The following is a 57,671-nucleotide window of genomic DNA, read 5'->3' as shown; positions in this document are numbered from 1 at the left end:
CCTGCACATCTGGACGCCGGAGGTGCGGCCCGCCCCGTCCACCACGTCGCCGGTGCACTGCCACAGCTGGGACCTTGTCAGTTTCGTCCTCTACGGGACGGTACGGAACGTGCGCATGGACGTCGACGACGCCTCCGGCGGCGCCGAGCAGCAGATCTTCGAGGTCGTCAGCCAGGACGGCGTCGACGAGCTGACGGCGACCGGGCGCGCCGTCCGCTGCTCGCCCGGCCCGTCCAGCACGCACCGGACGGGCGAGTCCTACACCTTGCCCGCGGGCGTGTTCCACAGCACGCTCATCGAGGACGGCAGGGACGCGGCCACGATCGCGCTGGGCCGCCAGGCCCCGGGCGGCGGCGACCTGTCGCTCGGCCCGCTGGACGTTCCCACGCACCGCGTGCGCCGTTCACATTCCGACCATGGCGACACCGTGCGCGCCCTGCGGCGCTCGGCGCGCAGGATCGCCGCGGCCCACTGCTCGGCGGGCCGGTAGGCCGCCGCGGACCCGACTGGAGAGGCCGATGAGACCCACGACCCCGGCGGAGGCCCTTCCGGTCGATCTCTCGGAGGCCCGCCGCGTGGCGGTGGAGGCGGCCGAGGCGGCGGGCGCCCTGCTCGCCGCGGGCGTGGGCGGGCCGCTGGGGGTGCGGGCGAAGGGCACCGGCGGGGACGTGGTGACGGAGCTGGACACGGCCGCCGAGGACCTGATCGTGGGGCTGCTGCGGGCGGCGTACCCGCGGCACCGCATCATCGCGGAGGAGTCCGGCGTCCTCGACGGCGCGCCCGGCGAGGACATGGTGTGGCTCGTCGATCCGCTGGACGGCACCAACAACGTCGCGATCGGCATGCCCGTCTACGCGGTGGGGCTGGCGTTGTGCTTCCGCGCCGAGCCCGTCCTCGGCGTCGTCCATGACCCGGTGTCGGGGCGGACGTGGTCGGCGGTGCGCGGCTGGGGGGCGCGCGGACCGGCCGGGAAGCCGCTCACGCTGCCCGCCCACCCGCGTCCGGGGCGGGCGAAGAACCCGGTCCTGGCCTGGACGCAGGGCCACGCGGTCGGCCCGGACGACCAGACCGCCTTCGCCCTGCGCTCCTCCCTGGAGCGCCGGTGCGCGCGGATGCTTCAGCTGTGGGCGCCGCTGGTGGGGTGGGCGATGCTGGCGCGCGGCGACATCGACGGGATCGTCGGCTACCTGCCGGAGATCGTGGACCTGCCCGCCGGCGCCCTGCTGGCCGCCGAGGCGGGCGCCGAGCTGCGCCGGCTCGACGGGAGCCCGTACCGGCTGGAGATCGACCGTCCGGCGTCCGAGCTCGGGTTCGTCGCGGCGCGCCCCGACCTGCTCGACCGCCTTCTGGAGACGGCCGCGGAGGCGGGGCGGCCCCACCGGGTGGCCAGAGGCCTCACCGGGTGAGCCAGAGGGCACCGACCGAGGCGGCACAGCCCGTCACCGCCAGGACCGTGCCCGCGAGGACGAACTTCTTGATCGGCACGCGGACGTCCCAGCGCCGGCACCACTCGAACCACAGCAGCGTGGCCAGCGACCCCCACGGGGTGATGACCGGCCCCACGTTCGTCCCGGTGAGCAGGGAGAGCAGCTGGTCCCTGTTCGCCGGCGGCACGGCCGACTCCCCCGCCACGTAGGCGGGGAGGTTGTTGAGGACGTTCGACAGCCCCGCCCCGGCGAACGCGGCCCGGAACGCCCCGGCCAGGCCGCCGTCCTCGCCGACCAGGCCGCGCATCACGTCGTCCAGCCCGAACCGCTCCAGGGCGGGCACGACGAGGAACAGCCCGGTGACGAACACCATCAGCTGCCAGGGGATGAGCGACGGGCGCAGGGCCGACCGGTCGCGCACCGCGAAGGCGGCCACGGCCACGGCGGCGGCGACCGTCGCGGCGACGCCGAGCTGGATCCCGGTGTGGACGCCGCCGAGGATCGCCCCGATGAACAGCAGGCACGCCGCCCCGGTGGCGGAGAACAGGACGCGGTCGCCGACGGGCGCCGGGGCCGGCGTCTCGTAGGTGTCCTCGCCGCGCATGCGCCTGCGCCAGTAGAACCACCACAGCAGCGCCATCGTGACGGCCAGGACCGCCAGCTGCGGCGCCCACATGCGGGCGGCGAAGGCGCGGGTCTGCAGCGCCACCCGGTCGGCGGCGAGCAGGTTGGTCAGGTTGGACACCGGCAGCAGCAGGCTCGCGGTGTTGGCGAGCCACACCGTCGTCATGGCCAGCGGAAGCGTCGCGATCCGCGCGCGCGCCGCCAGCGCCAGCATGACCGGGGTCAGCAGGACGGCGGTCGTGTCGAGGTTGAGGAAGATCGTGGTGAGCGACGCGAACGCCACGCACAGCAGGAAGAGCGCCGCGTAGTTGCCGCGCCCGGCCCGGGCCATCCGCTGCGCGATCGCGTCGAAGACCCCGGCCTCCTTGGTCAGCTCCGCCAGGATGATGACGCTGAACAGGAAGAGCAGCAGCGGCGCGATCCGCTCCACGCTGGAGCGCGCCGTGGCGGGGGGCAGGAGGCCGGTGGCCACGAACACGACGCCGAGGGCGAGCACGCCGACGCGGATCCAGTCGAGGACCCCGAGAGAGGCGGCGGCGCGGCGCAGGGTCTCGGACCGAGGGGACTGCACGCGCGCCATGATCCCATAGGCCCCGCGCCGCGCTGACGCCCGCGCTCCGGCCGCGCGATACTGGCGGCATGACACCCCCCGGCCACCCCCAGGAGCGCCCGACCGACTTCTTCATCAGCTACTCGCCGGCCGACGAACGGTGGGCGTCCTGGATCGCGTGGCAGCTGGAGGCCGCCGGGCACCGGACGATGATGCAGGCGTGGGACTTCGTGCCCGGGACGAACTTCATCGACTTCATGGACCGGGGCCTGTCGGAGGCCAAGGCCGTGGTGGCGGTGCTGTCGCGCAACTACCTGCGGTCCCGGTACGGGCGGCTGGAGTGGACGGCGGCGCTGCGGGCCGACCCGGACGACCCGGCGCGCAAGCTCGTCACCGTCCGCATCGAGGACTGCCCGATCGACGGCCTGCTGTCCACGATCACCTACGTCGACCTCGTGGGCGTCGACGACCCCGACGTGGCGCGGGGGCTGCTGATGCGGCGCATCCGGCAGGCCCTCGCGGGCCACGCCCGGCCCCTGGACGGCCCCGGCTTCCCCGGCGGCGGCTCCTCGGCACCCGGCAGGACGGAGCCGCTCCCGGGCCGCCTGGAGCCGTCTGAGAGCGTCCAGGGCCCCTCCAGGCACGGGCAGGACCCGTCCGGGGAGCGTCCCGCCCGCCGGGCCCCCGTCGCCGCGCCGGCGTTCCCCGCGGCCGGCGCCGGGGACGAGCCGCGCGAGCGGCTGAGCGTCCTGCACGTGTCGGGGCCCCGGTTCGGCCGCACCCTCGCCGAGCCCGGCGAGCCCACCACGGCCGCGGAGCTGCAGGACCGGATCTGGAGCGACGTGACGCGGCTGGCCGACGCCGGGGTGCCGCGTCCCGACCTGCTCGTCGTGACCGGCAACCTCACCCACTCGGGCAGCCGCAAGGAGTTCGCCGAGGCGCTGTCGTTCCTGACGAGCCTGCGCGCCCTGCTGGGCCTGGAGGCGCAGCGCGTCGTCGTCGTGCCGGGCACCCACGACGTCACCCGCGCGGCCTGCCAGGCGTACTTCTCCAGCTGCGAGGCCGACGACATCGAGCCGCAGCCGCCGTACTGGCCGAAGTGGCGGCACTTCGCGAACCTGTTCAAGGAGTTCTACCAGGGCATCGACGCGCTGATCTTCGACAGCGCCCAGCCGTGGACGCTGTTCCCCGTCCCCGACCTGAAGGTGGTCGTGGCCGGGCTCAACTCGACCCTGCCGCAGACGCACCGGGAGGAGGACCGGTACGGGCGCGTCGGCCAGGCGCAGGCCGCCTGGTTCAACGAGCGGCTCCGGCACTTCGAGGACGAGGGCTGGCTGCGCCTCGGAGCGATCGAGCACACCCCCATCCCCGGCGAGCCCGGCGCGCTGCGCGACCCCGAGACGGTGGAGTCGCTCCTCGGCGGCCACGTCGACCTGTTCTTCCAGGGGACGGAGTCGGAGTTCGGCGCGATCCCCCTGCTCGGCGGCGGAGTCCCGTCCGTGCCGGCGCTCGGCCCCGGCCGGCACCAGACCATCGTCGTGCGCAGGGACGGCCTGGAGAGGTGGATCCCCGAGGCCGCCGCGCGGCGCGGCCCGGAACGCCTCGAACGGGCCTGGCCGAAGGTGGACGGAACGTTCCCACCGTCGCGCACGGAGGCGCCGCCCGCCCCTCCCGTCCCGGAGCTCGGCCCGGGGGCCGACGGCGGCGCCGACCCGGTCCCCGATCCCACGGCGCGCCTGCTCGACCGTCTCACCGAGGCGTGCGAGACGCGCTTCGAGCGGGCGACCATCCGGCGCGTCGTCCCGCCCGCCGGCCCGGACGGCCGGCAGGACCCGCCGCACCTGCTCCTCACCCACCTGGAGGACGGGTTCGTCCGCCAGTACCGCGTCGGCGCCCATGTGGGGCAGGTGACGGAGGAGGACGTGGACGCGTTCGTCCGGCACGTCCACGCCGACGGGACCGACCACGGCTCGGAGCTGGTCTACCTGGGGCCGGCCCCCGCGCGGTCGGTGCGCGACGACGCGCTGCGGCGGGGCATCCGCGTGCGCAGCCTCACCGAGTTCCAGGGCCTGGTCGACCTGTCGGAGTACGTGACCGCCCAGACCGGGCGGCTCTCCGCGGAAGGCCTGTACCCGCCGTCCCTGTACGTCCCGCAGCGGTACCGGAACCTCGACCGGCTGCGCCCCGAGACCGGCCCGGCCGAGGAGGGGTCCGCGGCCGGCGTGCACGAGGACGTCGTCGGCGAGATGCTGCGGCTGCTCGCCGCGGACCACGGGCGCTTCCTGCTGCTCCTCGGCGACTTCGGCCGCGGCAAGACGTTCGCGCTGCGCGAGCTGGCCCGCCGCATCCCCGAGGAGCTGCCGCACGTCGTCCCGATCCTCATCGAGCTGCGGGCCCTCGACAAGGCGCACTCGGTGGACGGCCTGGTCGCCGCGCACCTGGCCAACCACGGCGAGGAGCTGATCGACCTCAAGGCGTTCCACTACATGCTCCGCCAGGGGCGCATCGTCCTGCTCTTCGACGGGTTCGACGAGCTGGTGACGCGGATGACCTACGACCAGGCCGCCGACCACCTCGACACCCTGCTCCAGGCCGCACAGGACAAGGCCAAGGTCGTCGTGGCCAGCCGGACGCAGCACTTCAAGTCCCAGGCGCAGGTGCTGACCGCCCTCGGCGAGAAGGTCGGCGTGCTCCCGCACCGGCGGGTCCTCGGCCTGGAGGAGTTCACCCCGCCGCAGGTCCGCTCCTACCTGGTGAACCGGTACGGGAGCGAGGACGCCGCCGAGGCGCGCCTCGGCCTGCTGGCCGGCATCGAGGAGCTGCTGGCGCTGACGTCCAACCCCCGGATGCTGTCGTTCATCGCCGACCTGCCCGACGACCGGCTGCGCGCGGTCGCGCAGGCCCGCCGCGCGGTCAGCCCGGCCGACCTGTACCACGAGATCCTCTCGTCCTGGCTCGCCTACGAGGCCGACCGGGTCGGCGGCGCCGGCGGGCCGTCCGGGCTGAAGAGCGACGACATGTGGAAGGCCGTCGGCACGCTCGCGCTGCGGCTCTGGGAGGGCAACGAGCAGTTCCTGCGGCTCGCCGAGCTGGCCGACGTCGCCGACACGCTCACCGGGCTCGCCGGCGGGCGGATGTCGCCCCACCAGGTCACGCACGCCGTCGGCGCGGGGAGCCTGCTCGTCCGCACCCCCGAGGGGCTGTTCGGCTTCATCCACACGTCGGTGATGGAGTGGCTCGTCGCGCGGCACATCGCCGACGAGTTCGCCGGGGGCGCCGAGCCGGCCGTGCTGGGCCGCCGCGCCCTGACCCAGCTGATCGTCGACTTCCTGTGCGACCTCGCCGACACCCGCGCCTGCCAGGCCTGGGCGGCCGGCGTGCTCGCCGACCCCGGCGCCGAGGACGCCGCCCGCGCCAACGCGATCCGCATCACCACGCGGCTGCGCACGCCCGCGCACACCGACCTGCGCGGCGCCCACCTGCAGGGCGAGGACCTGTCCTACCGCGACCTGCAGGAGGTCGACCTGACCGGCGCCGACCTCACCGACGCCCAGCTCGTCGGCGCGAACCTGTCGCGCGCCGTCCTGCGGGACGCGTCGCTCGCGGGGGCGCGCCTGGACGAGGCGAAGCTGGCCGGCGCCGACCTGCGCGGCGCCGACCTGTCCCGGGCCCGCCTCGCCCGCGCCGACCTGCGGGACGTCGCCGTGGACGGCAGCCGCTGGACCCGCGCCGCGCTCGTCGCCGCCGACCTGCCCGACCGGATCGCCGCCGCGCCCGAGCTGCGCGAGGCCGCCGTCGCGCCCGGCCGCCCCATCGACCTCCAGGTCGCCCCGGCCGCGGTGGGCGTCCCCTACGGGTTCCACTTCCAGACCAGCCGGCTCCCGCAGCCCCTCGCCTACAGCCCGGGAGGGTCCGTCGTCGCCATCGGCAGCGAGGACGGCGGCGTCCTCGTCTGCGACGCCGTCACGGGCACCCCCCTGCGCGCGCTCCAGGGCCACACCGACCGCGCCTACGCCGTCGCCTTCGACACGGCGGGCAACGTCCTGGCGAGCGGGTCCGCCGACGGCACCGTCCGGCTGTGGGACCTCGCCACCGGCCACGGCACGCACACCCTCCCCGTCCACCCCGACGGCGTGTGGCCCGTGGTCGTCGGCGGGCGCTCCGAGGCGGGCAACGACCTCGTCGCGGCGGGCGCCGCCGACGGGACCGTCCGCATCTGGGACGTCGTCTCCGGCGTCCGGCTGCACGAGCTCGCGGGGCACACCGCCCCCGTCTACACCGCCGTGTTCGACCCGGCCGGCTCCCTCATGGTCACCGGCGACTCGGGCGGCACGCTGCGCGTCTGGGACCTCGCCACCGGCGCGCTCCTGCGAGAGCTGACCGGCCACCGCGGCGCCGTGTTCCGCGCCGTGTTCCACCCGGACGGCTCCCTCCTCGCCGCCGGGGACGAGGCCGGCGTCGTCCGGCTGTGGGACATCCGCACCGGCGAGATCGGGCAGGAGCTCCTCGGCCACACCGGGCGCGTCTACGCCATCGCGTTCCACCCCGACGGCACCCTGCTCGTCACCGGCGACACCGACGGGTCGGTCCGCCTCTGGGAGGCCGGCCGGCAGCGGGCCGTCCTGTCCGGCCACGGCGGCGGCATCTACCAGGCGACGTTCAGCCCGGACGGCGGCCGCCTCGCCACCGCCGACAGCGCCGGGTCCGTCCGGCTGTGGGACCCGCGGACCGGGCGGCAGCGCCTCGAACTCGCCGGGCACCGCGGCGCCGTGTGGCCGTTCGCGTTCCGCCCCGACGGCGCCCAGCTCGCCACCAGCAGCAACGACGGCACCGCCCGGCTCTGGGACGCCGAGACCGGCCAGTGCCGCACCGTGCTGCGCGGCCACGGCCGCCGCGTCACCGGCGTCGCGTTCAGCCCCGACGGCGGCATGCTGGCCAGCAGCGGCAACGACGGCCTCGTCCGGCTCTGGGAGCCGCGCACGGGCCGGATGATCCGCGAGCTGCGCGGCGTCGCCGACAACCTCACCGCCGCCTCGTTCAACACCCGCGACTCCCAGCTCGCCACCGCCACCAACGACGGCGGCGTCCACCTGTGGCAGGCGGGGACCGGCCTGTTCGAGCGCGAGCTGAACGTGGAGACCGACCACGTGTGGGCGCAGGCGTTCGCCCCCGCGGGCGACGTCCTCGCCACCGCCAACGACGACGACTCCGTCCGGCTCTGGTACTGGACGACCGGCCGCGAGATCGTCAACCTCGCCGACCACCGCGGCCGCGTCCGCTCCATCGACTTCCGGCCGGGCGGCGACCTGGTCGCGACCGGCTGCGACGACGGCCTCGTCCGGCTGTGGCACCCCCGCACCGGCGAGCTGACCGCCGAGCTGCGCGGCCACACCGACCGCGTCTACCAGGTGGCCTTCTCACCGTCCGGCGAGACCCTCGCCAGCGCGAGCAACGACGGCACCGTCCGCCTCTGGGACCCCTCCACCGGGGAGGCCCTGCACACCCTCGCCGACCACGCCGGCCGACTCTGGACGACCGCGTTCCACCCGTCCGGGTCCATGCTCGCCAGCGCGGGCGACGACCTGGTCGTCCGCCTCTGGAACCCCTCCAGCGGGCGCCTGCTGCACACCCTCGCCGGCCACACCCGCCGCATCTGGTCGGCCGCCTTCAGCCCGGACGGCTCCCTCCTCGCCACCGCCGGCGACGACGGCGCCATCATCCTCTGGGACGTCACCGACCACACCGCCCCCGCCCGCCGCACGACACTCCTCGGCCTGGCCGAAGGCTGGGCCGCCCTGGCGCCCGACGGCCGCTACAAGTGGCAGGGCAACGCCACCGCCGAGTTCTGGTACGCCGTAGGCATGTGCCGCTTCGAACCCGGCGAACTGGACCCCTACCTCCCAGAAGTCCACCGCCTCCCCCTGGACGCCCCCTTCTAGCGGGCCCTCCTCTAGGAGGCGGCGCGGCGGGTCAAGGTTTCCCAGAGGGCGTCCACCTGGTTCTTCAGGTCGTCCAGGGTGCCGGTGTTGTCGACGATGTGGGTGGCCACCGCGCGGCGGGCCTCACGGGACGCCTGGTTCGCCATGCGGGCCCGGGCGTCCTCCTCGGTCATGCCGCGACGGGACACCAGGCGGTCGAGCCGGGCCTCCTCGGGCGCGTCCACGACGACGACCTCGTCGTACATGCCGGCCAGGCCGTTCTCCGCCAGGAGCGGGACGTCGTAGACGACGACCGCGTCATCGGGTGCGGCGTCCATCAGCTCCTGCATCCGCTCCCCCACCAGGGGGTGGACGATCGCGTTCAGTGCGGCCAGGCGCTCCGGGTCGTTGAAGACGATCTTGCCGACCTTCTCGCGGTCGAGGGCGCCCGATGGCAGCAGCACGTCCTCGCCGAACTCGGCCACGACGGCGGCGAGGCCCGGGGTGCCCGGCTCGACGACCTCGCGGGCGAGCTTGTCGGCGTCGATGACCACCGCGCCGTGCTCCTCCAGGCGCGCGGACACCTCGCTCTTGCCGGAGCCGATCCCGCCGGTGAGTCCCACTTTCAGCACGGGCTCACCCTAGCCGTCAGGCCTTTCCCACCGGGACGAGGGGCTTGCGCATGTGGACGAGCGTCAGGTGCGCGGCGACGCGCTCGCGGTGCGTCTCGCTGTAGCCGAGGCGGCGGTACAGCCGCAGGTTCGCCTCGCTCAGGTGGCCGGTGAACAGCACGCACGCGTCGGCGCGGCCGGCGACCTCGCCCTCCAGCGCCGCCATCAGGCGCCGCCCGATGCCGCGGCCCTGCAGGTCGGGGACGACGACGAGCCGGCCCACCAGGCACGTGTGGTCGCTGAACTGGGCGCGGACGGCGCCGACGAGCCGCCCGCCGAGCACCGCCTTCAGCACCACGGCGTCGCCCTCCAGCACCTTCCGCAGCTGGTCGCCCGACTCGACCAGCGGCGGGATGAACGGGTCGCCGTACAGCTGCGCCTCGGCGACGTACGCGGCCCGCTGGACGGTCATCAGCTCGCCCGCGTCACCGGGGGCCGCGCGCTCGATCGCGACCGTCAGTTCGTCCATGGGCCCTCTCCCGGCGGGGGGCCTGCCCCCGGGCGGTTCGCTTCGCTCATGCGCCGTCTCGGTGGGGGGCGACCCCCCACACCCCCCGGTTCGCTTCGCTCATGCGCCGTCTCCCGTGGGGGGCGACCCCCACACCCCCCGGTTCGCTTCGCTCATCTGATGACCCTAGTGCCGCCCGGGTCCGCTCACCGGCCGATCCGGACCGTCACCGCCACCGGATAGTGATCGGACGCATCCGACACGGGCACCCCGTAATCGGTGACGAGCACCCCGTCCGATCCGAAGACCCAGTCGGTGCTGGCGCCGTCGGACCTGGTCGGGTACCCCTCGCCGCCGATGGCGGTGTTGCGCAGGTCGGTGCCGTCGGTCATCGCGTTCAGCTCGCGGCTGCCGGCGCCCGCGTTGAAGTCGCCGCCGATGAGGGTGCGGGGCGCCCCGCCCCAGGCCCGCAGCAGCGTCGCGATCGACCGGAGCCGCTCGTCCACCTGGTCGTCGCCGCCCTCCAGGTGCGTCGACCACACGTCCATCGTGGTCTTGCCGACGGCGAGCCGGGCCCACACGTAGCCGCGGATCTGCGACCAGTCGCCCTTGCGCATCCGGCCCGTCCCGGAGCTGCGCACCGGAAGCGACGTCAGGATCGCGTTGCCGAACTGCCCGTCGGCGGCCGGACCCCAGATCAGCTTCATGCCGAGGCGCCGCGACAGCCAGACGCCGACGTCGGTGGTGCCGGACAGCAGCGACCCCCGCCCGGCCTCCTGCAGCAGGACGACCTGGGCGCGCTGCCCCTCGATGACGCGGGCGATGCCCTCCGGGTCGAGCCGCCCCGACTGGCTGACCGCGTCGTGGATGTTGTAGCTGAGCACCCGCACCTGCCCGTTGGCGGGCGCCGCCGGGGCGTCCCCGTCCGGGGCGGCCACGGTGAACACCAGCGTGCCGATCAGCAGCGCCAGCGCGGCGGCGCCGGCGGTCAGCGCGCGCAGCGGCGCGCGGGCGGGCAGCGGGCCGCCGCGGGCCGCCGCGAACGCGGCGAGGGCGCCGAGCAGGATCCCGGCGAGGCCCGGCAGCACGTTGTTCGGGAACGGCAGCGGCGACACGGCGCTGACCTGGTACGGGATCAGGATCGCGGCGATGAGCAGGCCGCCGAGCGCGGCGCCGGCGTCCACCCGCCACACCGGTCCGCCGGCCCCGGAGCGGCGCAGCGGCGCGCGGCACGCCACGGCGAGCAGCCACGCCGACAGCACCTGCCCGACGATCACGATGGGGACGACCTCGACGCCGGAGAGCGCGTACGTCCCGGCGACGGCGCCGGCCCCGACGCCGAGCAGCGTCCCGCCGAACACGCAGACGCCGCCCGGCACGGCGCGCACGGCGAGCCCGGACGCCAGGAACGCCAGGGCCAGTCCCTGCCCGGCGACGATCGCGATGTGCGCGCCGGTCAGCGACTGCCAGCCCGACGAGGCGATGAACGCCGGGCTGGACAGGACGAGGACCTGCAGCGCGAGGAACGGCCCGAACGCGGCGGCGCCGACCGCGTCCCGCCAGGAGATCCCGGGCGCGGTGACGGGACCGGACGAGAGCTCCCGGTAGAGCGCGGCGGCGCCGACCGCGACGAAGGCGAGGCACGCCAGCCAGGGGCCCACGCCGTCGCGCCACACCGGGTCCCACGTGGCGAAGCACATCCGCACGGCGGAGTCGATGGACAGGCCCGCGACGGTGGCCGTGGCGAAGCCGACGCCGGACAGGCCGCGGGCGCCCTCGTACAGCGCCGCGACGGCGATCATGCCGATGGCGGTGCCGGCGAACGCCAGCCAGGTGCGCGGGTCGATGGCCTGCGCGAGGAGCCGGACGGCGAACAGGCCGCCGATGCCGGCGATGAGCAGTGCGCGCGGGCCGGCGGCGCGGCGGATCAGCGGCGCGGCGAACCCGGCGAGGTAGATGATCGCGACCCCCACGGCGGCCGCCGCGGTGCCGGTCTGGTCGGCGAAGTGGTCGAGCTGGGGCAGCGAGAACCGCAGGGTCTGCGCGAGGACCGCGACGGTGACCGCGATCAGCGCGAGCCTGGCGGGGCCCTGCGGGACGATCGAGGGTCCGGCCGCGGCGGGGCCGCCTGTCCTCGTGCCTACGTCTGTGCTGGCCAATTGAACGAGTGCTCCCGGGGGACGAGCGGACCTGCGGGACGGGCGGACGCGCCTGGGCTGCGCCTCCGGCGGCGACGGATTGTCGCCGACCTCCCGAGGAAGGCCATCGTGGCGCAACTCAAGCACGGCCGGAGGCCGATCCAGAAGATCGTTCTCCGGCCGTGTCCGGGACGTTCGGCGGGCCGCCGCGCCGGGCCGCGGGAGCGGCCGGGCGCGGCGGGCGCGCGTCAGCGGGCCGTCACTGGCCGCCGGAGAGCTTCTCCCGCAGCGCCGCGAGCGCCTCGTCGGTGGCCAGGGCGCCACCGCCGGACTCGCTCTCGCCGCCGCCGGAGTAGGAGGTCTCGCCGCTGGGGGCCGCGGGCTCGGCGCCCGCCTCGGCCTCCGCCTTGCGGGCCTCCTCGATCTGCTTGCGGTGGGCGTCGAAGCGGGCGCGGGCCTCGGCGTACTGCCGCTCCCACGTCTCGCGCTGCTCGTCGAAGCCCTCCAGCCACTCGCCGGTGTCGGCGTCGAAGCCCTCGGGGTACTTGTAGTTCCCCTGCTCGTCGTACTCGGCCGGCATGCCGTACAGGGTCGGGTCGAAGTCCTCTTCCTCGATCCCGGCGGCGCCCTCGTTGGCCTGCTTGAGCGACAGGCTGATGCGGCGCCGGTCGAGGTCGATGTCGATGATCTTCACGAAGATCTCGTCGCCGACCTGGACGACCTGCTCGGGGATCTCCACGTGGCGCTCGGCCAGCTCGGAGATGTGCACCAGGCCCTCGATGCCCTCCTCGACCCGGACGAACGCGCCGAACGGCACCAGCTTGGTGACGCGGCCCGGCACGACCTGGCCGATCTGGTGGGTGCGGGCGAACTGCTGCCACGGGTCTTCCTGGGTCGCCTTGAGCGACAGGGAGACGCGCTCGCGCTCCATGTCGACGTCCAGGACCTCGACCGTGACCTCCTGGCCGACCTCGACGACCTCGGACGGGTGGTCGATGTGCTTCCAGGACAGCTCGGAGACGTGCACCAGACCGTCGACGCCGCCGAGGTCGACGAACGCGCCGAAGTTGACGATCGAGGACACGACGCCCTTGCGGACCTGGCCCTTCTGCAGGGTGTTGAGGAAGGTCTGGCGGACCTCGCTCTGCGTCTGCTCCAGCCAGGCGCGGCGGGACAGCACCACGTTGTTGCGGTTCTTGTCCAGCTCGATGATCTTGGCCTCGAGCTCGCGGCCCACGTACGGCTGGAGGTCGCGCACGCGGCGCATCTCGACCAGCGACGCGGGCAGGAAGCCGCGCAGGCCGATGTCGAGGATGAGACCGCCCTTGACGACCTCGATGACCGTGCCGGTGACGATGCCGTCCTCGTCCTTGATCTTCTCGATCGTGCCCCAGGCGCGCTCGTACTGAGCGCGCTTCTTGGACAGGATCAGCCGGCCCTCCTTGTCCTCCTTCTGGAGGACGAGGGCCTCGACGTGGTCTCCGGTGGAGACGACCTCGTTCGGGTCCACGTCGTGCTTGATGGACAGCTCGCGCGAGGGGATGACGCCCTCGGTCTTGTAGCCGATGTCGAGGAGGACCTCGTCACGATCGACCTTGACGACAGTGCCTTCGACAATGTCGCCGTCGTTGAAGTACTTGATGGTCTCGTCGATCGCCGCGAGGAAGGCTTCCTCGGACCCGATGTCGTTGACCGCTACCTGCGGGGTGGTCGAGGTGGCCTCGGTGCTGCTCGTCATGTGTCGGCTGGCTCCGGTACGGACATGGAAGTCGTATGGGGTTGTGCGCGGAGGGCCGTTTTCCGCCCTGCCGAAGACCGGAATGGAACGCGGTCGCCGCCGCGTCAGTACACCGAACCGTTGTCGCCGACCTGACCGAGCGCGAGCCTGCTCCGTCCGAAGCGCGCGCAGGCCCACAGCGCAGCGATCAGGATATGGGACCGATCTCCCGTGGTCAATCCATCGGGACGGCCGCGATCAGTACATGCGCGCCCTGGCCCGATACTCCTTGGCCAGCCGGTCCTCGGCCGCCTTGGGAAACGTCACGGTGTTCGGGTCACCGTCAGATGTGTACCGCTCATCGGGATTCTTGTCCAGGTATTCGAGCCACGCGGTGGAACAGTACCGCGTGCAGTCGTTCTCTTTGATCTTGCCCTCGGAGCGGACGCGGTCGATGTTCCAGCGGTCGAAGCCGTCGTCGAACGGGGACAGGGCGGGCTTCCAGCCCGCGAGGAAGAGCCCCTGGAAGGCGTAGCGGTCGCCCTGCTTCTCGGCCCACGCCTTCTTCCTCGGCACGGCCCCGAACGGGTAGGCGAACGTGGTCGTGTGGGCCCCGGTGAGCCGGACGATCCGGTCCTCCATGTCCCCGATCTCCTTGTGCACCTGCTTTTCGGACATGCCGCTGAGATTCGGATGGGACACCGTGTGGTTGCCGATCTCGAACCCGTGCTGCGCCAGCCACTTCAGCCCCGCGGCGGCCTGCGCGTCCTGCATTCCGAAGAGGTCCTTGTTCAGGTAGAACGTCGCCACCGGCCGGAACCCCGGGTTCTCCCGGGCGACCTGCATGAGGATCGCGACGGCGGTGTCCGGCGCCGGGTTGCCCTGCGCGTCGAGCGCGAAGTGGCCGGGCGTGCTGTCGTCGAACGTCAGGACCACCGGATGCCTCCCGGCCGGGACGTCGAACCGCGCGCCGACGAACTCCGCCGCCGTGATCGGGTAGTAGCCGTCCTTGGCGAGGCCGGTCAGCTCGTCGTACAGCTCCTTGGTCGTGCGGTCCAGCGAGAGCTCCGCCTTCTTCAGGATCCGGTGGTACATCAGCACCGGGACCTGCCCCAGCTCGTTCGCCTCGGCCGCCACCGCGGCCGGCGCCGCCGCGAGGATCGGCGCGGTGGCCGCCACCGACGGCGCCCCGCTCGCCGGCGTCCCCGGCGCGGGCGTCTGCCCGGCCTTGGCCGCCCGCGCGCCGGCCGCGGCCCCGGACGCGGACGCGGCGCGCCCGGCCGCGTCCCGTCGTTCGCGTTCCCTCCGGTCCCCGGGAAGCACCAGCCCCGCGACCACGGCGCAGACGATCACGACTCCAGCGATCTTGTGAAGGAGAGGCACGTTTCCCCCGCCGGTAGACCCGAACAGGACCAGGGGGGACAGCGTACGACCCCCGGGACATCCGCGGACACCTACCGTCGTACCCGCATGATCCCCACGGCCCACCTCCACCCAGACCCGCATCCCACCAAGTCCGAATTAAGGAGTGCCCACTACCCCAACAACCCTGGCCACCGCAGCACCACGCAACAACCTGGGGGACCGCGATCGCGTCCGAAGGCAGGGGCAAGCGAAGCGAGACCCTGATCGCGAAGCGAGCCGCACGGCGAGTCGAAGCGATGCCAGCGATCGCCCGCGTTTCTCGACGATGGAGGGCGCCCAGCGCCCGAAGGAGGAGAGAAATGCAGAAAACTAATGCGCCGCCTCCTGCCACGTGCGGCCGGTGCCCATCGACACGCTGAGCGGCGCGCGGAGCGCGTAGGCGCCGGCCATCTCGGCGCTGACCAGCTCCTTGAGGTCGTCCAGCTCGCCGGGGGCGACCTCGAGGACGAGCTCGTCGTGGACCTGGAGGAGCATGCGGGAGGCCAGGCCGGCGGCGCGCAGGGCGCGGTCGACGTTGAGGCTGGCCACCTTGACGATGTCGGCGGCGGAGCCCTGGATGGGGGCGTTGAGGGCCATCCGCTCGGCCATCTCGCGGCGCTGCCGGTTGTCGGAGGTGAGGTCGGGCAGGTAGCGGCGGCGGCCGAGGATCGTCTCGGTGTAGCCCTCCTGGCGGGCCTTGGCGACGATGTCGCGCAGGTAGTCGCGGACGCCGCCGAACTGCTCGAAGTACTCCTCCATGAGGCCGCGGGCCTCGTCCGGGGAGATCCGGAGCTGCTGGGACAGGCCGTAGGCGGACAGGCCGTAGGCGAGGCCGTAGTTCATCGCCTTGATCCGCGCGCGCAGTTCGGAGTCGATCTGCTCGGGCGGCAGGCCGAAGACGCGGGACGCGGTGATGGTGTGGAAGTCGGCGCCGGAGCCGAACGCCTCCAAAAGCGCCTCGTCCTCGGACAGGTGCGCCATGATGCGCAGCTCGATCTGCGAGTAGTCGGCGGTGAGCAGGGACTCGTACCCCTCGCCGACGACGAACGCCTCGCGGATCTGCCGGCCCTCGGCGGTGCGGATCGGGATGTTCTGCAGGTTCGGGTCGGTGGACGACAGCCGCCCGGTGGCCGCGATCATCTGGTTGAACGTCGTGTGGATGCGCCCGGCGTCGTCGGCCATCGGGATGAGCGAGTCGACGATGCTCTTGAGCTTGGCCACCTCCCGCCAGCGCAGGATGTGCTCCAGGACGGGGTGCGGCTCCTTCTCCAGGAGCGTCGTCAGGGCCTCGGAGTCGGTGGTGTAGCCGGTCTTGGTGCGCTTGGTCTTGGGCAGGTTCAGCTCGTCGAACAGGACCTGCTGGACCTGCTTCGGCGAGCCCAGGTTGAAGTCGTGGCCGACGGCGGCGTGGGCCTGCTGCTCCTGCTCCTTGACCTGGCCGCCCAGGGAGGCCGACAGGCCGGCGAGGTGGTCGGTGTCGACCGCGATGCCCGCGCGCTCCATGCCGGCCAGGACGCCGACGAGCGGCAGCTCCACCTCGTGCAGGAGGCGGGTGGCGCCGCGCTTGTCGAGGTCCCTGTCGAGGACGTCGGCCAGCTCGGCGACGGCGCGCGCCCGGACCGCGAGGGCCTCGGCCGCCTCCTCCTCGCCGGAGCCGTCCAGGGTGAGCTGGCCCGAGTCCTCGGTCTCGCTGCGCAGCTCGCGGTGGAGGTAGCGCAGGACGAGGTCGGCGAGGTCGAAGGTCCGCTGACCGGGCAGCGCGAGGTAGGCCGCGAGGGCGGTGTCGCTGGTGACGCCCTCCAGCCGCATGCCGCGCGCGGCGAGCGCCAGCATCGGGCCCTTGGCCTCGTGGATCGCCTTCGGGCGGGCCGGGTCGGCGAGGTGGGCGGCCAGGGCGCGCTCGTCGTCCTCGACCAGCTCGGTGGGGTCGATGTGGACGGCCGGGCCCTTCTTGGACGCCAGCGCCAGCGCGGTGATCTCCCCGGTGCCGCGGCCCCAGCTGCCGGTGACGGCGATGCCGGTCCGCTCGCCGGCGTTGGCCTCCAGCCAGGCGCCGAGCGCGCCGGGCTCCAGCGCCTCCACCTCGACGTCGAAGCCCTCGTCGGCCTCGGGCTCGGCCGCGGAGATCGAGGCGTACAGCCGCTCGCGCAGCACCCGGAACTGCAGCGAGTCGAACAGGGTGTGGATCTCCTCGCGGTCCCACTGGCCCATGGTCAGCTGCGGCGGCGTCAGCTCCAGGCCGACCTCGGTGTCGAGCTTGTTGATCTGGTGGTTGCGCAGCACTCCGGCGAGGTGCTCGCGCAGGTTGTCGCCGGCCTTGCCCTTGATCTCGTCCACCCGGGCGACGAGGGTGTCGAGGTCGCCGTACTTGGTGAGCCACTTCGCGGCGGTCTTCGGGCCGACCCCCGGCACGCCGGGCAGGTTGTCGCTGCTCTCCCCCACCAGCGCGGCGAGCTCGCGGTACCGCTCGGGCGGGACGCCGTACTTCGCCTCGACGGCGGCCGGGTCCATCCGGGCCAGCTCGGACACGCCGCGCACCGGGTACAGGATCGTGACGTCGGCGTTGACGAGCTGGAAGGCGTCGCGGTCGCCGGTGACGACGAGGACCTCCATGCCCGCCCCCGCGGCCTGGACGGACAGCGTGGCGATGATGTCGTCGGCCTCGAACCCGGCGACCGACAGGCGCGGGATGCGCAGCGCGTCCAGCACCTCGAAGATCAGGCTGACCTGGCTGCGGAACTCGTCCGGCGTCTTCTGCCGCCCCGCCTTGTACTCGACGTACTGCTCGTGCCGGAACGTCGGCTCGGAGCGGTCGAACGCCACCGCGATGTGGGTCGGCTGCTCGTCGCGCAGGACGTTGATGAGCATCGAGGTGAAGCCGTACACGGCGTTGGTCGGCTGCCCGTCGGTGGTGGAGAAGTTCTCCACGGGCAACGCGAAGAACGCCCGGTAGGCCAGGGAATGCCCGTCCAGCAGGAGGAGCCGGTCACGCTTGTCAGGGGTCGTTGCCGTAGTCACCACACCAGGACTCTAGTCTGCGCGTACGACAGTTTTGTGGAGGCGTAAGTGACTGACACCGACGGCGCGGGCCCGCGGGACCCGGGCGCGAAGATCCACGCCGGGGACGGGCCCGGCGCGGAGGGCGACCTGGCCACGTCCATGGGCGTGGAGTACCTGGAGGCGTCGGCCGAGCGCGTCGTCGGCCGCATGCCGGTGAAGGGCAACACCCAGCCCCACGGGCTCCTGCACGGCGGCGCCTCCTGCGTCCTCGCCGAGTCGCTCGGCTCCTACGGCTCCGCCCTGCACGCCGGGCCGGGGCGCATCGCCGTCGGCATCGAGATCAACGCCACCCACCACCGGTCCGCCACCGAGGGGTACGTCACCGGCGTGGCGACCCGCCTGCACGGCGGCCGCACCCTCGCCACCTACGACATCGTCATCACCGACGAGCAGGACCGGCGGGTCTGCACCGCGCGCCTCACCTGCATGCTGCGGGACGCTCCGTCCGGCGACGGACCGTCCGGAGCTTGATCCTCGCTTTCTTTGCGGTGCACGCCCCGGGGTCTGTAGCGTGGATGGGAACGGCCCGGGATCACCGAGTAGACAACGTACGCGCCCGGGGAAGGTTCGTACGGCCCCAAAGGTGATCCCGGGTCAACGTGTGTCCGGGGACGGATCCGGCCCCCTGACCCCGGCATGACGACACCGGTATAGGTAGATCACCGGTTGCGGTTGCGTTGCGAAACGTTCCGGGCCGTTCACCGGCGCCCGGCACCGGACGTACGTTCCGGGCATGCGCCACCGTGACACGCGCACCCGCCGCCGCCCGGCGGGCGCACCCCTGGCGGGCGCCGCCCTCTCGCTGGCCGCGGCCCTCCTGCTCCCCGGCTGCTCGGACTCCGGCCACGCCACGGACCCGCCCACCTACAAGATCCCCGCGGAGAAGGCCCGCGACGGCGAGAGCGTCCCGCAGGGCAAGACCGGGCGCAGCGCCGAGATGCGCTTCACCGTCGTCGGCTTCCGGACGGGCATGACCGACGTCATGGGCACCCACGCCGCGATGGACGCGAAGGGCGCCTTCACCCGCATCCGGCTGCTCGCCGTCAACACCGGCCGCGACATCCAGGTCTTCGACACCTGGAAGCAACGCCTCGTCACCACCGACGGCCGCGCCCATTCACCCGACGTCAACGCCACCATGATCAAACGCCAGCCCGAGCGGCTCTCCGTCGGCTCGTCCATGCGCGTCGAGTTCGACCTGTGGTTCGACCTCGCCCGAGGCGCGAAGGTCAAGGCCGTCCGGCTCTACGGCTCGCCTCCGGTCGGCGCCGTCAGCGACCCCGCGCCCGCCGAGATCGCGCTGCCCTGAGCGTCTCCCCCGGACGCGAGCGCCCGCCCGTCCGGACGAACCGGTCGGGCGGGCGCGCACATCCTGCCAGCGCCTCGGCCTACCAGGCCTTCAGAGGGACTTCCCCTTTCCCGGGTCGTCCGCGGACTCGGAAGGTGCCGCGTCCGGCGGGGCGTCCGCCGCCTCGGCCGCGTCCTCGCCCATCTCACCGCCCAGGTAGGCGGCGCGGACCTGCGGGTCGTCCAGCAGCTCCTGCGCGGGCGCGGCCTTCACGACCCGGCCGGTCTCCAGCACGTACGCGCGGTGCGCGATCTGGAGCGCCTGCTGGGCGTTCTGCTCGACCAGCAGCACCGTGGTGCCGCGCCGGTTGATCTCCTCGATGATCGAGAAGATCTGCTGGACCAGCATCGGCGCCAGGCCCATCGACGGCTCGTCCAGCAGCAGCACCTTCGGCTTGGCCATCAGCGCCCGCCCGATCGCGAGCATCTGCTGCTCGCCCCCGGACATCGTGCCGCCCGCCTGCGACTTGCGCTCCGCCAGCCGCGGGAACAGCTCGTAGGCCTCCGCCAGCTCCTTCGCCGCGCTCTCCTTCCGGGCGTAGGCGCCCATCAGGAGGTTCTCCTCCACCGTCATCCCGGGGAAGATCCCGCGCCCCTCCGGCGCCTGCCCGATCCCGGCCGACACGCGCTTGTGGCCCGGCATCCGGCTGATGTCCCGGCCGTCGAACCGGACCGCGCCCGACGACAGGTTCCGCAGCCCCGACACCGTCTTCAGCGTCGTGGTCTTGCCCGCGCCGTTCGCGCCGATCAGCGTGACGATCTCACCCTGGTCGACCGACACCGAGATGCCCTTCAGCGCGGCGATCTTTCCGTAGTGGACGTGGATGTCCTCGATCTCAAGAAGCATCGGCCGGAGCCCCCAGATACGCCTCGATCACCCGCGGGTCGTTCTGCACCTCGGCCGGCAGGCCGTCGGCGATCTTCTGCCCGAAGTCCAGCACCGCGACCCGGTCGCTGATCCCCATCACCAGGCTCATGTCGTGCTCGATGAGCAGGACCGTCACCCCGGTGTCGCGGATCCTGCGGATCAGGTCCTGGAGCGCGGTCTTCTCCGCCGGGTTCATGCCCGCCGCCGGCTCGTCCAGCAGCAGCAGCCGCGGGTTCGTCGCCAGCGCCCGCGCGATCTCCAGGCGCCGCTGGTCGCCGTAGGGCAGGTTCTTCGCGGCCTCCTCGGCCCGGTGCGGGATCCCGACCAGGTCCAGCAGCTCGCGGGCCCGCTCGCGGCCCTGGCGCTCCTCGCGCCGGTGCCACGGCAGTCCCAGCGACGCGCCGGCAAGGCCCGTCCTGTGATGGGCGTCCGTGCCCACCAGGACGTTCTCCAGCGCCGTCATGTTGTGGAACAGCCGCACGTTCTGGAACGTCCGGGCGATACCCAGCTTCGTCACGACATAGCGCTTCTTGCCGTCGATGCGCTTCCCGCCGAACACCACCTGGCCCTCGGTCGGCCGGTACACGCCGGTGGTCACGTTGAACACCGTCGTCTTCCCGGCGCCGTTCGGGCCGATCAGCGCGAAGATCTCCCCTTCACGGATCGTGATGTCGACCTTGTTCAGCGCCACGACGCCGCCGAACCGCATGACGACGTCCCGCAGCTCCAGGACCGGCGCGCGCTCGTCCTTCCCGCTCACTTGCCCACCTCCGCGGCCTCGGACTGCCCCGGCCCGGCGACCTCGGCGCCCATGCTGCCCATTCCGCCGGTGCCCTCCGCCAGCTCGGCCTTCCGCCGCCGGGACGGCCACAGGCCCTCCGGACGGAAGATCATCATCAGGACCAGCGCGCCGCCGAAGATCAGCATCCGGTAGTCGTCCAGGAACCGGAACCGCTCGGGCAGCCACGCCACCACGAACGCCCCGAGGATCGCCCCGGGGATGTTCCCCGAGCCGCCCAGCACGACCGCCGCCAGGATCAGCGCCGACACGATGAACTCGAAGTTCGCCGGCAGGATCGACGTCTGCTTCGCGGCGAACACCACGCCGCCGCTGCCGCCGATCGCCGCGCCGATCGCGAACGCCGCCAGCTTGAACTTGAACGTCGGGACGCCCATCAGCTCCGCGGCGTCCTCGTCCTCCCGGATCGACGCCCACGCGCGGCCGACCCGCGAAGCGTCCAGCCGCCGGACGAAGATGATCGCGACGATGATGAACACCAGCAGCAGGTAGTAGTACGGCCGCGAGTCCAGCAGGCCGTACTTCAGCGGCTGAACGCCGAGGATCTCGAACTCCGACAGCGACGGCGGGTGCGGGATGCCCTGCACGCCGCGCGGCCCGTTCACGAAGTCGCTGTTGTTCGCCGTCCGCTTGACGATCTCACCGAAGCCCAGGGTCACGATCGCCAGGTAGTCGCCGCGCAGCCGCAGCGTCGGCGCCCCGAGGATCACCCCGGCGAGCGCCGAGAACAGGATCGCCAGGACGAGCGTCTCCCAGAAGCTCCAGTGGTACCGCACCGCGAAGATCGCGATGGTGTACCCGCCGACCGCGTAGAACGCGACGTACCCGAGGTCGAGCAGGCCGGCCATGCCGACCACGACGTTCAGGCCGAGCGCCAGCAGCACGTAGATGGCGATCTGGTCGCTGAGCATCGACGGCCAGTTCGCGCCGCTCGGCGCCATGAAGCTGCCGATCGACTCGCTGGGCAGGAAGACCGCGCCCACGACGAGCAGGCCGTACACCGCCCACCGCTGCCATCCGGGAGCACCCGCCCACCAGGTCCGCAGCGGGTCGAGGGACAGGCCGGAACCCGGCCGGCCTCCGTTGCCGTTTCCGTTCTTCTTCGTGAGGTTCATGCGCGCGCCTGCTGGAGAGACTCACCGAGGATGCCGGTGGGACGGAACATCAGGACCAGGATCAGCACGGTGAACGCGACCACGTCCCGCCACTCGGAGCCGAACAAGCTCGAACCGTACATCTCAAGCAGACCGAGGACGAAACCGCCGGCGAGCGCGCCGCGGATGTTGCCGATCCCGCCGAGCACCGCCGCCGTGAACGCCTTGATGCCGAGCAGGAAGCCCACGAAGTAGTTCGTCTGCTCGAAGCGCAGGAAGTACAGCGCCGCCGCGACGCCGGCCATCACACCGCCGACCATGAACGTCACCGACACGACGCGGTCGATGTTGACGCCCATCAGCACGGCCGTCTCCGGGTCCTGCGCCGTGGAGCGGATGCCGCGGCCGAGCTTGGTCCGGTTCACGAACTGGTCCAGCGCCACCATCATCAGCACCGCGCCGAAGAAGATGATCAGCTTGTCGTTGCTGATCTGGATCGGCCCGACGTCCACCACGTCGGTGAGCTTCTTGAAGTGCTCGTCGACCGGGAGCTTCCCGCCCTCTTTCGAGGTTCCGAAGACCCGGTGCACGACGACCGTCGCGAACAGCTGCTGGATGAAGATCGAAGCCCCGATGGCCGAGATCAGCGCCGCGAGTCTCGACGCCCCTTTCTTGCGGAGCGGTCTGTACGCCGTCACCTCCAGGAGCATGGCGCCGCCGCCGGCGACCGCACCGGCCACCACCGCGCACAGCACCACCACCCCGATCAGCGCGAACCCGCCCACCGAGTCGACCCCCAGCGAGCGGACCGTCCACAGGGCCGCGAAGGTGCCGACCATGAAGATGTCGGCATGTGCGAAATTGATCAGCCTCAGCACGCCGTAGACCATCGTGTAGCCCAGCGCCAGCAACGCGTAGATCGCGCCCAGCGCCAGCCCGTCGATGGTCGACGGCCAGAATTGATTGATGAAGTCGTCGAGCACCGTAGGTCGCCTTAGTCAGAGAGAAGGAGCGGGAACGCTGTAGCGCTCCCGCTCCCGCGCCATCAGGGTCCCGTAAGGGCGTCCGTTACGCCTACGAGACCTTCGCTTCGTTGCTGTTCCCGAGGAGGGGCAGCTTGTTGCCCTCCACCTCGTAGATGTAGATGTCCTGGGTGGCGAGCTCACCGTTGTCGGCGAACTTGATCTGCTTGCCGACACCCTGCACGTCGACCGACTTCAGGAAGTTGTTGATGTCCTCGGGCTCGGTCTTGCCGGCCTTCACGGCCTCGATGAACGCCGTCGCCGCGTCGAAGCCCTCGGTCGAGTAGATCGCGACCTCGGAGCCGAACTTGGCCTTGTAGTCGTCGGCGAACTTCTTGGCCTTCGGGTTCGTCTTGCCCTCGGCGTCGATCAGGCAGCCGCAGCTGATCAGCGTGCCCTGCGCGTTCTCCTGGCCGGTGCCGTCGATCAGGCCGGTGGCCAGCGACCCGTCGCCGGACATCATCTTGCCCTTGTAGCCGCCCTCGCGCAGCTGCTTGAACAGCCGGCCCGCGACCGCGTAGTAGCCGCCGAAGTACACCAGGTCCGGCTTGAACTGGTTGATCTTGTTGACCGTCGAGGAGTAGTCGGTGCCCTTGTCGTCGACCGCGTCCTTCTGGGTCTGGGCGCCCTTCTCCTTGACCGCCTTCTCGATGGCGTTCGCGAGGCCCAGGCCGTAGTCCTGGTTGTCGGAGACCAGGAAGACCTTCTTCACCTTCAGCGAGTTGGTCGCGAAGGCGCCGACGCCGGCGCTCTGCGCGGCGTCGTCCGCCACCACGCGGTGCCAGTACTTCCAGCCCTTCTCGCCCAGCGTGATGTTCGTCGCCGACGGCGAGACGCTCGGGACCTTCGCCTCTTCGAGGATCGGGCCGACGCTCTGCGACTCACCCGAGAACGCCGGGCCGATCAGGCCCGCGATCTTGTCGTTCTTGACCGCGCCCAGCGCCAGCGAGGTGGCCTGCTCCGGCTTGCCCTGGCTGTCGTAGGTCTTGAGCTTGATCTTGGTCTTGGGGTTCGTGGCGTTGTACTGCTCGATCGCCAGCTGCGCGCCCTGCTTGGGCGGGATCACCAGGCCCGAGTTCTCGCCGGTCAGGTCACCCATGAACCCGATCGTGACCTCGTCGCCACTGCCACCGGAGTCGCTATCGCCGTCACCACAGGCCACGGCGCCGAGCGCGAGCGCCGCGCTCACCGCCACCGCGCCGGTGATCCTCATCATGTTGCGCCGCAAGGTGCCCAACCTTTCCATCCGGATCCGGGAGGGGATCGGGTACGAGTCAAGCCCCGACGCCGCCGCCTCGGATGAAGGAAACGGTCACTCGGGGACCAGCTATGTCGTACACCGTCGACCCGCCCCATAACAGGACCCCCGGATCGAAGGGTTACTCGTTCGTTACGCCCCTGTGAGCTTCCGATACCCGCCATTGCCTGGGACGATTACCCAGGGTGACGTCCAGCGACCAGTCCGGTACGTCCGCTTTGGACCTTGACAACGCCGGGGATGCCGGGGACGGCGCGTCAGCCTGCGGCGGGCTCTCCCCGGCCGCCGGAGGCACCCGCCACGACAGCCTCGGCGACGGCCCGCATCGTGAGCCTCCGGTCCATCGAGGTCTTCTGGATCCAGCGGAACGCCTCGGGCTCGGACCAGCCGTGCGCCTCCTGCAGCAGCCCCTTGGCGCGGTCCACCACCTTGCGGGTCTCCAGCCGCTCCTGCAGCCCGGCGACCTCGGCCTCCAGCGCCCGCAGCTCGGTGTACCGGCTCACCGCCATCTCGATCGCGGGCGCGAGGTCGGTCTTGGAGAACGGCTTGACGAGGTAGGCCATCGCGCCCGCCTCCGTCGCCCGCTGGACGAGCTCGCGCTGGGAGAACGCGGTGAGGATCACCACCGGGGCGATGCGGTCCGCGGAGATCCGCTCGGCCGCCGAGATCCCGTCCAGCACCGGCATCTTCACGTCCAGGATCACCAGGTCGGGCTTCAGCTCGCCCGCCAGCCGCACGGCCGTCTCGCCGTCGCCGGCCTCCCCGACCACCTCGTAGCCGTCCTCCTGAAGCATCTCCTTCAGGTCCAGCCGGATCAGGGCCTCGTCTTCCGCGATCACCACTCGCCGCGTGCTCTCCACACCACGACCCTACCGAAACCCGCTACCCTGGTCCCCGTCAGGGCTCCCGCCGAACCCTCCCTGACCCGGCCACCCTAATGTCCGGAAAATCCGGATAAATGCCCCGATAGCCCAAATGGCAGAGGCGATGGTCTCAAACACCATTAAGTGTGGGTTCGAATCCCACTCGGGGCACCACTAGGCGAATCATCACCTATCCGGTCCTGCGCACATGACGCCGGACGGTTCAGGGTCATCGCGAAGCGGTTCTGTCGTAGGCGTCGGCGACACTGTGCGCATGTACGACCTCACTGTGCGTCATCGCGCCCTGATCTTGCTGGAACAGGGCCATTCCATCAGCGACGTAAGCCGCCGGACGGGTGCTTCGCGCTCCGCGATCCGGGAATGGCGGCTGCGGACCGAACAGGGGCGCGATCTCTATGGCACGCCTTACCAACCCTGCCCGCGCTGCTCGCCGATCCCGAGGGCACCTGAGCCGAAGAGCTCCTACGCCTACCTGCTGGGCCTCTACTTAGGCGATGGCTGTATCAGCCCGGTGAGCGACCCTGCGAAGCAGGTATGGGCTCTTCGTATCGTTTGTGCGAACGCCTGGCCGGGGCTCATCGAGGAGTGCGTCACAGCGGTCCGTGCCGCCCGGCCGGGGAACAAGGTCCGGGTCATACCCAAGATCGGCTGCGTCGAGGTCAACAGCCACTCCAGGCACTGGCCCTGCCTCTTCCCGCAGCACGGCCCGGGCAAGAAGCATGAGCGGAAGATCGAGCTGAGGCAATGGCAGCAGGAGATCGCGGACGAGTTCGCCGAGGACTTCATCCGCGGCCTGCTCCACTCGGACGGATGCCGTTTCGTCAACCGAGTCCGGCGGCCGCTCAAGAACGAGGATCGCTGGTACGAGTACCCCCGTTACAACTTCGCGAATGTGTCGCGAGACATCCAGCGGCTGTTCACCGGCGCGCTGGATCGGCTCGGCATCGCGTGGACGCAGATGAACGAGAAGAACATCTCGGTGGCGAAGCGGGAGGCGGTGGCGCGGCTGGACGAGTTCGTAGGGCCGAAGTACTAGGGACGACGGTGTCCTGAGCGAGGTGGAAACGAGACCGGGCGGTGATGCCTGCTCGGTGGGCAGGTTCAGGCGGGTGGGGGACCGGCCGGCGGTGCCGGTCAGTGGACCGGCCAGTGAGGGCCGGTCACTGGGGGATGGCGATGGCGTCGCCGAGGCTGTGCACGCGCAGGGCGTTGGTGGAGCCGGCGGTGCCGGGCGGCGAGCCGGCGACCACGACGACCTTGTCGCCCTTCTGGCAGCGGCCGAGTTCGAGGAGCGACTGCTCGACCTGGCGGAACATGGCGTCGGTGTGGTCGACCTGCGGGACGATGAACGTCTCCACGCCCCAGACGTGCGCGAGCCGCCCGCGGGTGGCGGGGACCGACGTGAAGGCCAGCAGCGGGATCGGCGAGCGGTAGCGGGACAGGCGGCGCGCCGTCTCGCCGGACATGGTGAACGCGGCGAGGGCCTCGGCGCCGACGATCGCGCCGACCTCCGCGGCGGCGCGGGCGATGGCGCCGCCGACGGTCTCCGGCATGCGGTCGAGGGTGTGGGTGGCCTGGAGGGCGGCCTGCTCGGCGGTCTGCACGATGCGGCTCATCGTGAGGACGGCCTCGATCGGGTACTGGCCGATGCTCGTCTCGCCGGAGAGCATGACGGCGTCGGCGCCCTCGAAGACGGCGTTGGCGACGTCGGAGGTCTCCGCGCGGGTGGGGCGGGGCGCGGAGATCATGGATTCGAGCATCTGGGTCGCGACGATGACCGGGCGGGCCTTCTCGCGGCACAGCTCGATGGCGCGCTTCTGGACGATCGGCACCTGTTCGAGGGGGAGCTCGACGCCGAGGTCGCCGCGGGCGACCATGATGCCGTCGAAGGCGGCGACGATCTCGGGGAGGCGCTCGACGGCCTGCGGCTTCTCGATCTTGCCGATGAGGGGGACGCGGACGCCCTCCTCCTCCATGATCTGGTAGCAGATGTCGGCGTCGGCGGGGGTGCGGACGAAGGAGAGGGCGACGAGGTCGACGCCGAGGCGCAGGGCCCAGCGCAGGTCGCGCTCGTCCTTCTCGGTGAGGGCGGGGACGCTGACCGGGACGCCGGGCAGGTTGAGGCCCTTGTTGTCGGAGACCATGCCGCCGACGGTCACGGTGGTGTGGACGCGGCTGCCCTCGACGGAGGTGACCTTGAGGGCGACGCGGCCGTCGTCGATCAGGACGGTGTCGCCGGGCGAGACGTCGCCGGGGAGGCCCTGGTAGGTGGTCGAGACCTCGCGGCGCGTGCCGGGCACGTCGTCGGTGGTGATGGTGAACTCGTCGCCGAGGGTGAGCCGTACCGGGCCGTCCGGGAAGCGGCCGATGCGGATCTTGGGGCCCTGCAGGTCCGCCAGGATGCCGACGCCGCGCCCGGTGGCGTCGGCGGCGGCGCGGATGCGGTGGTAGACCTCCTCGTGGACGGCATGCTCGCCGTGGCTCATGTTGAGGCGGGCGACGTCGATGCCGGCTTCGACAAGGGCGTTGATCTGCTCGGTGCTGGAGCAGGCGGGGCCGATGGTGCTGACGATCTTCGCTCGACGGGTCACGTGCACAACCGTACTTAGTTACTAGCCGGTACGGATATTCGTGCAGGATATGGTCGCCCCCGGTTCGCGCAGTGGTCTAGGTCAGAGGTCTAGACCACATCCGGCCGCTCATCGCGCGAAGGCCTCCACGGCGGCCCTGCAGAACGCCTTGAGGTCGTCCGGCTTGCGGCTGCTGACCAGGACGTTGGGTCCGGCCTCGCAAACCTTTACCTCCTCGTCGACCCATGTCGCGCCCGCGTTGCGCAGATCGGTCTGGAGACTCGGCCACGACGCGAGGGTGCGGCCGCGGACGGCGTCGGCCTCGATGAGGGTCCAGGGGCCGTGGCAGATCACCGCGACCGGCTTGCCGGCGTCGAAGAAGGACCTGGCGAAGGCGACGGCCCCGGGGTCGGTGCGCAGAAAGTCCGGGTTGGCGACGCCGCCGGGCAGCAGCAGGCCGTCGAACTCGGTGTGGTCGGAGACGTCCACGGTGGTGTCGACGGGGAAGGTGTCGGCCCTGTCGAGGTGGTCGAAGGCCTGGAGGCGGCCGGACTGGGTGGAGACCAGGCGCGGGCGCCCGCCGGCCTGCTCGACGGCCTTCCAGGGTTCGGTGAGCTCGACCTGCTCGGTGCCCTCGGGCGCGCACAGGAAGGCGATGGTCCTGCCCTGAAGATCGCTACTGGCCACGATGTCCTCCGATTCGCCGGTTTTCAGGCCCTTTGCCCGCGCGGGCGAGTGGTATGCAGGAAGGGTGAATCCGACCGGGTATCGCGAGTACCGGGCGCCTGGTCTGGCGTGCCTGTGGACGGCGTCGCTGCCGCGGGACGCGGAGCCGTTCGTCCAGCGGGTGGTGCCGGACGGCTGCGTGGACCTGATCTGGTCGGACGGCGGCATCCTGGTGGCGGGGCCGGACACCGGCCCGATCCCGGCGGTGTTCCGGCCGGGCGAGGAGGTCGTGGCGGTGCGGTTCGCGCCGGGGACGGCGCCGCCCGTGCTGGGCGTCCCCGCGGACGCGGTCCGGGACGGGCGGGTGCCGCTGCGGGACCTGTGGGGCGGCGAGGCCGACCGCCTGGCGGAGGAGGTGGCCGCGGCGGCCGACCGGCGGGGCGCGCTGGCCGGCGCGCTGCGCGGCCGGATCCGGCCGCCGGACCCGCTCGTGGCGGCCGTGGTGGCGGGCGTCGCCAACGGTTCGGTGCGCGAGGTCGCCGATGGGCTCGGCCTCGGCGAGCGGCAGTTGCGGCGGCGCTCGCTGGCGGCGTTCGGGTACGGGCCGAAGACGCTGCAGCGGGTGCTGCGCTTCCAGCGGGCGCTGCGGCTGGCGAGGGCGGGCGAGCCGCTGGCCTCGGTGGCGTACGCGGCGGGCTACGCCGACCAGGCCCACTTCGCGCACGAGGTGCGGGACCTGGCGGGCGAGCCCGTCCGCGGGCTGCTGGTCTAGGGTTTGAGCCGTCCGTAGGCGCGCAGCGTCAGGAGGCTCTCGACGGTGGCGACGCCGCGCCACTCGGGGCCGGTGATCGGCGTCCACGCGGGGAATCCGACGTGCCAGCCGCCGTCGTCGTCCTGCGCGTCGATGAGGGCGTCGAGCGCCGCGTCGACGGCGGCGTCGGTGAGGAGCCGCCGCCCGAACCCGTCCGGGCGCGGCGCGAAGTCGAGGGGCCCGTGGTGGTCGCTTCGCGCGTGGGCGGCGAGGAGGTCGCGGACGCGCTCGAACGCGGCCTCGGCCCGGCCGCGGTCGGGCACGTGGTCGAGGAAGGCCAGGACCGCGAGGATGTCGTACGGGCCGGGTTCGGTCGCGGGGTCGTCCAGGTAGCGCCAGCAGAACTCGGTCGCGGGTCCGAGCCAGGGGTGGCCGGCGCCGGCCCTGTGGAGCCTCCCGGCGAGTGCAGCGGTGGGGTTGATGCTCGCGGGCGGGTCGTCGGTGGTCTGCCACCATGGCGCGCGGGGCGCGTCGCGGACGGTCGGCAGCACGAACGGCACCCCGCCGCCGTCCACGGTGATGGACGACAGGTAGCCGGCGGCGCGGGCGACGGCGGGATCGTCGTCCGCGCCCGCCTCGTGCAGGATCTCCAGGGCGTGCTGGGTGGGGACGGGCTGGCTGGCCTCGCCGCGCAGGTCGGGTTCGAGGGCGTGGCCGTAGCCGCCGTCGGGGTTCTCGTAGGGGCGGAGGGCGGCCAGGACGGGGGCGGCGGGGGCGCCGCGGAAGTGCATCGCGAAGCGGTGCCGGTCGATGAGGCGGCCGTTGAGGCGCAGGAACTCGGCGGCGCGGGCGAGTTCGGATTCGGGCAGTACGTTCATGGGCTCGACGCTAGGCCGCCGGGCCGCGGCCGGTCTTGCAGGAATCGGACACCGCGTGCGGCGGGGCGGGTGGGCCCGGCCACCCCAGCGGTGGGTGGCCGGGCCCCTGGTGTCCCGCGGTGCGGGGTGCGGGAGCGCGCCGCCCGGCGGCCGCGACGGGCTCGCGGCCGCGACGGGCCCGCGGCGGTGCCGCGGCCGGGCGGTGAACCCAGGCCGGACCGTAGCCGACCAGCACGAAGACCACAAGTGGAGGGCCCGCCATCGGGGTTTCGGACGTTCCGTCCGGTACACCAGCTATGGTCTTCTATGGGTCATGAGTGACCCTTTTTACGAACGTGACAAGGCCGGGGAGCCGCTCGCGGCGGTGGCGCGCGCCGCGGAACCGTACCTGGCGAGCCTGCGGGACCGCCCCGTCCACGACCGGGCGAAGGACGCCCTCCTGGACGAGCTGGACGGCCCGCTGCCCGACCGCGGGGACGGGTCGGTGGCCGCGGTGGAGCGGCTGCTGCGGATCGGCACCGAGGCGGCGACCCACTCGTCCGGACCGCGGTTCTTCCACCTGGTGGTGGGCGGGGCCACGCCGGCGGCGATGGCGGGCGACTGGACGGCGTCGCTGCTGGACCAGGCGGCGGGCATCTGGCAGTCGTCTCCGCTGGCGGCGCGGGCGGAGACGGTGGTGCTGCGGTGGCTGAAGGAGCTGTTCGGGCTGCCCGCGTCGTTCGGCGGCGTGCTGACGCCGAGCGCGACGCTGGCGCACGTGGCGGGCCTGGCCTGCGCGCGGCACTGGTGGGCGGGCGAGCACGGGGTGGACGTGACGTCGCAGGGCCTGGCGGGCCTGCCCGCGATGCCGGTGTTCACCAGCGGGCTCGTGCACGTCAGCACCAGGAAGGCGCTGCAGATCCTCGGCTGCGGGAGGGACACGCTGACGACGTTCGCCTCCGGCGACGCCGGGCAGGTCGATCTCGCGGCGATGGACGCGGCGCTGGCGCGCGAGCGCGGCCGGGCGGTGATCGTGGCGAACCTCGGCGAGGTGAACACCGGGGCCTCGGACCCGATCGCCGAGCTGGCGGACCTGGCGGAGCGGCACGGCGCCTGGCTGCACGTGGACGGGGCGTTCGGCCTGTTCGCCGCCCTCAGCCCGCGCACCGCGCACCTCGCCCGCGGCGTCGAGCGCGCCGACTCGGTGACGGCGGACGGGCACAAGTGGCTGAACGTCCCCTACGAGAGCGGGTTCTCGTTCGTCCGGGACCCTGAGTCGCTGAGCCGCGCCTTCGGGGCGTGGGGCGCGGCCTACCTGCCGGACGACGGCGGCGATCGGGTCAACTACAACGCCCTGGGCCCGGAGTCGTCGCGGCGGGCGCGGGCGCTGCCGATCTGGGCGACGCTGCGGGCGTACGGGCGGGACGGCCACCGCGCGATGGTCGAGCGTCACCTCGACGTGGCGCGGCATCTCGGCCGGCTCGTCGAGGCGGCGCCCGACCTGGAGCTGCTGGCGCCCGTGCAGCTGTGCGTCACCTGTTTCCGGTACCGTCCGGACGGCGTCCCGGCGGAGCGCCTGGACGACCTGAACGCGCGCCTCGGCGAGGCGCTCCTCGCGGACGGCCGCGTCTACGCGGGGACGAGCACCTACCGGGGCATGACGGTCCTGCGCCCCGCGACGCTCAACTGGCGGACGACGAAGGCCGACGTGGAGCGCCTCGTCGACGTCCTGCGCGAGCTCGGGGCCCGCCTCGCCGCCTGAGCGCCGGTCAGCCGGGGCACCCCCAGGACGCGGTCTCGTCGAGCTGCTCGAAGGGCTGGGTGAGGCTGTACCAGCAGCCGGAGTCGTCGCGGAAGACGGCCTCGATGCCGTAGGGCCGCTTCTCCGGCTCGTGCAGGAACTCGACGCCCTTCGCCGACAGCCGCTCGTAGTCGGCCTGGCAGTCGTCGGTGTTGAAGGCGCCGGCGCCGAGGACGCCCTTGGCGATGAGCGCCTTCATCTGGGCGGCGGAGCCGGGGTCCATGGTGGGCGGGCCGGGGACCATCAGCGCGAGGCTCAGGTCCGGCTGGTCCTTGGCGCCCACGGTGACCCAGCGCATCCCGCCCTCGCCGAGCGTCATGTCGTCCCGGACCTCCAGGCCGAGCTTCTCGGTGAAGAACGCGATGGCCGAGTCCTGGTCGAGCACCCACACGGTGGCCAGCCCCAGTTTCGTGATCATGCAGGATCTCCTTCGTGAACAGGGAGGACGCGTTCACGGTAGGGCGCCGCCGGGCGCGCGGCCTTCTCATTTCTTGCGGAAGCCGCCCGCCCAGAGCAGGACGAAGCAGCCGGGGACGGCGGGCGCGCCGCCGGTGCGCGCCCACCGCCGGAAGGCGGTGGGCGTCATCCCCGCCTCCTGCTTGAAGCGGGTGCAGAACGTCCCGAGGCTGGTGAACCCGACGAGCATGCAGATCTCGGTGACGGTCAGGTCGGTGGTGCGGAGCAGGTCCTGGGCGCGTTCGATGCGGCGGCGGGCGAGGTAGGCGCCGGGCGTCTCGCCGTAGACCTCGCTGAACAGCCGGACGAAGTGGTAGCGCGAGTAGCCCGCGCGGGCGGCGACGGCGGCGACGTCGATGGGGCCGGCCCACTCGCGGTCCATGGTGTCCCGGGCCAGCCGCATCCTGCGCAGCAGGCCGGTGTCCAGGACGGGTGGCGCCTTTCCCATGCCCCGATGCTGGCACACGGCGACGACAAGGGCCCTGGAGGCGATCGCCTCCAGGGCCCTTGCCCGGCGCGTCAGGAGATCGGGCGCGCCGTCGGCGGGATCGGGTACGGCAGGTCCGTCCGGCCGCTGAGGTAGGCGTCGACGCCGTGCGCGGCGGCGCGGCCCTCGGCGATGGCCCAGACGATCAGGGACTGGCCGCGGCCCATGTCGCCGGCGGCGAACACGCCGTCCACCGACGTCCGGTAGTCGCCGTCGCGGACCACGTTGCCGCGCTGGTCGAGATCGACGCCGAGCTGCTCCAGCAGGCCCTCGCGCTGCGGGCCGAGGAAGCCCATGGCGAGGGTGACCAGCTCGGCGGGGATCTCCCGCTCGGTGCCCTCGACCGGCGCGAACCGGGTCTCCGGCCCGCCGACCTCCACCAGCCGCAGCCCGCGGACGTTGCCGTCCGCGTTGCCGACGAACTCGGTGGTGGACACGGCGTAGACGCGGTCGCCGCCCAGGCCGGCGAGCTCCTCGTGGGCGCTCTCCATCTTGAACAGCATCGGGTACGTCGGCCACGGCTGGGCGTCCGGGCGGGACTCCGGCGGCCGGGGCATGATCTCCAGCTGCGTGACGGACGCGGCGCCCTGCCGGATCGCGGTGCCGATGCAGTCGGCGCCGGTGTCGCCGCCGCCGATGACGACGACGTGCCTGCCCTTCGCGGAGATCGGCGACTCCTCGTAGTCACCCTCCTGCGCCCGGTTGGACGGGGGCAGGTACTCCATCGCCTGGTAGACGCCCTTCAGCTCCCGTCCGGGGACGGGCAGGTCGCGCCAGGCGGTGGCGCCGCCCGCCAGGACGACGGCGTCGTGGGACGCGCGCAGGTCGTCGGCGGTGATGTCCACGCCGATGTTCACCGAGGTGCGGAACGCGGTGCCCTCGGCGCGCATCTGGGCGAGGCGCCGGTCGAGGTGCCGCTTCTCCATCTTGAACTCGGGGATGCCGTAGCGCAGCAGCCCGCCGATCCGGTCGGCCCGCTCGTACACCGTGACCTCGTGCCCGGCGCGGGTGAGCTGCTGGGCGGCCGCGAGGCCGGCGGGGCCGGAGCCGACCACCGCGACCTTCTTGCCGGTCCTGACGGCGGGCGGCTGCGGGCGCACCCAGCCCTCGGCGAACGCCCGGTCGATGATCTCGACCTCGACCCGCTTGATCGTCACCGGGTCCTGGTTGATGCCGAGGACGCAGGCGCTCTCGCACGGCGCGGGGCACAGCCTCCCGGTGAACTCCGGGAAGTTGTTGGTGGCGTGCAGCCGCTCGATCGCCTCCCGCCAGTCCTTGCGGTAGACGAGGTCGTTCCACTCGGGGATGAGGTTGCCGAGCGGGCAGCCCTGGTGGCAGAACGGGATGCCGCAGTCCATGCAGCGGCTCGCCTGCTTCTCCAGCCGGTCCGTGCCGAGGTTCTCGTAGACCTCGGACCAGCTCTTGATCCGCACGTCCACCGGGCGGCGCTTCGGGAGCTCCCGCCGGACGGTCAGAAAACCCTTCGGGTCGGCCATGAAGGAGTCCCCCCTCTCAGCTCTGCGCGGCGGCCATGACCGCCTCGTCGACGTCGCGTCCCTCGGCCTCGGCCTTCGCCATGGCGTCCAGCACGCGCCGGTAGTCACGCGGCATGATCTTGGTGAAGCGGGCGGCGGCGGCGTCCCAGTCGTCCAGCAGCCGCCGCGCGACCCGCGACCCGGTCTCGGCCAGGTGCCGCTCGGTCAACTCCCGGACGAAGTCCACGTCGCCGGCGTCCAGCGGTTCCAGGTCGACCATCTCGCCGTTGACGCGCTCGGGCGCCAGGTCCAGCACGTAGGCGATGCCGCCGGACATGCCGGCCGCGAGGTTGCGCCCGGTCGGGCCGAGGATCAGCGCGCGGCCGCCGGTCATGTACTCGCAGGCGTGGTCGCCGGCGCCCTCGACGACGGCGGTGGCGCCGGAGTTGCGGACGCAGAACCGCTCGCCGACGACGCCGCGGGCGAACAGCTCGCCCGAGGTGGCGCCGTACAGGATCACGTTGCCGCCGATGATCTGCTCCTCGGCCGCGAACGCGGCGTCCTCGGGGGGACGCAGCGTCAGCCGGCCGCCGGACAGGCCCTTGCCGACGTAGTCGTTGGCGTCGCCGACGAGCCGAAGCGTGACGCCGCGCGGCACGAACGCGCCGAACGAGTTGCCCGCCGAGCCGGTGAAGGTGACGTCGATCGTGCCGTCGGGCAGGCCCTCGCCGCCCCACTTCTTGGTCACCTCGTGGCCGAGCATGGTGCCGACCGTCCGGTTGACGTTGCGGATCGGCAGGTCGAGCGTGACCTTGTCGCTGTAGGCGATCGCGCCCTCGGCGAGCTGGATCAGCGTGTTGTCCAGCGCCTTCTCCAGGCCGTGGTCCTGCTCGGTGACCCGGTGCAGGGCCGCGCCCGGCGCCCGCTCCGGGGCGTGCAGGATCGGGGCCAGGTCCAGGCCGGAGGCCTTCCAGTGCTCCACGGCCTCGCGGGTGTCGATCATCTCCACGTGGCCGATCGCCTCGTCCAGCGAGCGGAACCCGAGGGCCGCCAGGTACTCGCGGACCTCCTCGGCGACGAACTCGAAGAAGTTCACGACGAACTCGGGCTTGCCGGTGAACCGCTCCCGCAGGACGGGGTTCTGGGTGGCGACGCCGACCGGGCAGGTGTCCAGGTGGCAGACGCGCATCATGACGCAGCCCGACACCACCAGCGGGGCGGTCGCGAAGCCGTACTCCTCGGCGCCGAGGAGCGCGGCGATGACGACGTCCCGGCCGGTCTTCATCTGCCCGTCGGTCTGCACGACGATCCGGTCGCGCAGCCCGTTCAGCAGCAGCGTCTGCTGGGTCTCGGCGAGGCCGAGCTCCCAGGGCGCGCCGGCGTGCTTCAGCGAGGTCAGCGGCGACGCGCCGGTGCCTCCGTCGTGCCCGGAGATCAGCACCACGTCGGCGTGCGCCTTGGACACCCCGGCCGCGACCGTGCCGACCCCGACCTCGGCGACGAGCTTGACGTGCACGCGCGCCGACGGGTTGGCGTTCTTCAGGTCGTGGATGAGCTGCGCCAGGTCCTCGATGGAGTAGATGTCGTGGTGCGGCGGCGGCGAGATGAGGCCGACGCCGGGCGTGGAGTGCCGGGTCTTGGCGATCCACGGGTACACCTTGTGGCCGGGCAGCTGGCCGCCCTCGCCGGGCTTGGCGCCCTGCGCCATCTTGATCTGGATGTCGTCGGAGTTGGTGAGGTACTCCGACGTCACGCCGAACCGGCCGGACGCGACCTGCTTGATGGCGCTGCGCCGCAGGTCGCCGTTCTCGTCCGGGGCGAACCGCGCCGGGTCCTCGCCGCCCTCGCCGGTGTTGGACTTGCCGCCGAGCCGGTTCATCGCGATCGCGAGGGTCTCGTGCGCCTCCGCCGAGATGGAGCCGTACGACATCGCGCCGGTGGAGAACCGCTTGACGATCTCCGACACCGGCTCGACCTCGTCGATCGGCACCGGGTCCCGGTCGCCCTCCTTCAGCCTGAACAGCCCGCGGAGGGTCATCAGCTTCTCGGCCTGCGAGTCGACCGTGGAGGTGTACTCCTTGAAGATCTCGTAGCGGCGGGTCCGGGTGGCGTGCTGGAGCTTGAACACCGTGTCCGGGTTGAACAGGTGCGGCTCGCCCTCGCGGCGCCACTGGTACTCGCCGCCGACCTCCAGCGTCCGGTGCGGGAGTTCGTTGCCGCCCGGCGGGTAGGCGCGGGCGTGCCGCTGCGCGACCTCGCGGGCCAGCACGTCGAAGCCGACGCCGCCGAGCCGGGACGTGGTGCCGGTGAAGCAGCGGGACACCACGTCCTCGCCGAGCCCGATCGCCTCGAAGATCTGCGCGCCGGTGTAGGACGCGACCGTGGACACGCCCATCTTCGACATGATCTTCAGGACGCCCTTGCCGTAGGCCTTCACCAGGTTCCGGACCGCGGCGGCCGGGTCCAGGCCCTCGATGACGCCGGCGCGGACCAGGTCCTCGACGGTCTCGATCGCCAGGTACGGGTTGATGGCGGACGCGCCGTAGCCGATGAGCAGCGCCATGTGGTGGCACTCGCGGGCCTCGCCCGTCTCGATCACCAGGCCCACCTGCGTGCGGGTCTTCTCCCGGATCAGGTGGTGGTGGACGGCGCCGGTCAGCAGCAGCGACGGGATGGCGGCGCGGGCGGAGTCGGCGCCGCGGTCCGACAGCACGATGATCCGCGCCCCGGCCCCGATCGCCCGGCTCACCTCGGAGTTGATCTCCTCCAGGCGCGCCTCCAGGGCCTCTCCCCCGCCGGCCACGTCGTACAGGCCCTGCACGACGTGGGCCTGCAGGTGCGGGAGCGACCCCTCGTCGTCGATGTGAATGATCTTGGAGATCTCGTCGTCGTCCAGGATCGGCGTCGGCAGCACGAGCCGCCGGCACGAGTCCGGGCCAGGCTCCAGCAGGTTGCCCTCCGGGCCGAGCGTGGACTGCAGCGAGGTGACGAGCTCCTCGCGGATCGCGTCCAGCGGCGGGTTCGTGACCTGCGCGAACAGCTGCTTGAAGTAGTCGAACAGCAGCCGCGGGCGCTCCGACAGCACCGCGATCGGGGTGTCGGTGCCCATCGACCCGATCGGCTCGGCGCCCGTCCTCGCCATCGGAGTGAGGATGATCCGCTGCTCTTCGAGCGTGTAGCCGAACGTCTGCTGCCGCGTGACGAGGGTCTCGTGCGTCGGGAGCTCCCGCTCGCGCTGCGGCAGCTCCTCGAACCGGACCAGGCCGTCGTGCAGCCATTCGCCGTACGGGTGCTCGGCGGCGAGCTCGGCCTTGACCTCGTCGTCCTCGACGATCCGCCCGGCGGCGGTGTCCACCAGGAAGATCTTGCCGGGCTGCAGCCGGCCCTTCCGGACGACCTTGCTCGCCGGGATGTCGAGGACGCCCGCCTCGCTGGCCAGCACGACCAGGCCGTCGTCGGTCACCCAGTACCGGCCGGGGCGCAGCCCGTTGCGGTCCAGGACGGCGCCGACGACGGTGCCGTCGGTGAAGCTGACGCTGGCGGGGCCGTCCCACGCCTCCATCAGCGTGGAGTGGAACTCGTAGAACGCCCGGCGGGCGGGGTCCATCTCGGTGTGGTTCTCCCACGCCTCCGGGATCATCATCAGCACGGCGTGCGGCAGCGACCGGCCCCCGAGGTGCAGCAGCTCCAGGCACTCGTCGAAGGAGGCGGTGTCGCTGGCCTCGATGTCGATCACCGGGTAGATCCGGGACAGGTCGCCGGGGATCAGGTCGGACTTCAGCAGCGCCTCGCGGGCGCGCATCCAGTTCCGGTTGCCCTTCACCGTGTTGATCTCGCCGTTGTGGGCGATGAACCGGTACGGGTGGGCCAGCTCCCAGGCCGGGAACGTGTTGGTCGAGAACCGCGAGTGGACCAGCGCGATCCCGCTGGTGAAGCGGCGGTCCGACAGGTCGGGGAAGAACGGCTCCAGCTGCGGGGTCGTCAGCATCCCCTTGTAGACGATCGTCCGGCTGGACAGGCTCGGGAAGTAGACCCGCACGTCCTGCTCGGCGCGCTCGCGCATGCAGAAGACGACGCGGTCCAACTCCAGGCCCGTCCGGCCCTCGTGCGGGCCGCCGGGGGCCGGGGCCACGAACAGCTGGGCGAAGTGCGGCATGACCCGGCGGCTGGCCGGGCCGGTGAAGGCGGGGTCGTGCGGGAGCCCGCGCCAGCCGAGGACCGCCAGGCCCTCCTCGGCGCAGAGCGCCTCGACGTGCGCGACCACGGCGGCGCGCTCCGCGCCGTCCACCGGCAGGAAGGCGATGCCGGCCGCGTACGCGCCGGCCTCGGGGAGCGGGAAGTCGCAGACCTCGCGGAAGAACGCGTCCGGGATCTGGACGAGGACGCCGACGCCGTCGCCGTCGTCCGGCTCCGCGCCAACCGCCCCGCGGTGGTCCAGGTTCTTCAGGACGGTCAGGGCCTTCTGGACGATGTCGTGGCTCTTGCGTCCGTGCAGGTCGGCGACCATGCCGACGCCGCAGGCGTCGTGCTCGTTGGCCGGGTCGTAGAGGCCTTCCGCATGGGGGCGGCCCGGTACGCGGCCGGCTGTGAGGGCAGCAGCAGCCATCAACCCTCCCGTCGTCGTCGTGTCACTGCTTCGTGTCAGTGCAGGCTCGGGACGACGTTGGCCCTGCTGCGGTGAGATGACATTACATCACTGCCGGGATCATGCCCGACTGCACCGGATCGCGAAACTTCCTCGTGCCGATCGCCGGTGTGTCATCTTCGAGTGGTTTAGACCAGGTTACCGGGTTCCGCCGGGCACGGACGGTGACGGCGGCGGTGACGATCATCACCGGAACACGATGTTTACGGTGTTATGGCGGTGATCAACCGGCTCGCCGGGACCGTGCCGGTCACGCCCTGTCGATCACTCAGAGGCGTCGATCATTCAAAAGCGTGGATCATTCGGAGGCGCGGGCGGCGCGGCCGAGGACCGCCGGGGCCTTCCCGCCCTCGATCAGCAGCGACAGCAGCGTCTCGTCCTTCTCGTCGCCCTTGCCGTCCAGCCGCTGCGCCCACGACACCACGGCGAAGTGCCCCATCGCGAGGCCGCGCGCCATGCCGAAGCCGCGGCCGAACGCGTCCAGCGGGGCGGGGGCCTCCAGCGGCCTGACGAAGCCCGCGCCGATCGTGGTCTCCAGCTTCGCCACGAACCTCTCGGCGTCCGCCGACCCGGCCAGGTTGAACACCGCGACCGCCAGCGCGTAGCCGCGGCGCGTGTCGGAGTAGATGCCCCGGACGGCCTGCGTGCAACCGCCCCGGCCCAGCTCGGCGCCCACGGACCCGCCCCACACGGCGGCGGCGCAGTCGCCGTCCAGCCGCTTCGCGCGCAGCTTCAGCGTCGCCTCGCCCTCCGGGACCGACACCTTCGCCGCCGACGCGGGGAACGCCTCGCCGATCGTCAGGGGCTGGGAGTCCGCGCTCCGGGAGGCGATGCCGGCGTACGCGGCGCTGGACGGCGAGCTGGAGTAGGACACCGGCGACACGCCGGTCCCCGCGGGCGTACCGATCTTCGCGGGCGGGGCCGCGGCGGGGGCGTCGTCGCCTCCCCCGAGGACGGCCACCGCGCCCGCTCCGAGCAGCACCAGCGCGCCGAGGGCCGCGGCCGCTCCGAAGTACAGCCTCGGTCCGGGCCCGCCGGCACGGCGGGCCGGCCCGCTCTGGCGCTCAGGCCCGCCCGGCCGCCCGGAGGGCCGGGCGGGTCTCGCGGCCTTTCCCCGCTTCTTCGGCCGCTTGCCGCTCTTCTTCGGCTTCCTGCCGCGCTCGGGCGCGGCCGGGGGCGCACCGTAGGCGTCCTCGGGCGCGAAGCCGTCGTCGTAGGACTCCTCCAGGTGGGGGACGTCCTCGTACGGCGGCGTGGGCGCGGGCGGCCGCTCCGCGCGGGAGGCGGCGCGGCGGGGCGGCGGGGTCCGGCGCGGTCCGCCCGCCCGGCCCGGCGCCGTCCTGCGGGGGGCGGGCTGCCGGCGGCCCTGGCGGCTCACCGGGGGCCGCCCTCGGCCGCCGCCGCCGCGGTGTTCATCGGATCCACGACCGCGCAGATTACCGCCCACCCGCGTACCGAACGTCCAGGCCCGGCCCGGTCACTGCCCGGACCGCCCGCCGGCGGCCAGGTCGAGGCGCCCGTACAGGAAGTCGGCGGCGTTCTCGATGACCAGGCTCACATCGATCATCTCGTTGAGCGAGGCGGGCTGCTCGCCCCCGGCCCGCTGCACCCACGTGCCGACGGCGTAGTGGCCGTACGTGCGGGTGTAGGCGGCGCTGAAGCCCGAGCCGAACGGGGGCACGCCCGGCGCGTCCAGCGGCGTCACCCAGCCGGTGCCGGCCGCCGGGTCGAGGTCGCGCAGGATCTGCTTGACCCCCTCCTCGCTCGCCAGGTTGATCACGAAGAACTGGCCGACGTGCTTCTTGTCGGCGCTCACGTACGCGCCCCGGACGACCTGGGTGCACTGGTACTTGGCGAGGTCGGCCTGCAGCCGCCCGCCCCAGGTCGCGGCCTTGCAGTCCGAGCTCAGCTTGGACGCGGCCAGCGTGAACGCGTACTTGGACGACTTCAGGCTCTTGGCGGAGAACGCCTCGCCCTCGGTGATCGCGCGGCCGTCGGCGGAGCGGGACCCGAGCTTGGCGAAGCCCTCCCCGAGGTAGTCCGGGGCGTAGGCGGTCGGCACCGCCTGCGACACCTTCTTCTCGTCGCCGCCGCCGGTGAGCATGACCACCGCGACCGCCGCGACGGCCACCACGACCAGGACGGCGGCCCCGATCAGCAGCGGTTTGGGGGCGGGGAGCTTGCGGCCCGGCTTGTCGTCCTCCGGCCAGAAGTCCCGCCCGCGGCCCTTCTGCGCGGCCTTGGTGGAACCTGAGTCACGAGCCTCGATCACAGCCCCGGAGCTTAGCGGTCCGGGTCGTCCCCGCGCGCCCAAAAGGGGGATTCGTCCAGATTCATTGGCCCTAGAGGCCGTTGGTCCCGATCAGCGCGCCGACCCCGTAGGTGATCGCCGCGGCGGCGGCCCCGAACAGCAGCTGGCGCGACCCGCCGAACCACCAGGCGCGGGCCGTGATCCGCGACACCAGCGCCCCGGCGCCGAAGAGCCCGGCCGCCGCGATGCCCGCCGCGGGCCACAGCGACGACGCGCCCATCAGGTACGGCAGCACCGGCAGCAGCGCCCCGGCCGCGAACGACAGGAACGACGAGCCCGCCGCGAGGACCGGCGAGGGGAGGTCGCCGGGCGTCACGCCGAGCTCCTCCTTGGCGTGCACCTCCAGGGCCTCCTCGGGGTCGCGGGACAGCTGCCGCGCGACCTCGGCGGCCGTCGCCGGGTCCACGCCGCGCGCCTCGAAGACCTCGGCCAGCTCCTGCTCCTCGGCCACCGGGTGGCGGGCGAGCTCCAGCCGCTCCACCTCGATCTCCGCCTCGGCCAGCTCCGACTGGGACGCGACCGAGATGTACTCCCCCGCCGCCATGGAGAACGCGCCCGCCGCCAGGCCGGCGAGCCCCGCCAGCAGGACGACCTTCTGGGTCGCCTGGCCGCCCGCGACGCCCGCGATCAGCGCGAAGTTCGACACCAGCCCGTCCATCGCGCCGAACACCGCGGGCCGCAGCCAGCCCCCGGTGACGTCGCGGTGCTGGTGGTGCTGCTCCGGCCGCACGGCGGGCCTGCCGCCCGCCGCTCCCCTCGCTTCGGACACCGTCCCCCCGTCGAACTACTTCCCGTCCTTGACGGGCTCCCCCTTCTCGGCGGGGTCGCCGGCACCGTCCTTCCCATTGTCCCCGGCCGGGTCCTGCTCCTCGGACGCGGGGGCCTCGTCGTCCGCCGCGGGCTCGGACTCCGCCTCAGGATCCGCCTCGAAGTCCGTCTCGGAATCGGCCGTCTCCGGCTCGGCGGCGGGGTCGCCGGCGTCCGGCTCGGGCTCCTCGTCGGCCCGCGCCTCGGGCTCCTCGGGCTCCTCGCGCTCCTCGGCCTCGCCGGGCTCCTCCGCCGGTGTCGCGGCCTCCGCCTCGGGCTCCTCGGGCTCCGCCTCCGGTTCCTCGTCCGGGGCGGCCACGCCGGAGGCCTCGGCGGCGGCCTCCGCCTCGCCGTCCGCGCTCGGGGCGCCGTCCGGCGTCTCCGGCTCCTTCTCCAGGTCGACGGCGCCGGGCTCGTCGCCGGAGGCGATCTCGTCGGGCCCGGTCCCGGTCGCGCCCGGTTCGGCGGCCACGGTGCCGGCGGTCGCGGCGCCGACGTTCTCCGGGCCGGTGCGGCCGCGCGCCCGGTACAGGTAGGCGACCGCGCCGAGGAAGAGCAGGATCGACGTCCAGTCGTTCAGCCGCAGCCCGAGGACGTGGTGCGCGTCGTCGATGCGGAGCGCCTCGATCCAGCCGCGCCCCACCGTGTAGGCGGCGACGTAGAGGGCGAAGGCGCGGCCGTGCGTGAGCTTGTAGCGGCGGTCGGCCCAGATCACCAGGGCCGCCACGCCGATGCACCACAGCGACTCGTACAGGAACGTCGGATGGTAGGTGGCGACGTCGGCGTACTTCGGGTCGAGGGCGGGCCCGCCGTCGAGCATCGGCCGGTGGTTCTCGTCGATCTCCAGCGCCCAGAACGCGTCCAGCGGGCGGCCGTACAGCTCCTGGTTCCAATAGTTGCCCCAGCGGCCGATCGCCTGCGCGAGCGCGATGCCGGGCGCCACCGCGTCGGCCAGCGCCAGCACCGAGATCCCGCGGCGCCGGCAGCCGATGAGCGCGCCGACCGCGCCGAGCGCGACGGCGCCCCAGATGCCGAGGCCGCCCTTCCAGATCTCCAGCGCCCGGAGCGGATCGCCGTCCTCCCCGAAGTACCGCTGGTAGTCGGTGATCACGTGGTACAGGCGCCCGCCGACGAGGCCGAACGGCACCGCCCACACGGCCACGTCGATGATCACGCCGGGCGTGCCGCCCTTGGCGGCCCAGCGGCGCTCGCCGAGCCAGACGGCGACGACGATACCCAGGATGATCATGATGGCGTAGGCCCGGAGCGGGAGCGGGCCGAGGTGCCAGACGCCCTGCGAAGGGCTCGGGATGGAGGCGACCGGGTGCATGACCGTTGACGTTACCGCCTCCGGGGCGCAGCGCGCGCCGTCTCCACCACAGCGCGCGCCGCCACCGCGGACACGGTGCGTTCAAGCCGCCGCGGACGCGGCGCGATCAGGCCTGCCGCGCTCCGGACGGTGCCGTGCGCGCGGCGTCCGCGGTGCCGCCGGAGCTGGTGGTTCCGGGAGTGGGGGCGGGCCCGCCGCCCGCCTGCGCGACGGCCTTCCGCAGCCCGGAGGGCGAGCCGATCACCTCGTCGCCCGCCTTCTTTCCGTTCAGGGCCAGGTACGGGGTGGAGTCGACGCCGGCCCTGCCCGCCTGGGCGCTCGCCTGGTCGACCGTCTCGATCTTCTGGTTCCCGTTGACGCAGGCGGCGAAGGACGGGTCCGTGACGCCGAGGTCGGCGGCCCACCTGATCAGGTCCGGGGCGGCGAAGCCGGTGTCGCCCTCCGGAGGCTGCTCGGCGAAGAGCTTGTCGTGGTACTTCACCCAGTGGTCGGCGGGCATGCAGGCGGCGGCGTTCGCGGCCCGCCGCGAGTTCGACATCAGCGGGTCCTGCTGGAACAGCTGGAACGGCCGGTAGACGACCTTGACCTTGCCCTCGGCGGCGAGCTGCTTAATCGTCCCGCCGAGCCGCTCCTCCATCACCCGGCACGCCGGGCACTGGAAGTCCTCCCAGACGTCGAGGACGGGGGCGGTGACGCCCGGCTGCGCCATCGCGACCGACCCGTCCTGCTGCCGGACGGCGGGCGCCAGCGCGCCCTTGTAGGAGTCCTCCAGCGGCTCGCCCCCGCCCCGGGAGAGCGCCACCACGGCCACCGCGACCGCGACCGCCGCCACCGCGACGCCGCCGAGGACGACCGCCAGCGCCCGCCGCCGCCGCTGCCGCGCCGCGGCCCTGGCCCGTTCCCCCGCGAGACGTCCGCGCGCGGACGGTCCCCTGCCCTGCTCGCTCATCGATCCCCCGATCGGCCACTGTGCGTGTTCGTGAGCTCGCACCAGCGTAACGGGGAAGGGCGCGGCGGGTGCCGGAAAGCGCCGCGCCGCGCCGTCCCGGCGGGGACGGCGCGGCGTGCGGGTCCGTGTCGCGGCGGGGGCCGCGTTTCAGGAGGGCGCGGTCAGGAGGGCGCGCTCACTTGCCGGCCGCGGCGGCCGACTCGATGGTCGCCCGCAGGGCCGCCGGGTTCATGAACTGCGACGAGTCGAGCTTCTGGCCGTTGATGAACACCGCCGGCGTGCCGTCGACGCCGCGCTGCTGCAGGGCGTACTTGGTCATCGCGTCGACCGTGGACTTCTTCTGCTCGTCCCGCACGCACTTCTCGAAACCGGCGTCGGTGATGCCGATGTCCTTGCCCCACTTCACGAGGTCGTCCGGGGAGAAGCCCTCCTCGCCCTCGGCGGGCTGGAACCGGAACAGCGCGTCGTGGTAGGAGATCCACTTGTCGGCCGGGACGCAGAGCGCCGCCTCGGCCGAGCGCAGCGAGTTGATCTTGATGGGGTCCTTCTGCTGGCCGAACAGGTGGAACGGCCGGTAGACGACCTTGACCTTGCCCTGCACCGCGAGGTCCTCGATGGTCTTTCCGGTGGCCTCCTCGAACTGCTTGCAGATCGGGCACTGGAAGTCCTCGAAGATCTCCAGCTCCGGCTTGGTCACCCCCGCCTTCGCCATCACGATCGAGCCGTCCTGCTGGCGGCTCAGCGGGGCGAGCGCGCCCTTGTGCACCTCGGCCCGCCCGTTCTTGCGCTGCTGGTCGATGATCAGGACGGTGGCGACCACGACCACCGCCACGGCGACCACCGACCCGAGGATGATGGCGAGCAGCCGCCGCTGCTTCTGCCGCGCCGCCTGCCGCTTGCGCTCGGCGGCCAGGCGCTCCCTCGCGGACCGCTCTCGTGCGGCCTTGCTCATTGGTTCTCCTAAGCGTGCGGACCCGCGCCGGCACCGTGCGGCGCGGTAACGGCGAGACTAGTCGACCTGACCGATCCGCCGGAATTCGTCGATCAGAACGAGGATGAACAGCAGTGCGGTGATGACATGCACGCCCGTGCACCACAGGCAGATCTTGTGCAGGATCGCCAGTTCGACGGTGACGAGGTAGACGACGAACAGCACGCCCACCGCGACGCTCCCCACCCGCGCCCAGCGCAGCGGGGGCCACTGCGACCGCAGCGCCCACGGGGTCAGCAGCGCGCCGAACGCCACGAAGAACGCGAGGCCGAGCAGCGGCATCGGGATCCCCAGCAGCGCGGAGTACTCGCTCGTCGTGACGGCGTGGCAGTCCACGGTCTTCGACGCCGAGCAGACCAGCGCGCCCTCGTCGTAGTGCGTGACCGTCAGGTAGACGGAGATCCCGAGGCCGGCGAGCGTCAGGACCCAGGCCGCGACCTGGAACCACACGGGCGGCGTCCGCGGCCCGGCGGTGCCAGGCCTGCCCGTCGCCGTCATCTCTTGCGTCATCGTGATCCTTCCGGGACCGCCTCCGCCGGCGAACACACCCTATTGGAGAGCGGAGGCGGCACAAGACAGGAACTCGGCGGGCGGTGCCGGGAGTTCCCGCGGCGCCGGGAGAACGCGCGGACCCGCGCCGCCCGGCCGTGGGTCGCGGGCCGGGGTCAGCGGCCCTGCCGGACGCCCGCCGCCAGCTCCTCGGTCAGCGCGCGGATCCCGGCCACTCCGGAGGCGAGGTCGGGCGCGTCCAGGAGGCGGCGGACGAACGCCGATCCGACGATCACCCCGTCCGCGAAGCCGGCGACCTCGGCGGCCTGCGCGCCGGTGCCGACGCCGAGGCCGAGGCCGACCGGCAGCGGCGTGCCGCTCGCCTCGATGACCGCGCGGGTCCGCTCGACCAGGCGCGGTGCGCCGGTGTCGACCGCGGAGCGGGCGCCGGTGACGCCCATCAGCGACGCCGCGTAGACGAAGCCGCGGCACTCGCGGGTGATGGTCGCGATCCGCTCGTCGGTGGAGCTGAGCGCGACGAGGAAGACCCGGTCGAGGCCGTGCGCCTCGGACGCCGCCAGCCAGTCGCCGCCCTCCTCCGGCGTCAGGTCGGGGGTGATGAGCCCGGCCCCGCCGGCGGAGGCGAGGTCGCGGGCGAAGGCGTCCACGCCGTAGTGGTCGACAGGGTTCCAGTACGTCATGACGAGGGTGGGGACGCCGGTGGCGGCGACGGCCTCGACCGTGCGGAACACGTCGGCGACGCGGACCCCGCCGACGAGCGCCTGGTGCACGGCGTCCTGGATGACGGGGCCGTCCATCATCGGGTCGGTGTAGGGCAGGCCGATCTCGATGACGTCGCAGCCCGCGTCGACCATGGCCTTCAGGGCGTCGACGGCGCCCTCGCGGGTCGGGAACCCGGCGGGCAGGTAGCCGACGAGCGCGGCCCGCCCGTCGGCCTTCGCCTTGTCGTAGGCGGTCTGGGCGGTCTGGGCGGTCACGCGCTCTCCCCCTCGGGCATCAGGCCGAAGAAGGTCGCGGCCGTGTGCATGTCCTTGTCGCCGCGGCCGGACAGGCACACCACGATCGTGGCGTCCGGGCCGAGCTCCTTGCCGACCTTGAGCGCGCCGGCCAGCGCGTGCGCGGACTCGATCGCCGGGATGATGCCCTCCGTGCGGCACAGCAGCGCGAACGCGTCCATCGCCTCGGCGTCGGTGATCTCGCGGTACTCGGCGCGGCCGCTGTCGCGCAGCCACGAGTGCTCGGGGCCGACGCCGGGGTAGTCGAGGCCCGCGGAGATCGAGTGGGTCTCGAGGGTCTGGCCGTCGTCGTCCTGCAGCAGGTAGGTCCGCATGCCGTGGATGACGCCGAGGGAGCCGCCGACCAGCGTCGCCGCGTGCCTGCCGCCGGCGACGCCGTCGCCGCCCGCCTCGAACCCGTACAGCCGGACGGACGCGTCGGGGACGAAGGCGTGGAAGGTGCCGATCGCGTTGGAGCCGCCGCCGACGCAGGCGACGACGGCGTCCGGGAGGGCCCCGGTCAGCTCGACGCACTGCCGCCGCGCCTCGACCCCGATGATCCGCTGGAGGTCGCGGACCATCATCGGGAACGGGTGCGGGCCCATGACGGAGCCGATGCAGTAGTGGGTGTCGCCGACGGTGGCGACCCAGTCGCGGAACGCCTCGTTGCAGGCGTCCTTGAGGGTGCGGCTGCCGGTGCGCACCGGGATCACCTCGGCGCCGAGCATGCGCATCCGGGCGACGTTGAGCGCCTGCCGCTCGGTGTCGACCTCGCCCATGTAGACGGTGCAGGTCAGGCCGAGCAGGGCGGCGGCGGTGGCGGTGGCGACGCCGTGCTGCCCGGCGCCGGTCTCGGCGATCAGGCGGGTCTTGCCCATCCGCTTGGTGAGCAGCGCCTGGCCCAGCACGTTGTTGATCTTGTGCGAGCCGGTGTGGTTGAGGTCCTCGCGCTTGAGCAGCACGCGGGCGCCCGCGTGCTCGGAGAAGCGCTTCGCCTCGGTCAGCAGGCTCGGGCGCCCGGCGTAGTTCGCGAGCAGGTCCTCCAGCTCGGCGGTGAACTCCGGGTCGCTCTTGGCGGTCTCGAACTCGCGGGTCAGCTCGTCCAGCGCCGCCATCAGGGCCTCGGGGGCGAACCGCCCGCCGAACGGCCCGAAGTGGCCCGCGGCGTCGGGCACGGCGCCGGCAGCACCGCGCGCGGCGGTGTCGGTGGTCATGGGAAAACGCGTCCTGTCATGGGAGAGGTGGCTGATTCGGTCGGTGGGGTGCGTGCTGCCCCCGCCATCGCTCCCGGAGCGGTTCGACCTGCATGTCCTTCACCCTATCGAGCCCTGCCGACCGGCGCCGCCGCCGGTCAGCCGCTCTGCCGCAGCGCCGGGTGGGCGCCGGCGGCGACCAGGTCGGCGACCGCGGCGCGCGGGTCCTTGCCGATCACCAGGCTCTCCCCCACCAGCACCGCGTCGGCACCGCTGGAGGCGTAGGCGAGCAGGTCGTGCGGGCCCCGCACCCCCGACTCGGCGATCTTCACGACGTTCTTGGGCAGCGCCGGCGCGACCCGGGCGAACACGCCGCGGTCGACCTTCAGCGTGCGCAGGTCGCGGGCGTTCACGCCGATGACCTTGGCGCCCGCGTCGACGGCGCGGGCCGCCTCCTCCTCGGTGTGCACCTCGACGAGCGGGACGAGCCCGATCGACTCGGCCCGCTCGACCAGCGACACGAGGGCGTCCTGGTCGAGGGCGGCGACGATGAGCAGCGCCATGTCGGCGCCCGCGGCGCGCGCCTCCCACAGCTGGTAGGAGGTGACGATGAAGTCCTTGCGCAGGACGGAGACGCCGACGTTCGCGCGGACCTCGGCGAGGTCGTCGAGGCTGCCGCCGAACCGGCGCCGCTCGGTCAGCACGCTGATGACCTTGGCGCCGCCAGCCTCGTAGTCGCGGGCGAGCGCGGCGGGGTCGGCGATCGCGGCGAGCGCCCCCTTGGAGGGGCTGCTGCGCTTGACCTCCGCGATGACCGACACGCCCGGCCCGCGCAGCGCGGCGAGCGCGTCCAGCGGGGCCGGGGCCTTCGCCGCCCGCTCCTTGAGGACGTCGAGCGGGACCTCGCGCTGCCTCTCGGCGAGATCGGCCCGGACGCCCTCGATGATCTCGTCCAAAACGCTCAAGGTCGCAGGCCCCCTATTTCAGGTCGTTCCGTGCACCGATCGTAGCCGCCCCCGTCCGCGCACCCCGCACCCGGGAGGCCGTCCCGCGGCCCGGGCGGGCGGCGGCGCCGCGTCAGGGCGCCAGGGCGTGCGCGAACGGCAGGTTGCGGACGATCCAGTAGACGACCAGGAGGCCGACGAACGAGTACGCGACGGCGGGCCTCAGCAGGGCGGACCGCATGGGCAGCCCCTGCGCGGTCCTGACCGTCCAGCGGACGTACAGGTAAGCGAAGACCGGGAGCATCACGAAGAGCAGCGGGTTGAAGCCGAAGGCGACGCCCACATGACCGTGCGTGAGCGCGTAGACGAGCCGCGTCATCCCGCAGCCGGGGCAGTAGAAGCCGGTCAGGGCCAGGAACGGGCAGCCCGGGTAGTGGCCGGGCTCGCTCGGGTCGTCGCGGAAGGCGACCACGAGGGTGCCGGCGACGACGCCGCCGAGCACCGCGGCCTGCGGGGCGAGCGCCCGCAGCGAACGCCGCCGCCCGGTGGGGCCGGCGTGCTCGTGGGCGTGGACCGGTGCGCGCGTCACGCCGTCCAGCCTAGGCCGCCCGACCCGGTAGCTCCCATTAGGCGTCCAGGACGTAGCCGACGCCCCGGACGGTCCGGATGGGGCTGCTCTCCCCGAGCTTGGCGCGGAGCTGGGCGATGTGGACGTCGACGGTGCGGCTTCCGGCGCCGGCCCCAGGGCCCCACGCGGCGTCCAGAAGCTGCTCCCGGGTGAAGACGCGGCCGGGATTGGCCATGAGGAACTCCAGGAGGTCGAACTCGGTGACGGTGAGCGGGACGCGGCGCTCGCCGACGGCGGCGGCCCGGCCGCGGGGGTCGAGGGAGATGCGGCCGGCGCGCAGCGGGCCGGGCGCTTCGGCCGGGACGCCGCGGCGCAGGGCCTCGGCGACGGCGGCGACGAGGACGCGGGGGCCGAAGGGCCGGTCGACGCGGTGGTCGCCGAGGGCCCGGGAGACGGCGGGGTCGAGGGCCCCGGTGACGGCGACGACGGGAGCCGGGCGGGCGGCGTCGGCGACGCGCCGGTACAGGTCGGCGGGCAGCGCCGAGGTGGACAGGTCCAGGACGACGACGTCGGGGCGGCTGCGCTCGGCCGCGGCCGGCGCGCCTGCGGGGTCGGCCTCGATCTCGACGTCGAAGCCCTCCCGGGCGAGGTAGCGGCGCTCCAGTTCGGCGACGGCCGGGTCGTGCTCGATCACCAGGACGAGCCCGCCGCCGTCGGCGCTCACGGGCGGCCGTTCCGCCGGGCGGTCGGGTCCTCGCCGCGGTCGAGCGACCTCCACATCGCGGACGGGTCGTCCTCGGCCGGGCCGTCCTCGGTCCCGCCTCCCTCCGCCGGGGCCGCCGCGGTCCTCACCGGGGCCGGGCGCTCGTAGCGGGCCGACAGGCCGGGCCAGCGGCTCCCGCGCACGGCGGTGACGAGCCCGGCGACGGCGAGGAGCACCCCGCCGGTGACCGAGGCCATCCACCACAGGTTCACGTCGAGGGCCGGGTCGGCGCCGAGCCTGATCAGGGCGCTCTTGTCGCCCGCGGCGGACAGCACGTTGGGGCGCTGGACGGCGGCGGCCGACGCGTAGGCGATGCCCGCGCCGAACAGGGCGATGAGCACGCCGGCGGCCGCGCGCACGCGGCCCCGGGTGGCGAACAGGGTGGCGAGCCCGGCGAGCCCGGCCCAGCCGAGGGCGCCCGCGGCGCCGCCGAGGTCGCCGCCGGTCAGGGTCTGCGTGAAGGGGGTGATGGCCTCGCGCGCCTCGACGGTGGCCCAGGTGCGCCCGGCGGCGAGCAGGGCGAGCCCCGCGCCGGCGGCGCACAGCAGCGCCGTCAGGCCGCGTTCGCGTGCGGGCGTCATGAGGCGCGCCCGGGACGCTCCCCGGCCGCGGCGTCCGGGACGCGGGCGTCCCGGGCGGTGTCCCGGCAGGTGGGGTCGCCCGTGCGGCGGGGCCCCGTGCGGTGCAACATGCGCCCGAGTTTATGGCAGGGCCTCCGGCGACCGGCTCCGCCCCGGCCGGCGGGGCTCCGCTGGAGACGCGGGGCGGGAGGAACACCGAGGCCCGCCCTCCTGGCGGTGGGGGGCGGGCCTCGGCGTACGACTGCGGGTGTTACAGGGGGACGACCTGGTCGGCCTGCGGACCCCGGTTACCCTGCGTCACCTCGAACTGGACGCGCTGGTTCTCGTCCAGCGTGCGGTACCCGGAGGTCTGGATAGCCGAGTAGTGCACGAACACGTCCGGCCCGCCGCCGTCCACGGCGATGAAGCCGAAGCCCTTCTCGGCGTTGAACCACTTCACGGTGCCCTGCTGGGGCATGTCTTTCTCCTTGCGGCAAAACCTGGGCCCACACCTCGCGGGCCCGTGCGGTCGCTGCGGAACGCTCTCGCCCCCGGTACGGTCCCGGAAAAGCCAAAACGCCCGCTGCCATCAGTCCGCGGGCGTCTGAACGATCGAGAACCACGACTGCAACCGACCGGACCACCGTATCACCGCTTCCGCGTAAAGCGGAGGAGCCGCAAGGCTTGCGATTCTCCTCTCGGCGAACCGTGCCGTTACCTGCCCGTTAAAGACTCCAACCGGCCTCCGTCAGAGTCTTGACAGCGTCCGTGTCCCCGGTGAGGCGGACCTTCGCGACGTCCCGGCGGCCCAGTGCCCACAGGACGAGTTCGCCGACCGGCCCGTGCACGCGGACGGCGCCGCGGGAGCGCCGGCCGCCGCCGGAGACGCGCGCGCTCCGGCCGTCCGGCTGGACGAGCGTTACCTCGACGTGAACCTTTCTTAGGACAAAGCGGGCAATTTTTATCCGCCGCCAGAGAAGTTCCTCGAGTTCCGCCGAGATCTCCCGGGGCTCCCAGTCGGGACGCGCCCGGCGGATGTCCTCATGGTGCACAAAGAACTCGACGCCGTTCGCGATTTTGTCGACTCCGGGAAGCGCGTAGGGCGAGAACTTCGGCGGCCCCTGCCGAAACCGTTTCACCAGCGTGTCGAACGGAACGGCACGCGCCGTCCTTCGCCGCACACGTTCGGTATAGAACTCCAGCGGAGGAAGAAGGATTCCGGGGGCGGCGTCGGGGCGCCCTTCCCGGACGACCAGATGCGCGACCAGGTCGCGCGCGTCCCAGCCCGCGCACTTGGTGACCGCTTCCGGTCCCGCCTCGGCCAGGGCGCCGGCCAGCAGCACGCGCTCGCGGCGGACCGGGCCGTCCTCGAGAGTGCTCATCGCATGATCGTAGGCCGCCGCCGGCCGGGCGGGAATAAGCGCGGTGACCGGATGGTAGGCAATATCCGGGCCCGCGAGTCCCCCACCGCGGTCGCACGGGGGCATCCCGCCGGGCTGCCGTCCGTGATCGAGGAGTTGCCGTGCCACCAGGTTCCAGACGCGTGAGCCCGCATGTCCTGAGAGAGGGACTGGGCGTGCTGTGGGTGGCCGTGAAGGCCGAACCATGGATCTTCACGGCGTCGGTGCTCGCGAGCGCCCTGTACGCGGCCATGACCGTGGCGACCGCGCAGGTGCTCGGCTGGACCACCGAGGAGGTCGTGCTGCCGGCGTTCGCGTCCGGGAGCACGACGGCCGGGGCGCTGGCCGGGGCCGCCGCCCTCATCATGGCGGTGGCGTTGCTCAAGGCGCTCGGCGTCGCGGGCCGCCGCTTCTACGCCGGGCTCATGCAGTACCGGATGCAGGCGTCCTACCGCCGCAAGGTGACCCGGCAGTACCTGCGGCTGCCGCTGGCGTGGCACCACCGGCACCCGACCGGGCAGCTGCTGTCGAACGCCAACGCCGACGTGGAGGCGGTGTGGGCACCGATCGCGCCGCTCCCGATGGCGGTCGGGGTCGTGTTCATGCTGCTGATCGCGGCCGTCTCGATCCTGGTCACCGACGTGGTCATCGCCGCGGTCGGCTTCCTGGTCTTCCCCGCCGTGGCGCTCATCAACGTCGCCTACCAGCGGCGGCTGTCCCCGGTGGCGACCCGCGCGCAGCAGCTGCGCGCCGAGGTCAGCGAGGTCGCGCACGAGAGCTTCGAGGGCGGCCTGGTCGTCAAGACCCTCGGCCGGGAGGCGGCCGAGACCGAGCGGTTCGCGGAGCGGGCGCGGGCGCTGCGCGACGCCAACATCGCGGTCGGCCGGATCCGCGGGCTCTTCGACCCGGTGCTGGAGGCGCTGCCGAACCTCGGCGTGCTCGCCGTCCTGCTCATCGGCTCGCTGCGGCTGGAGTCGGGCGCCATGTCGGCGGGCGACCTGGTGAACGTCGCCTACCTGTTCACGCTGCTGTCGTGGCCGATCCGCGCGCTGGGCTGGGTGCTCGGGGAGGTGCCGCGCAGCGTCGTCGGGTGGCGGCGGGTCCGCGGCGTCCTGGACGCCACCGGCTCCCTCCCGTACGGGGACCGCCCGCTGGACGGCTCCGGCGGCGCGGCGACCGAGATGGAGGTCCGCGAGGTCCGGTTCGCCTACGAGGCTGCGGGTGAAGGGGACACCCCGCACCGCGTCCTGCACGACGTGTCGTTCGCCGCGTCCCCCGGCCGGACCATCGCGGTCGTCGGCCCGACGGGCTCGGGCAAGTCCACCCTGACCTCGCTGCTCGTCCGGCTGGTCGACCCGGCCGACGGGTCCGTCCTGCTGGACGGCGTCGACCTGCGGGACGTCGAGCGCGGCGGGGTCGCGGCGACGGCGGCGCTCGTCCCGCAGCAGACGTTCCTGTTCGACGACACCGTCCGCGGCAACGTGACGCTCGGCCTCGGCATGCCGGACGAGCGGGTCTGGGAGGCGCTGCGGCTCGCCCAGGCGGACGGGTTCGTCGCCGCCCTCCCCGACGGGCTCGACACGAGGGTGGGCGAGCGCGGGGCGACCCTGTCGGGCGGCCAGCGGCAGCGTCTCGCGCTGGCGCGCGCCCTGGCGCGCCGGCCGCGGCTCCTCGTCCTGGACGACGCGACGTCCAGCGTCGACCCGCAGGTCGAGGCGCGCATCCTGCAGAGCCTGCAGGAGGCGCAGGCGGGCGAGGCCGGCGGCGCGACCGTCGTGGTCGTGGCCTACCGCAAGGCGACGATCGCGCTCGCCGACGAGGTCGTGTACATGGAGCACGGCCGCGTCCTCGCGCGCGGCGCCCACGCCGACCTGCTGGAGCGTTCCGAGGGCTACCGCAACCTCGTCAACGCCTACGAGCGGGCCGAGGCGGAGCAGGAAGCGGTCGAAGGCGGCGAGGAGGCCCTGGCATGACGGTGACGGAGACGGCCCGCGCGGCGAGGTCCGGCGGGCTCGGCGACGCGAGCGCCGACGGCGCCATACGCACGCTCCGGCGCGGGCTGGGCCTGAGCCCGGAGTTCCGCGCCGGCCTGGCCGGGACGCTGGCGCTCGCGCTGGTCTCGACGGCCGGGCGGGTGGTGGTGCCGATCGCCGTCCAGCAGACGATCGACAAGGGCCTCGGGCGGCCTGGCGGCCCCGACATCGCCTTCATCCGGACGGCGGTGCTGCTGTGCGCGGGCGCCGTGCTGGTGACGGCGGTGTGCGCGTACCTGATGAACGTCCGGCTGTACAAGACGTCCGAGGGCGGCCTCGCGGGGCTGCGGGTGAAGGCGTTCCGGCACGTCCACGACCTGTCGATGCTCACCCAGAGCGGCGAGCGCCGCGGGGCGCTCGTGTCGCGGGTGACGAGCGACGTCGACCAGATCAGCCAGTTCATGCAGTCGGGCGGGCTGATGTTCATCGTCTCGATGGGCCAGCTGATCGTGGCGAGCGTGCTGATGGTCGTGTACTCGTGGCAGCTGGCGCTGCTCGTATGGGCGGCGTTCGTCCCGCTGGCGTTCGCGCTGCGCCGCTTCCAGCGGATCCTGTCGAAGGCCTACATGCGGGTGCGGGAGCGGATGGGCGACCTGCTCGCGGCGGTCAGCGAGTCCGTCGTGGGCGCGTCGGTCATCCGCGCGTACGCGTCGGAGGAGCGCACCGGCCGGCGGGTGGACGACACCGTGGAGGCCTACCGCTCGTCGCAGGCCCGCGCGCAGGCGATGGTCGCGCTCACGTTCCCGGTCAGCGAGCTGGTCGCGGCGCTCGCCATCGCCGCCGTCGTCATCGCCGGGACGCTCCTCGGCATCGCCGGGGAGCTGTCGGCGGGCAGGCTGGTCGCGTTCCTGTTCCTGGTCACCCTGTTCGTCAGCCCGATGCAGACGGCGACGGAGGTCCTCAACGAGGGGCAGAACGCGATCGCGGGCTGGCGGCGGGTCCTCGGCGTGCTGGACACCGTCCCCGACGTCGCCGACCCCGGCGACGCGGGCGAGACGCTGCCGCGCGGCCCGATCGAGGTGCGGTTCGAGGGCGTCGGGTTCGCCTACCCGGGCGGCCCGCCCGTCCTGCACGACGTGGACGCCCACATCGCGCCGCGCAGCCGCGTCGCGATCGTCGGGCAGACGGGCTCGGGCAAGACGACGTTCGCCAAGCTCCTCACCCGCCTCATGGACCCGGTCTCCGGCCGGATCCTCGTGGACGGGGTGCCGCTGGACCGGGTCCGGTTCTCCTCGCTGCGCGAGCGGATCGTGATGGTGCCGCAGGACGGGTTCCTGTTCGACGCCTCGCTCGCCGACAACATCAGGTACGGGAGCCCGGACGCGACCGACGAGGACCTCGTCCTCGCGCTCACCGAGCTCGGGCTCGCCGACTGGCTCGACGGGCTCCCCCAGGGCCTCGGCACGCCGGTCGGGCAGCGCGGCGAGTCGCTGTCGGCGGGCGAGCGCCAGCTCGTCGCACTGGCCCGCGCCTACATCGCCGACCCGGACCTGCTCGTCCTGGACGAGGCGACGTCCGCCGTCGACCCGGCGACCGAGGTCCGGATCCAGCGGGCGCTGGACGGGGTGACCCGGGGCCGCACGGCCATCGCCATCGCGCACCGGCTGTCCACGGCGGAGGCGGCCGACGAGGTGATCGTCTTCGACGCGGGGCGCATCGTCCAGCGCGGCCCCCACGCCGCGCTGGTCGACCGGCCCGGCGTGTACGCCGACCTCCACGCCTCCTGGAGAGCCCAGCGAACGTTGTGAAGGACATGACTACCTGGGGTAAAGCACTTGCCCGATATCTGGTCTCGTGCGCATTCTGCTGGGGTGAGCAACGGAGTCGTGTTGGAATCGGCGGGCACGCTGCACGGTCAACTGCAGCGGGGGCTCGGGAGGGCCGCGCGGCGCGCGGCGGACAGGCCCGGCGCGGGCGAGTACGTGTACGAGTGCGTCCGGCGGGATCCACGGTGGGATCGTCAATGTGAGTCACGGCGTCTGTATTACGCCCGGTTGATGGTCGATCTGGAGCTACCGGTCGGACCGATTGCCGAACATCTGTTCGACCCGTCCGACCATACCGATCCCGACGAGTGGCGGGTCGATCTGGCGTTGGGCGTCCTCGCCGACCTGGTGCGGCTGAGCCGGCGGGAGGCGGCGGGGCCGCTGCGCCACTACGCCGAGGAGGGCGCGCAGTGGTTCGACGCGGTCGCCGAGCTCATCGACCTTGAGGATCCATCGCTGACGGCCGGATTGGACGAGCTGGTCGCCGCACGGTGCGACGACGCGGACCTGGCGCTGCTGATACCGGCCGGGCACAACCCGGTGATCGAGGCGTGGGCGGCCCGGCAGCCGCGCGTGGCGGGGGCGCTGGCACGGCAGCGGGAGGCGGGGCTGGCGGCGCGGCGCGCGGTGGTCACCGCCCCGGGGCGCGCCCGGCAGAGCGACGCCGAGTTGCTGGAGCTCGCCAGGCGGCGCGGCGAGGGCGCCATCGCGGCGATCTTCGAACTGGGCCGGCGGCGGACGCTGGCGCTGCTGGACCTGGCGGAGGAGCTGCTGCCGCAGCGGCCGAGCCGGTTCGGCGGCGCGGTGTGCCGGGCGCTGCGGGAGTACGGGCCGGAGACGCTGCCGCGGGCGCGGGCGTGGGCGGCGGAGCGCGGCGGGTGCGCCGACATGGGGCTGCGGATCCTCGCCCGGTACGGCACCCGGCAGGACATCCCGCTGCTGATGGACGAGTTGGACGGGGCGGTCGCCCGGCGCGACTGGGCCGACGCCGCCAGCCCGGTCGAGGGGCTGGGGAGGCTGCGCGCGGGCGAGGCCGTCCCCCTGTTGAAGACCGCTTGGACCGAATCCACCTATGCCTATCTGAGACCCCGCATCCTGACGGCGCTGACGAGAACCGCCCCGCACACCGCCGAGTCCTACACGGCCGAGGGGCTGTGGGACTGCGAGGACGGCGTGCGGGCCGAGGCCGCCCGGTTCGCGCCGCTCACCCGCGAGACGCAGCTGCGGCTGCGGCGGCTCCAGCAGGACGCCGCCGAGGACCCCGACGTCCGCGCCGCCGCCGGCGCCCGCCTCATGACCTGAGCTCCCTTCGCCCGAGCCCCTCGGCCCGGGCCCCGCCTGGCCGGATGAACCTCCCCGGGACCGGACGCGTACTTCCCAGTCGAATCGCGCGTCTCAACCCCGGAGAGGAAGAGCGATGGTCTCCCGACACCATCTCGGCCTGATGAAGACGGTGCCGCTGTGCGCGGCCGTGCTGGCGCTGCCGCTGGCGGCCGGCTGTTCCGCGTCGGACGCGTCGGACGGCAAGACCGCCAAGCCGGCGACGCTGGCGGAGCTTGCCAAGCAGACCGACTGCTCCGTGACCGGAAAGCGGAAGGTCGAGGACCTGGAGCA

The 57,671-nt window shown here is 72.9% G+C and carries 48 protein-coding genes and 1 tRNA gene (2 of these 49 only partly in view); 13 read left to right on the top strand and 36 right to left on the bottom strand.

The genetic code is table 11. The features are described from left to right. Positions 1-490, top strand: the 3' portion of a protein-coding gene (locus ABGB11_RS07935; RefSeq protein ID WP_347630347.1) for a hypothetical protein. 191 nt of this gene lie to the left of the window's left edge; only the last 490 of its 681 coding nucleotides appear in the window; the start codon falls outside the window, past its left edge; the stop codon is at positions 488-490. A 28-nt stretch (positions 491-518) separates the two neighbouring features. Further along, the gene (locus ABGB11_RS07930; protein ID WP_347630345.1) at positions 519-1,406 is read left to right on the top strand and encodes an inositol monophosphatase family protein; all 888 of its coding nucleotides are present in this window, start codon (positions 519-521) and stop codon (positions 1,404-1,406) included. On the opposite strand, the gene ABGB11_RS07925 is transcribed toward ABGB11_RS07930, so the two are convergent. After that, positions 1,396-2,622, bottom strand: coding sequence for an SLC13 family permease (locus ABGB11_RS07925; RefSeq protein ID WP_347630343.1), 1,227 nt, complete (start codon positions 2,620-2,622; stop codon positions 1,396-1,398). The two genes, ABGB11_RS07930 and ABGB11_RS07925, sit on opposite strands and share 11 nt — an antisense overlap. A 68-nt stretch (positions 2,623-2,690) precedes the next feature. Here ABGB11_RS07925 and ABGB11_RS07920 point away from each other — a divergent pair, with 68 nt between their 5' ends. Further along, entirely contained in the window at positions 2,691-8,540 is a 5,850-nt protein-coding gene (locus ABGB11_RS07920; RefSeq protein ID WP_347630341.1) for a TIR domain-containing protein, read from the top strand. A gap of 11 nt (positions 8,541-8,551) precedes the next feature. Here ABGB11_RS07920 and coaE read toward each other — a convergent pair whose 3' ends face one another. From coaE to polA, 6 genes are all read right to left on the bottom strand, one after another. After that, on the bottom strand, positions 8,552-9,151 hold the full coding sequence (coaE, locus tag ABGB11_RS07915) for a dephospho-CoA kinase (RefSeq protein WP_347630339.1): 600 nt from the start codon (positions 9,149-9,151) through the stop codon (positions 8,552-8,554). Positions 9,152-9,167: 16 nt separating this feature from the next. Further along, a complete protein-coding gene (locus tag ABGB11_RS07910; protein WP_347630337.1) occupies positions 9,168-9,659 on the bottom strand; it encodes a GNAT family N-acetyltransferase in 492 nt (163 codons plus the stop codon). A gap of 185 nt (positions 9,660-9,844) precedes the next feature. Further along, complete coding sequence (locus ABGB11_RS07905) at positions 9,845-11,797, bottom strand: endonuclease/exonuclease/phosphatase family protein (protein ID WP_347630335.1); 1,953 nt, start codon at positions 11,795-11,797, stop codon at positions 9,845-9,847. 238 nt (positions 11,798-12,035) lie between these two features. Next, complete coding sequence (gene rpsA / locus ABGB11_RS07900; RefSeq protein WP_347630333.1) at positions 12,036-13,514, bottom strand: 30S ribosomal protein S1; 1,479 nt, start codon at positions 13,512-13,514, stop codon at positions 12,036-12,038. 237 nt (positions 13,515-13,751) lie between these two features. Beyond that, positions 13,752-14,876 carry a polysaccharide deacetylase family protein gene (locus ABGB11_RS07895; protein ID WP_347630331.1) on the bottom strand — a complete coding sequence of 375 codons (1,125 nt, stop codon included), beginning with the start codon at positions 14,874-14,876 and terminating at the stop codon, positions 13,752-13,754. Between the two features lie 351 nt (positions 14,877-15,227). Further along, a complete protein-coding gene (gene polA / locus ABGB11_RS07890) occupies positions 15,228-17,918 on the bottom strand; it encodes a DNA polymerase I (RefSeq protein WP_347630329.1) in 2,691 nt (896 codons plus the stop codon). A gap of 138 nt (positions 17,919-18,056) precedes the next feature. Between polA and ABGB11_RS07885 the strand changes: the two genes are divergently transcribed. After that, entirely contained in the window at positions 18,057-18,428 is a 372-nt protein-coding gene (locus ABGB11_RS07885; RefSeq protein ID WP_347630560.1) for a hotdog fold thioesterase, read from the top strand. 262 nt (positions 18,429-18,690) lie between these two features. After that, positions 18,691-19,266: a DUF4352 domain-containing protein gene (locus ABGB11_RS07880; RefSeq protein ID WP_347630327.1), complete on the top strand. Its 576-nt coding sequence runs from the start codon at positions 18,691-18,693 to the stop codon at positions 19,264-19,266. Between the two features lie 90 nt (positions 19,267-19,356). Here ABGB11_RS07880 and ABGB11_RS07875 read toward each other — a convergent pair whose 3' ends face one another. The 6 genes from ABGB11_RS07875 to ABGB11_RS07850 all read right to left on the bottom strand — a co-directional run bounded on the left by ABGB11_RS07875 (position 19,357) and on the right by ABGB11_RS07850 (position 25,187). Further along, positions 19,357-20,151, bottom strand: a complete 795-nt coding sequence (locus tag ABGB11_RS07875) for an ABC transporter ATP-binding protein (protein ID WP_347630325.1) — start codon at positions 20,149-20,151, stop codon at positions 19,357-19,359. Beyond that, entirely contained in the window at positions 20,141-20,881 is a 741-nt protein-coding gene (locus ABGB11_RS07870) for an ABC transporter ATP-binding protein (RefSeq protein ID WP_347630558.1), read from the bottom strand. The genes ABGB11_RS07875 and ABGB11_RS07870 overlap by 11 nt, the downstream gene beginning before the upstream one ends. 47 nt (positions 20,882-20,928) lie before the next feature. Beyond that, a complete protein-coding gene (locus tag ABGB11_RS07865) occupies positions 20,929-22,086 on the bottom strand; it encodes a branched-chain amino acid ABC transporter permease (RefSeq protein WP_347630323.1) in 1,158 nt (385 codons plus the stop codon). Further along, a complete protein-coding gene (locus ABGB11_RS07860) occupies positions 22,083-23,048 on the bottom strand; it encodes a branched-chain amino acid ABC transporter permease (RefSeq protein ID WP_347630321.1) in 966 nt (321 codons plus the stop codon). The genes ABGB11_RS07865 and ABGB11_RS07860 overlap by 4 nt, the downstream gene beginning before the upstream one ends. Before the next feature lie 91 nt (positions 23,049-23,139). Then, on the bottom strand, positions 23,140-24,315 hold the full coding sequence (locus ABGB11_RS07855) for a branched-chain amino acid ABC transporter substrate-binding protein (RefSeq protein ID WP_347630319.1): 1,176 nt from the start codon (positions 24,313-24,315) through the stop codon (positions 23,140-23,142). Positions 24,316-24,602: 287 nt separating this feature from the next. Then, complete coding sequence (locus tag ABGB11_RS07850) at positions 24,603-25,187, bottom strand: response regulator (protein WP_021597332.1); 585 nt, start codon at positions 25,185-25,187, stop codon at positions 24,603-24,605. A gap of 118 nt (positions 25,188-25,305) precedes the next feature. Between ABGB11_RS07850 and ABGB11_RS07845 the strand changes: the two genes are divergently transcribed. Together ABGB11_RS07845 and ABGB11_RS07840 are read left to right on the top strand one after the other, a co-directional pair. Further along, positions 25,306-25,382, top strand: a tRNA-Leu gene (locus tag ABGB11_RS07845). Positions 25,383-25,482: 100 nt separating this feature from the next. Next, complete coding sequence (locus tag ABGB11_RS07840) at positions 25,483-26,265, top strand: helix-turn-helix domain-containing protein (RefSeq protein WP_347630317.1); 783 nt, start codon at positions 25,483-25,485, stop codon at positions 26,263-26,265. A gap of 124 nt (positions 26,266-26,389) precedes the next feature. Here the strand turns inward: ABGB11_RS07840 and pyk are convergent, their stop codons facing one another. Together pyk and ABGB11_RS07830 are read right to left on the bottom strand one after the other, a co-directional pair. Then, entirely contained in the window at positions 26,390-27,820 is a 1,431-nt protein-coding gene (gene pyk, locus ABGB11_RS07835) for a pyruvate kinase (protein WP_347630315.1), read from the bottom strand. A 108-nt stretch (positions 27,821-27,928) separates the two neighbouring features. Then, positions 27,929-28,486 (bottom strand): type 1 glutamine amidotransferase domain-containing protein, encoded by a 558-nt coding sequence (locus ABGB11_RS07830; protein ID WP_347630313.1) that lies wholly within the window; start codon positions 28,484-28,486, stop codon positions 27,929-27,931. 64 nt (positions 28,487-28,550) lie between these two features. Between ABGB11_RS07830 and ABGB11_RS07825 the strand changes: the two genes are divergently transcribed. Further along, positions 28,551-29,237 carry a helix-turn-helix transcriptional regulator gene (locus tag ABGB11_RS07825; RefSeq protein ID WP_347630311.1) on the top strand — a complete coding sequence of 229 codons (687 nt, stop codon included), beginning with the start codon at positions 28,551-28,553 and terminating at the stop codon, positions 29,235-29,237. Here ABGB11_RS07825 and ABGB11_RS07820 read toward each other — a convergent pair. Then, positions 29,234-30,094 carry a hypothetical protein gene (locus tag ABGB11_RS07820; protein WP_347630309.1) on the bottom strand — a complete coding sequence of 287 codons (861 nt, stop codon included), beginning with the start codon at positions 30,092-30,094 and terminating at the stop codon, positions 29,234-29,236. The genes ABGB11_RS07825 and ABGB11_RS07820 overlap by 4 nt on opposite strands. A gap of 313 nt (positions 30,095-30,407) precedes the next feature. Here ABGB11_RS07820 and ABGB11_RS07815 point away from each other — a divergent pair, with 313 nt between their 5' ends. Beyond that, positions 30,408-31,835, top strand: coding sequence for a pyridoxal-dependent decarboxylase (locus tag ABGB11_RS07815; protein ID WP_347630307.1), 1,428 nt, complete (start codon positions 30,408-30,410; stop codon positions 31,833-31,835). Between the two features lie 7 nt (positions 31,836-31,842). On the opposite strand, the gene ABGB11_RS07810 is transcribed toward ABGB11_RS07815, so the two are convergent. The 20 genes from ABGB11_RS07810 to ABGB11_RS07715 all read right to left on the bottom strand — a co-directional run bounded on the left by ABGB11_RS07810 (position 31,843) and on the right by ABGB11_RS07715 (position 52,387). Further along, positions 31,843-32,292, bottom strand: a complete 450-nt coding sequence (locus tag ABGB11_RS07810) for a VOC family protein (RefSeq protein WP_347630305.1) — start codon at positions 32,290-32,292, stop codon at positions 31,843-31,845. A gap of 66 nt (positions 32,293-32,358) precedes the next feature. After that, a complete protein-coding gene (locus tag ABGB11_RS07805; protein WP_347630303.1) occupies positions 32,359-32,778 on the bottom strand; it encodes a helix-turn-helix transcriptional regulator in 420 nt (139 codons plus the stop codon). 71 nt (positions 32,779-32,849) lie between these two features. Beyond that, entirely contained in the window at positions 32,850-34,313 is a 1,464-nt protein-coding gene (locus ABGB11_RS07800) for a glutamate synthase subunit beta (protein WP_347630301.1), read from the bottom strand. 16 nt (positions 34,314-34,329) lie between these two features. After that, complete coding sequence (gene gltB / locus ABGB11_RS07795) at positions 34,330-38,898, bottom strand: glutamate synthase large subunit (protein WP_347630300.1); 4,569 nt, start codon at positions 38,896-38,898, stop codon at positions 34,330-34,332. A gap of 82 nt (positions 38,899-38,980) precedes the next feature. Further along, positions 38,981-39,127 (bottom strand): hypothetical protein, encoded by a 147-nt coding sequence (locus tag ABGB11_RS07790; RefSeq protein WP_347630298.1) that lies wholly within the window; start codon positions 39,125-39,127, stop codon positions 38,981-38,983. A 108-nt stretch (positions 39,128-39,235) separates the two neighbouring features. Continuing rightward, entirely contained in the window at positions 39,236-40,315 is a 1,080-nt protein-coding gene (locus ABGB11_RS07785; protein WP_347630296.1) for a hypothetical protein, read from the bottom strand. A 99-nt stretch (positions 40,316-40,414) separates the two neighbouring features. Further along, positions 40,415-41,209, bottom strand: coding sequence for a hypothetical protein (locus ABGB11_RS07780; RefSeq protein ID WP_347630294.1), 795 nt, complete (start codon positions 41,207-41,209; stop codon positions 40,415-40,417). A 70-nt stretch (positions 41,210-41,279) separates the two neighbouring features. Next, positions 41,280-42,017 (bottom strand): VIT1/CCC1 transporter family protein, encoded by a 738-nt coding sequence (locus tag ABGB11_RS07775; protein ID WP_347630292.1) that lies wholly within the window; start codon positions 42,015-42,017, stop codon positions 41,280-41,282. Positions 42,018-42,032: 15 nt separating this feature from the next. Next, on the bottom strand, positions 42,033-43,385 hold the full coding sequence (gene lgt / locus ABGB11_RS07770) for a prolipoprotein diacylglyceryl transferase (RefSeq protein WP_347630290.1): 1,353 nt from the start codon (positions 43,383-43,385) through the stop codon (positions 42,033-42,035). Between the two features lie 106 nt (positions 43,386-43,491). Next, positions 43,492-44,334 carry a thioredoxin domain-containing protein gene (locus tag ABGB11_RS07765; protein WP_347630288.1) on the bottom strand — a complete coding sequence of 281 codons (843 nt, stop codon included), beginning with the start codon at positions 44,332-44,334 and terminating at the stop codon, positions 43,492-43,494. A gap of 175 nt (positions 44,335-44,509) precedes the next feature. Beyond that, a complete protein-coding gene (locus tag ABGB11_RS07760; protein WP_347630286.1) occupies positions 44,510-45,286 on the bottom strand; it encodes a thioredoxin domain-containing protein in 777 nt (258 codons plus the stop codon). A gap of 57 nt (positions 45,287-45,343) precedes the next feature. Next, on the bottom strand, positions 45,344-45,835 hold the full coding sequence (locus ABGB11_RS07755; RefSeq protein ID WP_347630284.1) for a vitamin K epoxide reductase family protein: 492 nt from the start codon (positions 45,833-45,835) through the stop codon (positions 45,344-45,346). 155 nt (positions 45,836-45,990) lie between these two features. After that, positions 45,991-46,812: a tryptophan synthase subunit alpha gene (trpA, locus tag ABGB11_RS07750; RefSeq protein WP_347630282.1), complete on the bottom strand. Its 822-nt coding sequence runs from the start codon at positions 46,810-46,812 to the stop codon at positions 45,991-45,993. After that, complete coding sequence (gene trpB / locus ABGB11_RS07745) at positions 46,809-48,044, bottom strand: tryptophan synthase subunit beta (RefSeq protein WP_347630280.1); 1,236 nt, start codon at positions 48,042-48,044, stop codon at positions 46,809-46,811. Before trpB ends, trpA begins: the two co-directional genes overlap by 4 nt. A gap of 137 nt (positions 48,045-48,181) precedes the next feature. Then, a complete protein-coding gene (gene trpC, locus ABGB11_RS07740; protein WP_347630278.1) occupies positions 48,182-48,988 on the bottom strand; it encodes an indole-3-glycerol phosphate synthase TrpC in 807 nt (268 codons plus the stop codon). 112 nt (positions 48,989-49,100) lie between these two features. Further along, positions 49,101-49,556, bottom strand: coding sequence for a DUF2752 domain-containing protein (locus tag ABGB11_RS07735; RefSeq protein ID WP_347630276.1), 456 nt, complete (start codon positions 49,554-49,556; stop codon positions 49,101-49,103). 37 nt (positions 49,557-49,593) lie between these two features. Next, on the bottom strand, positions 49,594-50,259 hold the full coding sequence (locus tag ABGB11_RS07730; RefSeq protein ID WP_347630274.1) for a response regulator transcription factor: 666 nt from the start codon (positions 50,257-50,259) through the stop codon (positions 49,594-49,596). Next, positions 50,256-50,879 (bottom strand): Trp biosynthesis-associated membrane protein, encoded by a 624-nt coding sequence (locus ABGB11_RS07725; RefSeq protein WP_347630272.1) that lies wholly within the window; start codon positions 50,877-50,879, stop codon positions 50,256-50,258. Before ABGB11_RS07725 ends, ABGB11_RS07730 begins: the two co-directional genes overlap by 4 nt. A gap of 250 nt (positions 50,880-51,129) precedes the next feature. Further along, positions 51,130-51,336: a cold-shock protein gene (locus ABGB11_RS07720; RefSeq protein WP_026405868.1), complete on the bottom strand. Its 207-nt coding sequence runs from the start codon at positions 51,334-51,336 to the stop codon at positions 51,130-51,132. Between the two features lie 247 nt (positions 51,337-51,583). Next, positions 51,584-52,387, bottom strand: coding sequence for a TIGR03085 family metal-binding protein (locus ABGB11_RS07715; RefSeq protein WP_347630269.1), 804 nt, complete (start codon positions 52,385-52,387; stop codon positions 51,584-51,586). A gap of 14 nt (positions 52,388-52,401) precedes the next feature. Here ABGB11_RS07715 and ABGB11_RS07710 point away from each other — a divergent pair, with 14 nt between their 5' ends. The 4 genes from ABGB11_RS07710 to ABGB11_RS07695 form a co-directional block, all read left to right on the top strand. Next, the gene (locus ABGB11_RS07710) at positions 52,402-54,231 is read left to right on the top strand and encodes an ABC transporter ATP-binding protein (RefSeq protein WP_347630267.1); all 1,830 of its coding nucleotides are present in this window, start codon (positions 52,402-52,404) and stop codon (positions 54,229-54,231) included. Continuing rightward, on the top strand, positions 54,228-56,039 hold the full coding sequence (locus ABGB11_RS07705; protein WP_347630265.1) for an ABC transporter ATP-binding protein: 1,812 nt from the start codon (positions 54,228-54,230) through the stop codon (positions 56,037-56,039). Before ABGB11_RS07710 ends, ABGB11_RS07705 begins: the two co-directional genes overlap by 4 nt. A gap of 249 nt (positions 56,040-56,288) precedes the next feature. Next, positions 56,289-57,359, top strand: a complete 1,071-nt coding sequence (locus tag ABGB11_RS07700; RefSeq protein ID WP_347630263.1) for a hypothetical protein — start codon at positions 56,289-56,291, stop codon at positions 57,357-57,359. A 115-nt stretch (positions 57,360-57,474) separates the two neighbouring features. Continuing rightward, positions 57,475-57,671, top strand: partial view of a hypothetical protein gene (locus ABGB11_RS07695; RefSeq protein ID WP_347630261.1) — the beginning only. The gene runs 253 nt beyond the window's last position; the window shows 197 of its 450 coding nt (coding positions 1-197); it begins with the start codon at positions 57,475-57,477; its stop codon lies off the right edge, out of view.

The sequence above is a fragment of the Actinomadura sp. B10D3 genome, assembly GCF_039871695.1.
Lineage (GTDB): Bacteria > Actinomycetota > Actinomycetes > Streptosporangiales > Streptosporangiaceae > Spirillospora > Spirillospora madurae.
Note: the sequence above shows the minus strand (reverse complement) of the source record. Positions and strands in the feature narration are given on the sequence as shown.

Coding starts and splice junctions, on each gene's coding strand:
- lgt (WP_347630290.1), bottom strand. CDS start 43,385: ATGCACCCGGTCGCCTCCATCCCGAGCCCTTCGCAGGGCGTCTGGCAC.
- ABGB11_RS07765 (WP_347630288.1), bottom strand. CDS start 44,334: ATGAGCGAGCAGGGCAGGGGACCGTCCGCGCGCGGACGTCTCGCGGGG.
- ABGB11_RS07875 (WP_347630325.1), bottom strand. CDS start 20,151: ATGCTTCTTGAGATCGAGGACATCCACGTCCACTACGGAAAGATCGCC.
- gltB (WP_347630300.1), bottom strand. CDS start 38,898: ATGGCTGCTGCTGCCCTCACAGCCGGCCGCGTACCGGGCCGCCCCCAT.
- ABGB11_RS07725 (WP_347630272.1), bottom strand. CDS start 50,879: ATGACGCCCGCACGCGAACGCGGCCTGACGGCGCTGCTGTGCGCCGCC.
- ABGB11_RS07870 (WP_347630558.1), bottom strand. CDS start 20,881: ATGCGGTTCGGCGGCGTCGTGGCGCTGAACAAGGTCGACATCACGATC.
- ABGB11_RS07880 (WP_347630327.1), top strand. CDS start 18,691: ATGCGCCACCGTGACACGCGCACCCGCCGCCGCCCGGCGGGCGCACCC.
- ABGB11_RS07705 (WP_347630265.1), top strand. CDS start 54,228: ATGACGGTGACGGAGACGGCCCGCGCGGCGAGGTCCGGCGGGCTCGGC.
- ABGB11_RS07820 (WP_347630309.1), bottom strand. CDS start 30,094: ATGAACGTACTGCCCGAATCCGAACTCGCCCGCGCCGCCGAGTTCCTG.
- ABGB11_RS07805 (WP_347630303.1), bottom strand. CDS start 32,778: ATGGGAAAGGCGCCACCCGTCCTGGACACCGGCCTGCTGCGCAGGATG.
- ABGB11_RS07930 (WP_347630345.1), top strand. CDS start 519: ATGAGACCCACGACCCCGGCGGAGGCCCTTCCGGTCGATCTCTCGGAG.
- ABGB11_RS07920 (WP_347630341.1), top strand. CDS start 2,691: ATGACACCCCCCGGCCACCCCCAGGAGCGCCCGACCGACTTCTTCATC.
- ABGB11_RS07840 (WP_347630317.1), top strand. CDS start 25,483: ATGTACGACCTCACTGTGCGTCATCGCGCCCTGATCTTGCTGGAACAG.
- ABGB11_RS07865 (WP_347630323.1), bottom strand. CDS start 22,086: ATGAACCTCACGAAGAAGAACGGAAACGGCAACGGAGGCCGGCCGGGT.
- rpsA (WP_347630333.1), bottom strand. CDS start 13,514: ATGACGAGCAGCACCGAGGCCACCTCGACCACCCCGCAGGTAGCGGTC.
- trpB (WP_347630280.1), bottom strand. CDS start 48,044: ATGACCACCGACACCGCCGCGCGCGGTGCTGCCGGCGCCGTGCCCGAC.
- ABGB11_RS07720 (WP_026405868.1), bottom strand. CDS start 51,336: ATGCCCCAGCAGGGCACCGTGAAGTGGTTCAACGCCGAGAAGGGCTTC.
- ABGB11_RS07910 (WP_347630337.1), bottom strand. CDS start 9,659: ATGGACGAACTGACGGTCGCGATCGAGCGCGCGGCCCCCGGTGACGCG.
- ABGB11_RS07810 (WP_347630305.1), bottom strand. CDS start 32,292: ATGATCACGAAACTGGGGCTGGCCACCGTGTGGGTGCTCGACCAGGAC.
- ABGB11_RS07800 (WP_347630301.1), bottom strand. CDS start 34,313: ATGGCCGACCCGAAGGGTTTTCTGACCGTCCGGCGGGAGCTCCCGAAG.
- ABGB11_RS07700 (WP_347630263.1), top strand. CDS start 56,289: ATGGTCGATCTGGAGCTACCGGTCGGACCGATTGCCGAACATCTGTTC.
- ABGB11_RS07885 (WP_347630560.1), top strand. CDS start 18,057: ATGGGCGTGGAGTACCTGGAGGCGTCGGCCGAGCGCGTCGTCGGCCGC.
- ABGB11_RS07815 (WP_347630307.1), top strand. CDS start 30,408: ATGAGTGACCCTTTTTACGAACGTGACAAGGCCGGGGAGCCGCTCGCG.
- ABGB11_RS07760 (WP_347630286.1), bottom strand. CDS start 45,286: ATGAGCAAGGCCGCACGAGAGCGGTCCGCGAGGGAGCGCCTGGCCGCC.
- ABGB11_RS07755 (WP_347630284.1), bottom strand. CDS start 45,835: ATGACGCAAGAGATGACGGCGACGGGCAGGCCTGGCACCGCCGGGCCG.